Raw genomic sequence first — 53,529 nt, 5'->3', positions numbered from 1 at the left:
GGCCGACAGCCTTCCGCTAGAGGACATGTGGTTCGCCGGCGAACCGGTCGCGTACTACTACGGCGGCCATCTCATTGCGGCGATTCTCACCAGAATCACGGGAACCGCGGGACAGTTCGCGTACAATCTCGCCCTGGCGGGCTTTTACGCCACGCTGGTCACGGCGGCGTACGGGCTGGCGGGCGCTGTCGCGAGCGAACGGGGCCTCCCGCGACGACTGGCCGCCGGCCTCACGGCGTTCTGTGTCGGCATCGCGAGCAATCTGTCGACGCCCGCCAAGTTCATCATCTGGCTCCTGCCCGGCGGACTGAGCCAGACGGTCGCCGAGCGGGCCGGCTACGAACTGGACGGGCTCGCGGCGGGGCCGGACTCGTTCAGCTACTGGGACGCGAGTCGTGTCATCGAGGACAGCGCAGCCGATTTCGTCACGTACGAGCCCGGTGCTGCGCTGGTCATCGACGAGTTCCCGCTGTTCGCCTGGCTCAACGGCGACATGCACGCTCACATGATGAGCACAGGGTTCCTGCTGCTGGCCGCCGCGCTCTGTTTCAGTTACTACCAGACGCCGGCCGCCGAACGCTGGCGACGGCTCGCGCTGCTGTTCGGCGCACTCCCGGCCGTCGCCGGCATCATGGCCGTGACGAACACCTGGTCGTTCCCGTCGATGGGCGGGCTGGCCCTGCTGACAGTCACCGTCGCGCCGGCCGATCCGACGACGCTCCTGCCGAAGCGCGTCGGACAGCGGCTCCGCCTGAACGGGCCGGGACAGGAGGGTGTCCGGATCGGGCTGGGGCTGGCCGTCGCTGGTGGCGTCCTTGCGCTGGGACTGCTCTGGTCGCTCCCGTTCTGGCTCGGCCCGGCGAGCGGGCGCGAGATCGCGGTCCTGCCCGACCGGACCTCGCTGCTGGAACTGCTGGCCGTCCACGGCCTGTTTGTCGGCCCCTTCTGGCTGTACCTGTACGCCCAGACCGGGCGTGCCGTCGGGTGGAGTACGGCCCGTATCGTCGGCCTCGTGACAGTCGCAACGGCGGCACTCGCCGCGACGGTGGACATCGCGGCGGTGGGCCTACTTGTCCCCCTGCTCCTTGGCGCGTGGCTGTTCGCGCGCTCGCCGACGCTTCACCGCACCGTCGACGCGGTCCCGGCGCTGGCCGACGGCGGCGACCGCCCTGTCGGCTTCGAGGCCGTTCTGATTCTCGCCGGTGCGGGCCTCGTACTCCTCGTCGAGTTCGTCTTCGTCAGGGAGAACATCGGCCGGATGAACACCGTCTTCAAGACCTACATGCAGGTGTGGGTGCTCTGGGGCGTCGCTGCCGGCCCGGTGCTGGCGTGGCTGCTCACCCGCTGGCGGCCAAGCGACGAGCGCGCGCGGGCCTGGGTCTCCACCGGCGTCCGCGCGTTCGTCGTCCTGCTGGTCTGTTCGGCGTCGATCTACGGCGTGTTCGCGCTCTCGAACCACGTCGACGCCGCTGACGACCCGACGCTGGACGGGCTTGCCTATCTCGACGAGGACCACCCAGAGGAGGCCGAGGCGATCCGATGGCTCGACGAGACGACGACCGGACGGCCGACTATCGTCACGGCCGCGCCCGCGGGGTACCAGTGGGACGCCGACGACGGCGAGGGAGCGAGCGCGCCGTCGAGTCTGACCGGACTGCCGACTGTCGCGGGCTGGACCCACGAGGCCCAGTACCGCAACGACACGGTGTATGACAGCCGCGTCGACGATGTGGAGACGATTTACACCGGGGACGCGACCGAGCAGCGTCGCCTTCTGGAAGCGTACGACGTGCGCTACGTCTACGTCGGCCCCGCTGAGCGGGCGCGCTACGACGACGTGACTGTCGACCGGCTACAGGGCGTGACTGTGGCGAAACAGACCGACGGCGTCACGATCTATCGGGTCCGACCGGAGTATTTCTGAAAAAGAAGCGGTTACTGTGGGCAAACGGCAGTTACTCAACGAACAGCAGCGGGCCGATCAGGATTCGGCGTTCGGGGGCGCGCGCTCGCGGAGGACGGTGACGGCCTCGGCCTCGATGTCGTCCGTGTCCAGGTGCATCGGGATGTACTCCTGGGTTTTGAACGTCTCTTCCTCGTCTTCCGAGCCGATCGTACACCAGAGCTGTGGCCGGTCCGGACCGTGCCAGTCGCCCTGCCGCGAGACGGAGAACACCTCGTACTCCTCGTCCTCGTACTCGATGCGGCCGCCCTTTCGCAGCCCCGGGTCGCCGTGGATAATGAGCTTCTTCATGGCCGTTCCTTTGCCAACAGCGTACTTAGTGACTTCGAAGGCGACTGCGATACCAAGCCCCAATCGACGGAGGGAACGAGTCAACAGTTTGAGACTAGAATGTCCTTATATTCTTTCGGATAGTGTTTAGATGCTTAACATCCTGATAGCAGAGATTTATATATTGGAATCGATGACAGTCATGTATGTTGAAACAACAGCAGCGGTCGAGCGAGCGGGCCTCGGTCGTGGTCAGTCCGATGGACGATACCGGGCGAATGGAGCTGCGGGATGTCGAAACTGACGAGATCTACGAGGTCGTGGACTACATCGACGACGAACTGGCGACGAAGCTGGGGGCGCTCTCTGCAGGCGAAGCGGTGAATCTCGAACTGCTGGCTGGATCAGGCACGTCAGACGGGTTTGGCGCGGTCCGCATCGAATCAACCGGCCCGTCCGCGCGGTTCAAGTAGACCGCGCTACGGCGGGAAGGGGACGAGCCAACGTGGCGGGTGGTCACGTGATCGGGACGGTACTGTGCGCCACACAGCAGGTGCGAACCAAACGGGTTTTAAGCGGTCACGTCAAATCGCTCGGTAAGGCCGATATCTATGCAGATGCCACGACGATTCAATACGTACTGTCCGCACTGTAACGAGCACCAGGAACACGAGGTCGAGAAGGTCCGTAGCGGCCGCCAGACCGGCATGAAGTGGATCGACCGCCAGCGCGAGCGCAACTCCGGTATCGGGAACGACGGGAAGTTCTCGAAGGTCCCGGGTGGCGACAAGCCCACCAAGAAGACGGACCTCAAGTACCGCTGTGGCGAGTGTGGGAAGGCCCACCTCCGCGAAGGATGGCGCGCCGGCCGACTGGAGTTCCAGGAGTAACGATGCCAGGAAGCTTCATCACCGTCGAATGTCCCGACTGCGAGAACGAACAGACTCTCTTCGAGAAGGCCGCGAGCGAGGTCTCGTGTGCCGTCTGTGGCCACACTATCGCCCGTCCGACGGGCGGCAAGGCCGACATCGAAGGCGAAGTGACCGCCGTCGTCGAGGCCCGATAGGATGAAATACAGCGGCTGGCCCGAACCGGGCGAGCTCGTCGTCGGCAAGATCGACGAGATCGAGGACTTCGGCGTGTTCGTCGACCTCGACGAGTACGAGGGCAAGCGCGGCCTCTGTCACATCTCCGAGGTCGCCAGCGGATGGATCAAGAACGTCCGCGACCACGTCAACGAAGGGCAGACAGTCGTTGCCAAGGTGCTTGATGTCGACGAGAGCGCCCAGCAGATCGACCTCTCGATCAAGGACGTTAACGACCACCAGCGGAAAGAGAAAATCCAGGAGTGGAAAAACGAGCAGAAGGCCGACAACTGGATGGAACTGGCCTTCGGCGAGGACCTGGACGACGAGAGCTACGCTGCCATCGCCAACGAGCTGCTGGCGGAGTTCGGCTCGATGTACGACGGGTTCGAGTCGGCGGCGATCCACGGCAACGAGGCCCTCGAAGATGTCGATCTCTCCGAGGAGGAGATCGACGCCATCGTCCAGACGGCCCGGAACAACGTCTCCGTCCCGTACGTGCAGGTCACCGGCTACGTCGACCTGTCCTGTCCCGAAAGCGACGGCGTCGATGTCATCAAGGAAGCGCTCCAGGCTGCGGAGGGCAACGGCGAGGTCCCCGACGAGATCCAACTCGAAGTGACCTACGTCGGGTCGCCGGAGTACCGCATCCAAGTGCAAGCGCCCGACTACAAGACTGCAGAGGACGCCCTCGAAGAGAGCGCGGACCGCGCCGCGAAGGTCGTCGAGCAACACGGTGGCACGGGACAGTTCCACCGCGAGCGCAGCGAAGACGACGAGTAACCCGCCGCTGACGGCGATTCCAACCGATGAAATCGGATATTCGCGTCTGTGCCGCCTGGGAGTCCGAGCACGACCGGCCGGTGTACACGCTCGGTGACACCTGCCCGAAGTGTGGGACCGAAGCGGTCAACAGCGCACCCGCGCCGTTCTCTCCTGAAGACAGCTACGGCGAGTATCGACGTTCTCTTAAGCAACGCCGCCGCGAATAAGCCGTATGGACGAATTCGACATCGAGACCGTAGCGGACCCCGACCTCGACGACCCGGTACTGGTCGAGGGGCTGCCCGGCGTCGGCCACGTCGGCAAGCTCGCCGCCGAGCACCTGCTGGAGGAGCTCGAAAGCGAACTCGTTCGCCGCGTCTACTCGACGCATTTCCCGCCCCAGGTCAGCATCGACGAGGGCCAGGCACAGCTCGCCTGCGCCGAGTTCCACGCCGTCACGCCAGCGGACGGCCAGGACCTGCTCGTCCTCTCGGGCGATCACCAGGCGCAGGACAACCAGGGCCACTACGGCCTGACCGACACGTTTCTCGACATCGCCGACGACTTCGGCGTCCAGCGGGTGTTCGCCCTCGGCGGCGTCCCGACCGGCGAACTCATCGAGGAGTACGACGTGCTCGGTGCGACGACGACCGAGGAGTTCAGAGAGACGCTGGAGGACGCTGGCGTGGCCTTCCGTGAAGACGAACCCGCGGGCGGCATCGTCGGCGTCTCCGGCCTGCTGCTCGGCCTGAGCAAGCGCCGCGACGTACCGGCCTGCTGTCTCATGGGCGAAACATCGGGGTATCTGGTCGATCCCAAGAGCGCACAGGCCGTCCTCGAAATCCTCCAGGACGTTATCGGGTTCGAGGTCGACTACAGTTCGCTCGAGGACCGCGCCGACGAGATGGAGGAAGTCGTCCGGAAGATCCAGGAGATGGAACAGCAGAACTCCCCGTCGCCGGCCGACGAGGACCTCAGGTATATCGGCTGAGAGACGACCCGAGAGCGGGCATTTCTTTACCACTGGAGCCTAACGACAGGTCGTGCAGACACAACCGGGCATGGTACCAGAGTGGCTGGTCCTCGGACTCGTCCTGGGTGTCGCCGGCAGCCTCGTCGTCGCCGGGCTGTTCGTCCTCGCCAACCGCGTGTTTCCCGCCGAACGGCCCAACCGACAGGCAACCGATGGCGGCGAGATGCGACGCCGGGCGGAGCTCCGCGAGTACCTCACCGCCATCGACGAGCAGTTCGCCGAGAACCACTTTGTCGAGGGACAACACGTCGCCTTCTACCTCCCCAAGCGGGACGTAGCGATCACGTTCGACGCCCGGGCGTACTACCGCATCGAGCGCTCGCCGACGGTGCCGGTACTGGTCGAACACGAGATGCCCGGCGTCTACCTGGGCGCACGCCTCCCCTTCGAGACGCCCGAAGTCGATCTCGGCCCGGACCCCGAGGACGAACCACACCCGACAGTGCAAGCGTTCAACGAACTGGGACTCACGCAGAACGCGTCGCTGGATGACGTGAAAGCGGCCTACCGCGAGCGTGTCAAGGAAGTCCACCCCGACCACGGCGGCAACGAAGACGAGTTCAAGCGCGTCCGAGAGGCCTACACAACCGCGAAACAGCACGCTGCTGGGCCGTCGAAACAGCGCGCATCGTAAATCACACACCGGCTGTTATATTCGTTGTTACCCCGACATCGCTCACCATAACGGACGGATCTGTCAGGTATTGGGAGGTCCGGCACAAACACCTGTCATTAAGATGAACTCACGAGAAGATATGACATGGCAGAGAAAGACACCCCCAAAGCAACCTCACATGGGCTAACAGGCGTTGGTAGTTCCATTACACTCCAACTGGTTGTCAGTCTTATCATAACCGGATGGGTCTGGTTCGAATTATGGCAGGGAGCGGTTCCGTCTATTGAGAACGACGTTGGTCTCCTGATTGCGGTAGGTCTCGGCCTGGGTTTCGGTGTCAGCCTCAGTTACGGGGACACGCAGGGGCTCGGTCGCAGATACTTCGAAGACACTGTCACCTTTCTACTCATTATGACCGTGCTCATCGGCCTCGATTTCCTCTTCTTTCCTGAGGGATTGCCTCCCACTGGCGAGATCGGCCTCGTTGTTTTCGTCTGGACCAGCGTCGTTGCTCACATGTTTTTCGTCTACACCCTGTCAGGTCGTGAGAGTGATTAGGGCGTCACGACGAGCTTCCCGACGCTGTCGCGGTCCTGCATCGCCGCGAACGCCGCACCGGTTTCTTCGAGCGGGTAGGTCTCGTCGATCTCCGGAGTGAGGTCGCCGTCGGCGACGAGCCCGACGAGTCGCTCCAGGTCGCCCTGGGTTCCCATCGTGCTCCCGATGACGCGCTTGTGGCCGAGGAACAGGTCAGAGATATCAATCTCGGATGTGCCGCCGGCTGTCCGTCCACAGACCGCCATCCGGCCGCCGCGTCGGAGGACATCCAGACCGACCTGCGTGTACTCGCCGCCGAGGTGGTTGAGCACGCCGTCGACCGTCCCGATATCGGCGACCGCGTCCCGAATCTCGTCCGGGTCGGTGCTCTCGACGGCGTAGTCCAGGCCGAGCGAGTCGACGCGCTGGAGCTTCGCCTGAGAGGAGGAAGTCCCGACGCTGTGAGCGCCGAGCGCGTCGGCGAGTTGCACACCCGCGACGCCGACGCCGCCGGTCACACCAGGGATGAACACCAGGTCGCCCGGTCCGGCGTCGACCCGGCGGAGCATGTGGAAGGCGGTCATGTAGGCCGTCGGGAGCGCGGCCGCCTCGACCGTTCCCACGCCGTCAGGGAGCGTGACGAGGCGGTCAGCCTGGACGCGGGCCGCCTCGGCGAGGCCACCGTGGTACAGCGAGAAGTTCTCACAGAGGTTCTCCGGCCCCTCCCGACAGTAGCGACACGTCCCGCAGGTCTCGTTCGGACAGAGGACCACGCGGTCCCCGGGTTCGACCGCAGTGACGCCCTCGCCCACAGCGTCGACGGTCCCGGCGACATCTAGGCCGGTGACAAAGGGCAGGTCGTCCGTGTCGACCATCGCGGAATCGCCTTCGAGAATCCAGAGGTCGTGCCGATTGATGGCACACGCTTCGACGGAGACCACTGCCTCGCCGCGTTCGGGTTCAGGGGTCGGTTGGTTGGTGATCGAGACGCCGTCCGGGCCAGTGAGTTCGCTGAACGCTGCGACGCGCATCACGCCATGTTGGTCCAGAATCGTATAAACAGCATCGAAGGGTTCCATAACTGCCTGATCGACAGCAATATCGCATCCGTACCCGGGTCAGCCGGCCGGTCGCTCAGATACCCTGGCTCATGAGGTGACTGCGCAGCAGGTCCGCCTCCTTGCTGCCGGCGACGGGGTTCACGAGGACGACAACATCGTCAGCATCGAAGGCTCCCTCGTCGGCCAGCGCTCGCGCACCGGCGACGGCCGTTCCGCCGGTCGCACCGGTTTCCGGCCCCATCTCGCAGCCGTCGACCGCGCCGGCAAGGATGTCCTTGTCCGAGACAGCGACACCGCCGCCCCCGGAGTGATCGAGCGAGTCGAGCGCCGCAGCGCCGGCGGCGGGATCAGGCACCTCCAGTGGGCCGACGATGGTGTCGGGATGCTCAATGGTCGCCGGTTCACTCGCACCCTCGCGTGCGGCGTCAGCGATTGCGGCCGTCGAGTCCGGCTGTGCGGCGTAGATCCGTGGGACCGAGTCCGCGAGGCCGCTGTCTGCCGCTGCTCGGAAGCCACGTTCGAGGCCGACCAGCGTCTCGCCGTGGCCGGTGGGGTGGACCACCGCGTCGGGGGCCGTCCAACCGAGGTCGTCGGCCGTCTCGAAGGCAACGGATTTCGCGCCCTCGATACGGAAGGGATGGCCGGGTGCGACCGGGACCCAACCGTCGGCTGCCTCGGCTAGCTCGTCCTCGAACGCCGAGACGGCGTCGTCGTACCGGCCCTCGACGACGCGCATGTCGCCGCCGTGGACGTTCACCATCGCCTTGTTGAGGAACGGACAGCGCGATGGGACGAAGCCCTTCGACTCGATGCCGGCCCGGGCCGCGTAGGCGGCGCTGGCCTGTGCGCCGTTGCCCGTCGATGGCGTCACGACACGCTCGGCTCCGCGCTGCGTGGCGGCGGTGGCCGCAAGCGAGAGTTTACGGTCGCCCAGCGAGGCCGTCGGATTGCGCCCCTCGTCTTTGACGTACACCGATTCGACACCGAGTTCCGCGGCCAGGTCCGGCACCGGGACCAGCGGCGTCGCCCCCTCGCCAAGCGTCACCGTCGTATCCCGCGAAAACGGCCGCAACGGCTCGTAGCGGCCTGGTCCCGTCACGTCGGGCAGGTCCGCAGGCGTCAGCTCGGGAACGTCGTAGTCGCCGACGAGAACGCCGCCGCAGTCGGGACAGCGGTCGGCCGTGCTGTCGGTTGCCGCGCCACACGCCGTGCAGGTGAGGCCGCGAAACGCCGCAGTCGTCTCCATGGGTCTCCCTGTGGACGGGACGACCAAGTGTGGTCCGGTCCCGCTTCAGCACGCTCTTGTCACCGGCGGTCAAAGGAGCGGACATGACAGATGTCGTCGTCGCCGGCGGGGGACTCGCCGGGCTGGTCGCCGCCCGCCACCTGGCCGAGTCGGGCCGTGACGTGACCGTCTTCGAACAGGCGTCGGAGGTCGGGGGCAGGGTCCGGACGACCCACGAGGACGGCTACACGTTCGACCGCGGGTTCCAGGTCATGTTCTCCGCCTACCCAGCCGCCAAGCGCGAACTCGACATCGAGGCGCTGGCTCCGCGGCCCTTCACGCCGGGAGCGACCATCGCCAGTCCGAACCACCGCTCGGTGCTGTCGGATCCCTTACGGAATCCCTCAGCAGCGCCACAGACGCTGCTGAACACCGACGTTCGCACGGCCGACAAGCTCAGGCTGTTCCAGCTCCAGCGCGAACTGGCCGGCGTCGAGCCCGTCGAACTGCTCTCCCGGGGCGGGACGACCATCCGGGAGTACCTCGCCAACTACGGGTTCTCACAGCGGTTCGTCGAGCGGTTCGCCGCGCCGTTCTACGGCGGCATCACGCTCGACCGCTCGCTGGGGACGGACAGCAGCATCTTCGAGTACACCTACAAGATGCTGAGCGAGGGCGAGATATTCGTGCCCGCCGACGGGATGCAGGCGATGCCGCGACAGCTCGCCGACCGCGCTCGTTCGTCGGGCGCGACCATCGAAACCGACGCGGCTGTGACCGGGCTGGAAACCCACGACGGCGAGGTCACTGCGGAGGTGGGCACGGAGACGGTGACGGCCGAGAGCACCGTCGTCGCGACGGACCCGGAGACGGCGGCGGAGCTGACCGACATCGACGCAATCCCGACCGAGCCCGTCGGCTGTGTCACCCAGTACTTCGCGCTCCCGACGAACCGCGCGCCGACCACCGGAAAGCGCATCATCCTCAACGCGGCCGACGACCGGCCAAACACCGTCGCGCCGCTGTCGGCCGTCGCCAGCGAGTACGCGCCCGCCGGCATGGAGCTATACAGCGCCACGTTCCTCGGAACGCCCGACGAAGACGACGAAGAACTGGCCGCCGAGGTCCGGGACGCGCTTCGGTCGTGGTATCCGAACGCGAGCTTCGAGGCGCTGGAACTGCTCCGGACCGACCGGGTCCCGTTCTCGCAGTTCGCCCAGCCGCCGGGGTACCGGAACTCGCTGCCGGACCCGACAGCGCCGGGCGGGAACGCCGTCTTGGCCGGCGACTACACCCGCTGGTCGTCGATACAGGGCGCACTGGAGAGCGGGAAAGTCGCCGCTGATCTACTGCAATAGGGACAGAAAAAGCCGAAACCGGCCACGCAGTCCTGCGACGGTCTAAACGGTCGGACCGCCGCTATTCGTGTTTCCCTCGTGGTCGTGTCCCTCCCCTTCGAGGACTTCAGAGACGTATTTTATGGTCGCGAAGTACAGCACCACCAGCGAGAGCAGCGTAATCGCGATGAGCCCCAGCGCGATTTCAGTCTGAACCATGTTCCAGCGTCCACCGTCGTGGGTCAAATACTTACCGTTATAGCATGCGGCGGAACTCACCCAGCGGCGGGAACGACAGCGTCTCGCGGCCGCTCTCGTCCCAGACCACCGGCTCCAATCGGTCGGCGTCAGTGACGAGCGGGGACTGGAAGTCACTGGCGCGCATCTCATTGACCTCGACGCCGGCGTTCAGTTTGTTGAACGACGGGAGCATCACCACGTCGCTGTCGCGGTACTGGCCGCTGCCGACGAGATAGCAGGGCTGACGCTGGCCCTCGATGGAGATGGTCGGGTGGTCGTGGCCGACGACGTAGCGGTCGGCGTCGGCCTCGGGAGCGTCGTGGCCGTGACAGACGACCGTCTCGCCGATCCGGAACTCCGTCTCGGTCGGGCCGTCCCAGACGCTATCGAGCATCGTGTCGTGGTTGCCCGGCGTCACGATCAGGCGCGCACCGACCTCCCGGCAGGCTTTCTTGATGCCGGCGACGGTGCTTTCGACCGACCGGGGAACGGTCTGAAACGAGTGCAGCAGGTCGCCGGCGACGACGACCTCGTCGGGGTCGTGGCGGTCGACGAGGGACTGGAACCGCTGGACCATATCGGAGCCGGAGCCGACCGGGAGTTCGAGGTTCCCGCCGGTGCCCCGGCCGATGTGGAGGTCCGCGACGACGAGCGTCCTGTCACGCAGCAGCGCCCGGTCGTCGTAGCTGACTGTCATCGCCGTCCAGTCGGTACCGGTGACGCTTATATTGTCGGTCACGGCGACGGCGGCTGAGATGGGCGGTCCTGCGGCCGGATATCCAGGCCTGACGGTGTCGGTGGTATTTTTACCTGTGACTCCCGTGACTCTGGTATGGTCGACGTCCTGGAGAACAAGCGGGCCGCGACGCGGTTTCGGGTCCTCGTGGAGATCGCCGAGCGCCAGCCCGCGGTGAGTCAGGGCGAAATCGCCGAGGCCGTCGGCGTGACGAGTCAGGCCGTCAGCGAGTACATCCGGGAACTCGTCGACGACGGCCTCGTCGAGAAAGAGGGGCGGTCGCGCTACCGCGTCACCAAGGAGGGCGTCGACTGGGTGTTCCAGTCCGCCACCGACGTACGACGGTTCGCCGACCACGTCACCGACGACGTGCTCGGCAGCGTCCAGGAGGACGCCGCCATCGCCACAGCGGACCTGTCGGAAGGTGAGACAGTGACGCTTTCGCTGGCCGATGGCCTACTACACGCCCACCCCGGCGGTGGGGACGCGACGGGCGTGACGACGACTAGCGCCGCGGAAGGCGAAGTCGTCGGCGTCACGGGCTTCGAGGGCGTCATCGACCTCGACCCTGGCCACGTCAGCGTGATACAGGTCCCGCCGGTCCGGTCGGGGCCGGTCGAGAACATCGACGAGATCGCCGCGGCCTGTGCGGACGCCACCATCGTCACCGCGGCGGGCGTCGAGGCCGTTGTCGCGCTTCGGGACGCCGAGGTCGAACCGACGACGCACTTCGCGGCTGGCGAGGTGGCCGCCGCCGCCGCATCTCGGGGGCTGGACGCCGTCGTCGTCGCCACGCAGGACACCGTCGGGCGCGTGACCGACGCGCTCCGGGACGCGAGCGTCGACTACGACGTGACCCAGTAGCCCGGAGTGACGGGACTTTTCCGGTCGGCTATCGTCAGGACAGCCATGAGCGACCACGACGTTCACGACGCCGTCGAAGCGTTCCTGAGCGAAGCCGACGACGCCTACGGCGAGTACGAGCAGGGGTACACCGACGCTGACGCGACGCTCCGGCGGCTGGAGACGGCCATCGAGGAACTGCGGACGGCGACCGAGGAGTAGGTTGCTGTCCGTTGCTGGGCGAACAGTATTGTAGGGTTAGATTCATGTAGTCCGTATGACTGATGTGGTTCTGGTCGACGGCGCACGCACCGCACACGGCGAACTGCTCGGAGGGCTCTCGGAGCGGTCCGCGGTGGACCTGGGCGGTGCAGCCGTCGAGGGACTGCTCGACCGGACCGGCGTCGACGAGGCCAGCGTCGACTGGGTCGGCCTCGGAAACGCGGTGCAGGCGGGCGTCGGCCAGGTGCCGGCCAGACAGGTCGTCGTCGAGTCGCCGCTACCCAATGATGTCGCTGCGACGACGCTAAACGAGGCGTCGGGGTCGGGACTGCGGGCGATTACGACCGCCGCCGACCGTATCGAAGCGGGTCGGGCGTCAGTGTGTCTCGCCGGCGGTATGGAGTCGATGTCGAACGCGCCGTATCTCGCACCCGAGATGCGCAGCGGTCGCCGGCACGGGAACAGCGAACTCGTCGACGCGATGATCTGGGACTCGCTGTGGGACAAACACTACGACGCCCACATGGGGACACTGACGGAGGAAATCGCCGCCGAGTACGACATCGGCCGCGAGGCACAGGACGAGTACGCCCGGCGGAGCAACCACCGGGCCGGCGAAGCCATCCAATCGGAGAAATTCACAGAGGAACTGGTCCCCGTCGAAACGGCCGACGGGCTGGTGACCGAGGACGAGGGACCACGGCCGGAGACGACGGTGGACCAGTTGGCAACGCTCCCGCCGGCCTTCGCGGAGAGCGGCACAATCACCGCCGGCAACGCCTCGAAGCTCTCGGACGGCGCGGGCGCGGTGGTGCTCGCCGACGCCGAGACAGTCGAACGCGAGGATCTGGGACCGATGGCTCACGTCGAGGACTACGCCGTGTCCTACCGCGACCCCGCCGAGTTCTCGCTGGCCGTCGCTGACGTGGTCACAACGCTGCTGGAGCGCAACGACCTCGCCGTCGCCGACGTGGACCACTTCGAACTCAACGAGGCCTTCGCCGCCCAGATGGTGTACGTCTCCGACGAACTCAACATCCCCGCCGAGAAGCACAACCCGCTGGGCGGCGCGGTGGCGCTCGGCCACCCCATCGGGGCCAGCGGCGGCATCCTCACGACGACGCTGCTGTACGCGATGGAGCGGGACGATCATCATCGCGGAGTGGTTGGGATGAGCATCGGCGGTGGCGGCGCGATTGCGATGTCTGTGGTCCGGTAGGCCCCGCCAGCGACGAGGCGAGTGAGCATCGGCGGTGGCGGCGCGATTGCGATGTCCGTGGTCCGGTAGTCCGTCACCAAAGGCAACACGAACCGCTGCTGGCGCGCGCTCTCGCTCGCTCCATCGAGCGGAAACGCCGTGCGAGGGATGAGTAGCGCAGGCGAACGGCGTGAGCCGAGCAACGCAATCGGTTGGGGAGGGCGTGGCTGTGGCGTGTCGGGTGGGACTGAAAGGGGCCGCCGGCTCGCTGCGCGAGAGGACGCAAGGACCGCAGAAACGACCGACGGGAGTGGCGAGGACCGCAGCGAGTCACAGCCAGCGAGCCGGCGGGGGCTTTCGAGGCCGTCGTCCGAACGGCACACAGCGCAATCGAGAGGAAGCTTGCGGGACTGCAAACAAAACGACAGTGATGTAAACAGTTCCCTCCAGAGCGGCGAGAATCGGGAAGAATTATCGGGCCGGCCCACCCCAGAGAGAGTATGACTGAATTCTCTCGACGGGTAGAGCAGGTATCGATCTCGGGCATCCGCGAAGTGTTCGAGGCCGCGGGCGAGGACGCCATCAACCTCGGCCTCGGCCAGCCGGACTTCCCGACGCCGGACCACGCCCGCCAAGCGGCCGTCGAGGCGATTCAGGCCGGCAAAGTCGACGCCTACACGTCGAACAAAGGGACCGAGGAGCTCCGGGAGGCCATCGCCGCCAAGCACGCCCGGGACAACGACCTCGATGTCGACCCCGGGGACATCATCGCTACGTCGGGGGGAAGCGAGGCGCTACACATCGCGCTGGAAGCCCACGTTGATGAGGGACAAGAGGTCATCTTCCCGGACCCGGGGTTCGTCTCCTACGACGCGTTGACGCATCTGGCTGGCGGGACGCCGCAGCCGGTTCCGCTGCGGGACGACCTCACGATGGCCCCCGAGACGGTCGAAGAGGCCATCACCGAGGACACGGCGGCGTTCGTCGTGAACTCACCCGCGAACCCGACCGGGGCGGTGCAGTCCCCCGAGGACATGCGCGAGTTCGCCCGCATCGCCGACGAACACGACGTGCTGTGTATCTCCGACGAGGTGTACGAACACCAAGTGTTCGAGGGCGAGCACCGCTCGCCGGCGGAGTTCAGCGACACGGGCAACGTCGTCGTCGTCAACGCCTGCTCGAAGGCCTACTCGATGACCGGCTGGCGGCTCGGCTGGGTCACTGGCGCAACGGACCGCATCGAGCGGATGCTACGGGTTCACCAGTACGCCCAGGCCTGTGCGTCGGCCCCGGCCCAGTACGCCGCCGAGGCGGCACTGAGCGGCCCACAGGACCAGGTGGCCGAGATGCGCGAGGCCTTCCAGGAGCGTCGGGACGTGCTGCTGGACGGGCTAGAGGAGATGGGGCTTGACTGTCCGACGCCCAAGGGCGCGTTCTACGCGATGCCGAAGGTCCCCGAGGGCTGGGTGGACGAGGTCATCGACCGCGGAGTCGTGGTCGTCCCCGGCGACGCTTTCGGCGAACACGGCGCGGGCTACGCCCGCATCTCCTACGCGACGGACATGGAGACGCTGAAGCAGGCCATCGACATCATGGCCGACGCGACGGCAGCGGTCCGCTGACGCTCTCGGGTAAGGCGACGCCGTGGCGATTCGCCCCGAAATTGGAACAGTCTCGGAAGAGAGTGCGAAGAAAGGCTTTATTGCGTGGTTGTCTCGACTCCGGTAACTGACCGTGCCAAATGCATTCGAGACCAGCGCGCCCCTCCGCGGAGAGAGACAGGACTATAGGACCGGCAGACGCAGGTCCCGGGAGGACAGTGGGATGGAGAAAGCGCTCTGGTATCTGTTGACGGCGACGCGCGGCGGCGCCAACCGAGCGCGTATCATCGACGCTCTCTCGGACCGACCGATGAACGCCAACGAACTCGCCGACGAACTCGACGTGGGCTACAAGACGATCAGACATCACATGGAACAGCTAGAGGACCACGACGTGGTCGAGTCCGGCGACGAGGAGTACGCCAAACTGTACTTTCTGACCGACCGGTTCGACAACTACCGCGATACCTTCGAGGAAATCGTGGAGAAGATGGACGAATGACGGGGACAGACGCGGTGGCCGCCACCGGACCGAGCGTGACCGGCCAGCGAGTGAGGTGGCGCTGATGGCGATGGGACCGCTCATCACCGCCGCGGCGGCGCTCGCGGGGCTCAACGTCTTGCTGTTGCTTCCGCTGTTGGGCGTCTGGGTTCGCAACTACGCGACGTTCCGGACGGGGCTGGTCGCTGGTCTCATCGCCTTCGCCGTCGCGATGCTCGCGGAGAACGCCGTCGCCGTCTACTTCTTCTTCTCGATGCAGAGCTTCTACGCCGGCGACCCGCACGTCCAGCAGGCCGTGCTGGTCCTGCGCTCGCTGCAGTTCGTGGCGATTGCGGGCCTAAGCTTCACGACGCTTCGGTGATAGGCATCGTGCGGCGGTCTCTGCAGTACCACAATTCAGCTGCTCAGTACGAGGGCCTGCTGCCCGTGGCTGGCCCCGCAGTTTATGCTCCTGCCGGGCGCCGAGGGCTGCATGTACGACCGGATACTCGTCCCGACTGATGGGAGCGACCACAGCGACCTGGCTATCGACCACGCGATGGACCTCGCCGAGCAGTTCGACGCAATTGTCCACGTGCTGTTCGTCGTTGACCAGGCAGGGCCGAGCGGTCACTGGGACGTTGCCGTCGAAAAACAGGAAGCGACCGGTGAGGAGGTGCTCGACGCGGTTGTTGCACTGGGCAACGAACGCAGCGTCGACGTTGAACGCCACTTGCGCCGTGGGATGCCCAGTGAGGAAATCGTCGACGCCGCCACCGACTACGAGGCTGACCTCATCGTCATGGGGACCCAGGGCCGGACCGGGTTCTCACGCATCGCCACTGCTGGTAGTACGACAGAGCGTGTCGTTAGGCTGACCGAGATCCCGACGCTCGTCGTTGGCGGCGCGGGTGCCGGTGACACCTGAGGTGGGCATTCGATTCGAGCGAGCCTGTAGCAATCGGCCCGTGAAGCAGTGGTTCGTTTAGCAGGAATGAATACGGAGAGCCAGAAAGCCCTCGCGACCCGCGCCTCGCTGTCGGTCGAGCGAACACAGCACCCCAGTGAACGGCCTAGTTTTATACTCCCACAGCGGCGGCAGTGTGGTATGCCCTCCCACTCACGGCGCGCGCTCCTGCTGACGCTCGCCGGCACGGCCAGTACGCTCGCCGGGTGCCAGAGCGACATCTGGTCAGCAACCAACCAAACTACTCCGTCCACGGCATCGGGTTCTACAGGAACGACTGCAACGCCAACCACCAGGACACCGGAGGAGCCACCCCAAGAGGGTATCGGTGGTGACCTGAAGGACCGGCCAGAGACGGTGTGGCCGACTCCCGACCGGGGGCCGTCGAACGCTGCGTACCTGCCGGCGGGTCCCGATTTCGAGGCCCCACCGAGTACAGCGTGGGAACTCGCACCCGTGAACCCGGACGAGGACCACTACAGTCCGCGATACCTCCAGCCGGTCGTCGACGGAGAGACGCTGTACGTGGTAAACGCTGTGATATACGGGACAAACGTCGCCCTGCCTGAGACGCAATACCTTCGTGCGGTCAACACGAGTGGTGAGGAGCGCTGGACAGCGCCGCTCTCAGCCGGTGACTCAGCACCGGTGCCCTCCCTGCCCGCTGTCCACGAGGAGTTCGTCTTAGTCGGTCTCGACCAGGTTCTCGGTGCCTATGACCGGGCAACTGGCGACACCGTCTGGACAGTGGCTATCGACGGAGGCGTCCACTCGATTACCCCAACCACACAGCGGGTCATCATCCGTGCCAGTCGCGCCATCGTTGCCGTCGCCGACGGTGAGAAACAGTGGACGGTCCCGTTCGAGACGTATCCGAGCGCGATGGCAGTCGGTCCGGAGACGGTGTTCGTCGGGTCGAGCAAGCGCATCTCTGCGCTCGACCCCGCCACTGGGAAGCGGCGATGGCGAGAGGACCTGCCCGCGGTCGATGGTGGCTGGGGAGTGAGTTCGGTTCTCGCGGTCCCCGGCGGCGTGGTGGTGCGCCAGAACAGTGGCCACGTCTACGCCTTTAGTAGTGCGGGGGAGGCCGTCTGGCGAACCCAGAGACGCAACGGCGGGTTCGCCACTGATGGTCGGTCCCTCTATGCCAGCGATGCCGATAGCATCCGCTCGCTACGTGTCGCGGACGGGAGCGTCATCTGGGAGCGGACGTGCGATGAGATTCCGGGCTGTGACGGGACGATTGCGGTTCGAGACATCGCCGCCACCGCGGACACCGTGATAGCGTCCCTTGCGGATGGACTGGTCGTCGGGCTTGCCGCACGCACCGGCAGCGTGCAATGGACAACACAGGCACCAATTACTATCGACGGCATTGCTCTCACCGGCACCGCCATCTATGGTGTCGGCGATATCGACGACCCGCTCCTCCAGTTGACGACGTAGTGCTGCTGTCAATTATCCCCGCAGCGCTACCGGGTGGCGTTGCCGGGAGACGAGAACGATTCGGCTCACTGGAGACCGCTTGGACCCGTGTATTCGCGCCCCGACACACCACTCGGAGCACCGTAGCGGCGAGAAGTCGAACACGTTCGGGACAATAGCCTGACTGGCAGGGACCGTCATCGAGCGTATGAGCACGGATCAGCAGGAGTCTGTCCAGGAACTCGACGTTCGGGAGGTCGAGGGCGAACCGTTCGGGCACATTATGGATGCGCTCGATGCTGTCGGTGAGGACGAGGCGCTCCGACTGGTGAACAGTTTCGAACCGGTGCCGCTGTACGAGGTCCTCTCGAAAAAGGGATACCAGTACGAGACAGAGCAGGTCGCCGACGAGGAGTGGCACGTCACGATCCGGCCGGAGTGAGATGCGGCCCGAGCGCGCCTCGCGGTGGTTCGTCACCGCCAGTGCGCTGTTTTTCGTCGGGTTCCACGCCGCAGCGGTCGGTGCGCCCCGCCGCGTCGTCGTCACGCTCGGCCTCTACGGGTTCGTCCTGCACGTCCTGTTCGGGAAGGCCTACGCGCTCGTGCCGTCGTACTTCGACCGGGACCTCGAGTGGAAGTCGGGGCCAGCCGTCCAGTTCCCGCTGTCTGTGATTGGAACAGTAGGCCTGGCGCTCGCACCGCTCGGACCGCCGTGGCTCCAGCCCGTCGGGACCGTGCTCTGGGCCGGCGGCGTCGCCGTGTTTCTCGGCACGCTGGGCTGGACGATGCGTGACAATCTCACCGGCGCGGCGACGGGAACCGGCGGCGCGAACGAACACCGCGAGCCGATCGACCGAACGGCAAACGTCGCGGTCCCGATAGCACTCGGCTATCTCACGCTTGCTGCGGGAAGTGCGCTCGCTATAGCTGCCGGCTTCGGGTCAATTCTCCCACAGCAGCTGTCGCACTTGCTGGCTGCGGGGACAGCGGCGCTGTTTGTCTTCGGCGTCGGCTTCCGGCTGTTCCCACGGTTTCTGGTCGCCGAACCGCCGCGACCGGTCGTCGGGGTCGTCGTCGCTGCTGGAGCCGTCGGTCCCGCGCTGCTCGGATTCGGGCTGCTTGACCGGAGACTCCTCCTCGTCGGCGGCATCGTCGAAGCGATCGCAGTCGTGGGGTTCGCGCTGTCGTACGTCGTGCTCTTCCGGCGGTCGGAGCGCCGCCGCGTCGGCTTCTACGCGGTACTGGTGGCGGTCGCCGCCGGCGTCGTCGGTATCGGACTCGGACTGACCATCGCCGTGATCGGACGGAGTCCGGCGCTAATCACCGCACACTATCGAGCGATGCTGGCGGGCTTTCTCGGACTGACCGTCGTCGGGGCTGCATTTCAGTTCTACCCGCCGGCAGTCGGCGTCTGGCCGCGGGCGAACGACCGGACGGCACTGGTGTCGATTGGGCTGCTCGGCGGCGGACTCGGCATACAAATAATCGGCCTCCTCGGCCAGTTCAGAGGGGTGACAGTCGTCGGCACAGCGGCAGGGGTTCTCGGCGCACTCCTCTATACGTATCTCCTGGGAGCGGCGTTCGCTCGCCGATGGAAGTAGTAGCGACGCGGTGCAGGCTTACTCGGCGATGATGCTGTCGAGCAGTTTCGTCTGAGCGGCGGCGAGGTGTTCCGCGAACGTCGAAACGGAGATGTCCAGTTCCGACGCCACGTCGCCAGCATTGGCCCCCTTCGGATACTCGAAGTACCCCATCTCGACGGCTGTTTCGAGCACTTCCTGTTGCCGGTCGGTGAGTTGGCTTCTGTCGACCAGAATGGAATCCACCGGGTCAACGTCGCCGTTGCGCCGCATCGACCGGAGCGAAACACCGTCGTACAACTCCTTCAGCCGTGTCACGATGGCGCGGACCCGGTCGACATCAGGGGCGTGAAAGGTCAGGTGGAGCTGTCCGTTCTCGGCGCGCATCTCTGCGACGGGACAGTCGAAGGTTTCGACCGTCTCACAGACACAATCGGTCCGCGTCCGGGTGAACTGATACCGGGCTCCGTCGCCCGCAGCGAACACCTTGTCCATATCTTCCCGTTCCTCGATTACAGCCTCATCCGTACCTGTCGCGGTGAACTCTTCGATGATCTGACCGTTCTCGTTCGGGCTGCTTCGGGCAATGTCGGTCACAGCCGCACCCGCCTCGTCCGAAACGCTTGCCACCGGACAGGCCCCGGGGGTGTCGACCGACAGTTCCACTCTGATGCCGGAGTCACTCATATGTGTACCTGTGCCACCCCATTACAAAACGAGTGAGGCGCGTTCCCACGGAGTGAAAAACCCCCTCAATCTGCTGGGTGCTGGTCGGGTACCGACCCTTCGAACCCGTCGGGCTGGTAGTCACACAGCGGGTCCGCCGCCAGCGGGTCCCCCGTCGTCGCGTACGCCCGCGACCGGCTACCGCCACAAACTGTTCGGTACCGACAGGCCCCACATTTGCCCGTCAGCGCGTCGTCGTCTCTGAGTCGCTGGAACAGCGGCGACTCCCGGTAGATGTCGACGACGCTCTCCTCCCGAACGCTGCCCGCCGATTTCGGCAGGAACCCTGAGGGGAACACTTCGCCGGTGTGGCTCACGAAGACAAAGCCCTTGCCGGCGCGGATACCCATCCGTCGCTTGAGTCCGCTGGCTCCCTCGTCCTGATTCTGTATCGCGACACGCCGATAGTGGGGCGCTTCGGTCGTCTTGAGGCCGAACGACGCCTCGTCGCTCACCTCGTGAAGCCACTCCAGCACGCGCTCGGCCCGCTCGGGGTCAATCGGCGTCAGCACCCGCCCGCGACCGACCGGGACGAGGAAGAACACCGACCACAGCACCGTATCGAGGTCAGCGACGAGGTCCCGGATTGCGGGCAGTTGCTCGACAGTCTCCGCGCAGACGGTGGTGTTGATCTGCAGCGGGATGTCGAAGTCCCGCGCCGCCTCGGCGGCTTCCATCGTCGCGTCGAAACTGCCGGACTCGCCCCGGAAGGCGTCGTGGGCCTCGCTGTCGCCGCCGTCGATGGACAGGGCCAGCCGCCGGAGTCCGGCCCCGTCGAGTTCGGCCAGTCGATCCCGCGTGAGCGAGTTCGTCCCGCTGGGCGTCAGCGTCATCCGGAGGCCCTGCTCGGTCCCGTAGTCGATGAGTTCCGGGAGGTCCGCGCGGGCGAGCGGGTCCCCGCCCGAGAGGACGACCAGTTGCCCGTCGCCGAACTCGCGAGCCTGGTCAAGCAGCGACTTCCCCTCCGCCGTCGATAGCTCGTCGGGATGGCGGCGGGGCTGGGCGTCGGCCCGGCAGTGCTTGCACGCCAGTTCGCAGGCCTGGGTCACCTCCCAGATCAGCACCAGTGGCTGCTCGTCGAGGTCGAGGTTCCCGCGCATCTATGCCTCCCGGTGGACGCGAGTGACGTGGCCTCCACAGCCACACTGCTGGACGTACTCCAGCGAGATGGTATCGCCGAACGCCTCTTCCAGCGCGTCGAACAGGTAGGTCTCTGGGTGGCCGTGGTCGGCGTGGCTCACCAGATTGACGTGGTTCCCCACCGTCGTCTTTTCGACGGCGTCGATAGCCTGTTCGACGACAACGTCGGGGTCCTCGGCGTGTGCGGGCGTCTCCAGGTTCGCCGACCAGGAGTTGTCGTGAACCTCGGTCGTTACCGGTGGCACGTCCTCGTGGGGATGGCTCATATATGTCACTTGACGGCGCGTGCCCCTCGGTCCTCCGCCGCACATGTTCGGGTCTTTTATCCCGAGTGGGGTGGGTCAAGACACGGACGGTCGGACAGCTATCGTCTCGCAGGGAGCTATGTCACCTGCTCGACGAGCCAGTCGAACTGATTGTTCAGTTCCTTCGTACGCTGTCGCGAGATAACGGTCGAATCGATCATCTCGCCGAGCACGGGGAGGTCGAGCGCGCTGTACTCCGTCGTCGCCGTCACGTCGGTCCCGCCGTCGACGGCCTCGACGGTGTATTCGGTCATCATCGACTCGAAGATGCCCTGGCGCTGTTCGTACCGCAACACCGCGTCTGTGTCGACGATTTCGAGATCCAGTTCGATTTCGAACAGCCCGACGCGGTTCGTGATGCCGAGGTCGTCCCCGTCGAGCGTCACCTCGTCGAACCCCGCGGCGAGCATGAACGGCTTCACGTCGGTTATCAGGTCGGTGACTGTCTCCGGGTCGGCCGGGACCGTCCGAGTCAGGGAGACGCGCTCCATACCGGACGGCGAGTGCCCGACGGAATAAGCGTTCGCCATACCCGGAGATGTTCGGGCGATCGGTTTTGCACCGTTAGTGTCTGCCGCCGACAGATCGCCGGACTCCTCCCCAAGATTCTTGTCTCCGGACAGACAAGCGAACATGTTCGGGAATACGGCCGCAGGGGTCGGGCGAATATATTCGGATATACCGATGCCACACGCTGAACTCACACTTACGATTCCGGAGGAAATATGGATCGGCGACATCTCGCGAGCGTACGACGACGCGACGTTTCGTATCCTGTCCGCGCTCCCGGGTGAGGACTCCGGCGTGGGACTGGCCGAGATTACGTCGGAGGACCTCCCGGCGATTCTCCGCGACATCGAGAACCGGGAGTCGGTCACGACGCTGGAAATCCTTTCTCACCGAGACGACAGCGCGCTGGTCCAGTTCGAAACGTCGATGCCGCTGTTGCTCTTTCCGGTACAGGGGTCTGGCGTCCCGCTTGAAATGCCGTTCACCCTGTCGGACGGCCAGGCGGTCTGGGAGATTTCGGCACCACAGGAGCGACTCTCCGAACTCGGCGACCAGCTGGAGGAGTTCGGGATCTCGTTTAATGTCGACCGCATCCAGCAACACCTCGAAACCGAGCAGGTGCTCACCGAGAGCCAACTGGAACTGGTCCAGGAGGCCATCGACGCGGGCTACTACGACACGCCCCGGGAGTGCTCGCTGACGGAACTGGCAGACCGCGTCGGCATCGCGAAGTCGACCTGCAGCGAAACGCTCCACCGCGCGGAAGAGCAGATCCTGAAACAGTTCATGTCGGACCTCCCTGCGCGATGAGGGGAAGTCGAAGCGCGTAATACGCGCCTCTGTGAGAGGTACGACATATGAGTTCCGACGCGGTCGACGAGACGCACGAAAACGCCCGACAGGAGGTCATCGCGGTTGATCCCGATGACAACGAGGAGGGACTAGTCAACCGGCTCGATGCTCACACCGGCGACGGGGTTCGTCATCGCGCGTTCACCGCCCTGCTGTTCGACGAGGACGACCGGATCCTGCTCGCCCAGCGCGCGGCGAACAAGCGCCTCTGGGACACCCACTGGGACGGCACCGTCGCCTCCCACCCCGTCCAGGGCCAGACACAGGTCGAGGCCACCGAGGAACGGCTCGAAGAGGAACTTGGTATCGACCCCTCGCAGTACCGGGACCTCCGCGTGACCGACCGGTTCGAGTACAAGCGCTACTACGAGAACGCCGGCTTGGAGTGGGAAGTGTGTGCGGTCCTGCAGACCACGCTCCACGACACCTCGCTGGACCCCAACCCCGAGGAGGTCGACGGCCTGATGTGGGTCCCCTACGAGCGACTCCGCGAACACCCCGAGTACTACCGGCAGCTCCGCCTCTGTCCCTGGTTCGAGATCGCGATGCGCCGGGACGAAGAGCGGTAACGTCGGCCCTACTGTGTGGGTTGCAGTCTCGCGGTGACGCCGCTCCGACCCACCTCCTTTTCGGCCCCGCCGCCTAATCCCGCGTATGGACGTTCCGCTGTATGACTCCCTCGACGGGCAGGTCGTACTCGTCACCGGGGCCACGCGCGGTATCGGGACGGCAATCGCCGACGGACTGGTCGACCTCGATGCGACGGTGTACGCCGGCGCTCGTGACACGGACGACATCGACGCCGCGGATCGCCACGCTATCGAACTCGACGTGACCGACGACGCGGAGATGGTCGCCGCGGTCGACCGCATCGAGCGCGAACAGGGCCGACTCGACGTACTTGTCAACAACGCCGGCGTAATGGACTCGCGGGAGCCGCTCGACGAGATGCCGACAGACGTTATCGACCACACCCTCGATACGAACCTCCGGGGGCCGGTCCTCATGACGAAGTACGCCCTCCCACTGCTGCTGGCCGACGCGGGCGGCCGCGTCGTCACCATGTCATCCGGGCTGGGAGCGATCACCGAGAGCCAGTCTGGCGGCACGCCGGCCTACCGGGTCTCGAAGACGGGCGTCAACGGGCTGACGAAGTACCTCGACGGCGAGTACGCGAGTGACGGGCTCATCGCCAACTCGGTGTGCCCGGGCTACGTCCAGACAGACATGACCGAAGAGAGCGCCCCGCGGACGCCCGAGGAAGGAGCCGAAACGCCGGTCTGGCTCGCTCGCTTCAAAGCCGACGCACCGAGCGGTCGGTTCTGGCGCGACAAGGCCGAGATCGAGTGGTAGCCGCCGATTCAATCGGCGTTCTCGCTACGGTTTGTCGCCGTGGGGTCGTCCGCTGGTGCTGATTCATCCGCTGGCGCTGGCTCGTCCGTTGCTGGGTCGGCGGCCGGCAGTTGCAGTTCTACAGTCGTTCCCGGCCCGTCCGTATCAGGAAACGACATCCGGCCGCCGAGGTTCCGGACGATCCAGTTGACGAGCCAGAGCCCGACGCCGGAGCCGTGTTTGAGCGGCGTTTCGGTCTCCGAACGGATGACCTCGCGCTCGTGGTCGGCGATACCTGGGCCGTTGTCGTGAACGGCCACGCGGATGCCCGGCGTTCCGTCGGTCCGCGTCGCGGTGATCTCGACCTCGACGGGATCCTCCGGGGCCGCCCGATGCTCGACAGCGTTCTCGACCAGTTCTTCTAGCGCGATGAGGACCGATGGCCCGCCCTGTATCCAGAGATCCGCTTCGGACGTGAGCGTGATCGTCGCGTCGGGGTTGCGCTCCCGGGCCTCGCTGATGACCGTGTCAAGCAGCTTCCGAAGCGGCGTCGGGCTGTGCTGTTCGGTCTCCAGGGCTTCGGTGACCCGGCCGATCTTGTTGCTTCGGTCGACGATGTCGTCGACTGTCCTGATGATCCGGTCGAGGCGCTCGCGTTCATCAGCGTCGGCCGAATCCCGGAGCAGGTCCGCGTTCCCCTTGACGACGTTCATCTCGTTTCGGATGTCGTGCCGGAGCAAGCGGTTGAGTACGTCCAGCCGCTGCTCGCGCTGGCGGCGGTCCGTAATGTCACGGAGGCTGATCAGGTGACCCGAGACGACGCCGTAGGCGCGGTACAGCGGCGTCACGCGCACGTCGTAGTACCGGACCCCGCCGTCGTGTTCGAGCGTCGTCTCGGTCTGTGTTCGCTCACCGGGACTGGGAACCGTCTCGGCGAGCTGTGACAGCTCACCCTGGAGTGGCCGGCCCAGCAGCGAGTCCTGATCGCCATCCAGCAGCGCCGCGGCGGCCGCGTTGATATCGACGATGCGGCACTCGTCGTCGACGATGATGACCTGGTCGTCCAGTTCGGTGAAGATCGCCTCCCGGCCCAGTTCCCGCGTGACCGGTGCGACATCGAGTAATTGGCCTCGAAGGATGGCGACCGAGAGGACGACCCCTGACATGACGTAGCCGAGACTCGTCGGATCGAAAGCCATCGGAAGCACGCCGAACAGGAACAGTTTGTGGATGACCGTCGGGACGGCGATAGCGAGCAACAGCGCGATCCCCTGGCCCTGAAACACCGTATTCGACCGGAACAGCATCCGCAACAGGAGTACACTACCGGTCAGGATCAACAGCAGTATGTAGGCCAGATGGCCCCAGTACGCGACCTGGTACGCGGGTACGAGGGTCACTGACGACGCCGAGATGTACTGTGTCCCGCTCCCGGACCAGATGAGGCGATGTGCCTGATTCGACCACACGAGCGTGACAAACACCGCTGGCTCGACGAGCAACAGCACCGTTCGGAACCGCGTGAGCCAGTGTGGATGCCCCGTGTATTCGATGACAGTCACGAGCCACGCAATGGGGATGATCACCGATAGCGTCAGCTGAATCTGGACGAGTCGCTCCATGGTGGGGACTCCAGAAGCGGCTAGCTCGATGCCGTACGCGACGGCCCAGAGACTCGCCGCAACGACGAACACTGCAAGCGGTCCTGCGCCGGGTCGGTCCCGGTGGAGCCACACCAGAAAGGCGACGCCCATTCCGACGACACCCGACAATAAAACGACAGCAAGCGGCGACAGGACCATTCAGTAGCGTAGTAATGGAGTCCCTGATATAACTATTCCCGTCATTGCGACTGCGAGCGAATCGCGGACCACACCGCGAGGACGCCGAGCACGAACGCCGGGATGAGCGGGAGCGTGAGGTATGCGTCCCGGAGTGTGAGTCCAAAGCTACTGATGACGCCCTGTGCGGACGGCAGCAGTAGAATCGCACCAGGAACGAGCAGGAACGCCACACCGATCATTCCAACGAGAATCCAGCCGCTCGTCCCGAACTCGGGGCCACCGTCGGCCGGTGTGGTCGCCTCGCTGTCCGTAGCACTGGGTTCTCTGGACGGTGACTCGGTAGCACTGTCGGGGCGGTGGACGTACCCAGACTCGTCGTCAGCCATCGGCACGCACCCCGTCAGGGCCACTCAAACGGTGTGTCACAGTGGAGCGTCCGGTAGTACCGACGGACCAGCGTGGCGGCATGCCTCGAAGTCAGGCAAGCGAGCGCAAAACGCTGACGATCCCGCTACTGTGTCGGTCCGGGGACGTTCCGGTCAGAGATGTCTCGCAGGCTCATCCGGTGCCCACTGGAAACAGCGTGTGCGTCCCGCTGGCTCTCTGCGACGGACTGGTCCTCGTATAAACCCTCAAACGCACACTCGTGACAGACGACATGGAATCTCCTCGACATAGGCATTATTTAATCAGAATATTTCTTAAATCTACCGATGTGCGGGAGAATATGGACTCCGAGCGGGCGCCCCGTCGTACAGGTATTTATCCGGGGCGGCCGTAACCCCAGTATGGTGGATTTCCAGTCCCGCGACACACGGCGGGGCTCGACTGACGAGGACGACGAGACAGACGAGGCGGAGTCGTCCGACGACGAGCCCACGGCCACCGACGCAGGTCCGGAGGAAGCGGACACGGCAGCGAGTGACGGGACGGAGTCGAGTCCGGAGCCGACAAGCGGCGATGCCGACACGGCGTCGGCTGCGGGCGATGCCACGGAGAACGATCACAGCGAGCAAACCACCGAGACGGACAGCACGTCCACAGCGGACACCGGGACCGAAGACCCATTGGCGGACAGTTCCGTCGCAGGGAGAACCGACGACGCGGCGTCGGCTGACACGGAAAGCGAGTCACCATCGACACCCGGGCCTGAAGCGGCGGAACAGGCCGACGGACCGACACAGGATCACCAGTCTGAGAGCGCTCGCCCGCCGTCACAGTCGGACCAGATGGCGTCCGGAACTGGCGGAACGGCCGAGGAGACGGCGCCGACAGCCGATACCTCCCAGGAACAGGAAGTAACCGTCGCTGTCGTCACAGTCGGGACGACAACCGAGGATGGAGATCCGACTGGGGAGGCGGTCGAGACGGCCCTGGAAGCGACCGGACAGACGGTCACGGCCCGCGAACGCCTGCGCGGGGACTACGACACCATCCAGGGGACCGTCGACAGACTGGTCGAGCGCGACGACGTGGCGGCCGTCGTCACGGCCGGCGGTCTCGGCGTCGCACCGACGGAACAGACTCTCGAAGCGGTCCACCCGCTGTTCGAGAAGGCGCTGCCGGGGTTCGAGGAAGTGTACCGGAGCCTGCTGTTCGAGCAGCGGGGCACCGGGGTCATCGCCGTCCGCGCAACTGCCGGCATCGCCAACGGGACGCCGGTGTTCTGTCTGCCCGCGGAACCCGCGGCCGCCCGACTCGCCATCGACGAGATCATCGCGGCGGAAGCCCCCGCTCTGGTCGCTGCGCTGTCCTGACCTCCGCCAGCGAAGTCACGGTATCAGTCTTGTGTCCGTTTACCCGTCTTAATGTGATGTTTGCCGGTTCTGACCGGGACGCCAGGTTTTCCGATCTCAGCGAACTGAAACCCGATATATCCACCGTTTAAACGTTTGAAGCGCCGTGAAAGGTCGTTAACTGCGCCCCCCATTGAAGTGCAGACAGTCCTCAGAGTCGGGTGTCATGTCCGATCGCAACGCGACACGACGTGGCGTACTCAAGGGTATCGGCGCGACAGCTGCAGCCGCAGTGGGCGGGGCGGCCCTCTCCGGCACGGTTGCAGCGGCCGGTCCCTGGGAGTCCGTCGAGTCCCCGACCGGGAACACCCTCCACGATGTCGAATACACGGCCACCGGCGCGTACGCGGTGGCGGGTGGCGGTATCGTCCTCGAACGAACCAGCACGGGCTGGCAGAAGGTCCTCGGCGGCGGTCCGACCGGCAACGGCAACAGCCTCTTCGGGGCCGACGTGACTGACGACGGCAAGGCCCTCTGGTTCGTCGGTGCGTCGGGTGCTATCGGCGAGTACGACGTTGAGTCAGGCGTCCTCACCGACCACAGCGCCCCGATGGACGTTACCAACAACTTCAACGACGTGTCCGTGACCGGCGACGCCGGCGAGGCGAACGTCTACGTCGCCGGCGACTCCGGCAAGATGTACTACAGCTTCGAGAACGGCGCGAGCCAGACGTGGGACTACACCACGCCCGGCTCCGGGTCGGCCATCAACGCCGTCGACTTCCACGGCGTGCGTTCGGGCCACATCGTCGACGGGAACAAGAGCGTCTTCGTCACCGACGACGGCTCGACGTGGGACAAGATCGGCCTCGCCGACGCCAACGTCAACTTCTACGGCGTCGACTCCGACGGCCCGAACGACGTGTGGATCTCCGGCGGCGGCGGGATGATCTTCCACTGGAACGGGTCCGAGTGGACGCCGACCGACACGGGCGACGCCGGCCTGCGCGACATCGAGGTCACCGACGACGACAGCACCGGCTACACGGTCGGTGGCGGCGGCAAGGTGTACGCCCTCGGTGGCGGTGACTGGACCCAGGAGGAGACGCCCGCCGGCGAGAACCTGAAGGCCGTCGTCCGCGGTGGCACCGACATCGCGGTCGGCTCAGGCGGGACGATCCTCGAAAAGTAGCTGGCGAGGCCTGCTACTCTCCGTCGTTCTGGCACTCGGCTGTTCCGTCTACGGGGATGTGTGCGTTCTTATAAGCACCCTGGTGGAACGACTCGGCGAGCCAGATTTTGTGTCCGTACTCGTTCCCGAGGCGTGCCGTCCCGGTGGAGACGAACTGCCGGGTCGAGGACGGTGAATGGAGATTGACGTGGCACTCCTGTAGCTCCCAGTAGTCGTCGCCCGAGGTCGTCCTGTCCCCCTGTTTTCGGAGATAGACGTGCGTTACGTTCGGCAGGCAAATCGTCATCCGGTCGAGTTGATCGGCCGCGGTCCGTGGATCCTTCGCGCCGTAGAAACCCGCCCGGGGGCCGAAGCCGTAGGTCACGACGCTGCCCTCCTCCCAGTCGTCGAAATTTTCGACGTTGAGGGCAAACTCACGACCGCCAACCGTGCCACAGATACCGAGATATACGTGGTCGTCGGTGCCAGCGTACTGTCCGGCGCCGGTCGTCAGCGAGACGAACACACCGTCCAATTGGCTCATGGGCGTCCCCTCCGGCCCCGGGAGTGGTCGTGTAGTGATACTCCTATCCGTTGCGGGTACTGGTGGCACATGGACGCGTTCTCCTGTCTCCCGCGAGACGTGACAATTCGGATAGGGATCGTATTAATACTTGAAAATTGTTCATGGTAAATGATTTGTTTTACGGGCGGTAGCCACGACATACCTCTGAAGTTTCAGCCACACGGGCCCCTGGCGCGGTCACCGACGTTTTACAGGCGTGACACCAACGAAGCCCATGGACGACATTCAGGTCCAGGGAACGTCGGTCCCCGCACTCGGCCTCGGAACGTGGCAGTTGACCGGCCATACCTGCCGGGAAACGGTCGAAGCGGCCCTGGAGATGGGCTATCGCCACATCGACACGGCCCAGGCCTACGGCAACGAGCGACAGGTCGGTCTGGGGATGGAGGCCGCCGCGGTGGACCGCGAGGACGTGTTCCTGACGACGAAGCTCGATGGGTCTAACCGCGACGAGCGAAGCGTCCGCCGGTCGACGCGGGAGAGCCTGAACAAACTGGGGACGGACTACCTGGACCTCCTGCTCATCCACTGGCCGAACACGCCGTGGATGGCCCCGCTGTCGGAGACGCTCGGCGCGATGAACGACCTCGTCGACGAGGGGCTGGTACGGCACATCGGCGTCAGCAACTTCTCGCCGTCGCTGTTGAACAGGGCTCGAGACATCTCAACGGCCCCCATCCTCACCGATCAGGTACAGTATCACCCCTACTGGGACCAGCGGAAACTGCTTGATTACTGCCGCATCCACGACGTACTCCTGACCGCCTACAGCCCGCTCGCTCGCGGCGGGGTTCTCGACGACCCCGCGCTCGTCCAGATCGGCAATCGATACGGCAAGTCCTCGGCCCAGGTCGCCTTGCGGTGGCTCCTCCAGCAGGACGGCGTGGCCGCGATCCCGAAGGCCTCCAGCCGCGAGCATCTGGCAGCGAACATGGCCGTCTTCGATTTCGAACTCACAGACGCGGAGATAGAGCGGATTCGGGACCCCTCGAAGGTCAAGACTGGCGTGCAGTTCGTCCGGTCGCAGTTGCCGTTCTGAGCGCCGTCCCGGCTCGGCGACCGGAAATTACTCGGAATCGGCAGATTGTAGCGTGAATTCGGCAGACTATGGCATTTGTGTCCGGTTTTACGATGGCTATCCGGATAGTCGTGGCCATGGATGGGGCAAATATTACAAATCACACAACAATGATAAGCCGTCTGGCCACAGTTATCGTGTGGTGTGTTACCACTAGATTTCGGCACGAGGACACACCGCTGAATCCACAGCGAGGCCACTGTGTCAGTACACGAATCCGAACCGATACGACGGAGCATTGAAGTGGAGTACTGGGTCATCGACGACGCGGGCCAGCTGGTCGAACCGGGCGCGCTCGTTGACGCAACCCCGGGCGCGGAGCGGGAGTTCGTCGAACCACTGCTGGAAGTCAAAACGACACCATGCGAGACAGCGACAGAACTGCACGAGGAACTCCTTGATCGGCTCGGTGCCGTGTTGCGGCAGGCCGACGACCTCGGCAAACGTCTCGTTCCGCTTTCGACGCCGGTCAAGGCCGACGAGATTCAGGAGATTCCGAGCGACCGGACCCGGATTCAAAACTGTGTCATCGGCGACGATTTCGAGTACGTTCGCCACTGCGCCGGGACACACATCCACGTCGAACAGCAGCCGGGGCGGGCGATAGACCAGTTGAACACGCTGATCGCCATCGACCCCGCGCTGGCGCTCGTCTCGTCGTCGCCGTACTTCCGCGGCCGGCAGCTGGCCGATGGGGCTCGCTCGAAACTGTACCGCTGGATGGCGTACAACTCAGTGCCACACCAGGGCTGGCTGTGGTCGTATCTCGATGACACCGACGAGTGGGACCGGCGGCTCGAACGGCGCTACGACGAGTTCGTGGCCGCGGCCGTCGACGCCGGTATCGACCGGCGGACCGTCGCAGCGAACTTCGAGCCCGAAAGCTCGATCTGGACGCCGGTCCAGCTCCGGGCCGAGTTCGGCACCGTCGAGTGGCGGTCGCCCGACGCTGCACTCCCGAGCCAGGTCCTGCAACTCGCCGACGACGTGGCGTCTCTCATGGACCACCTGCGGGGAACCGAGGTGCGCATCGAGGGAGAGACAGGCCGCGTTACCGACGACGAGATCGTGCTCCCCGAATTCGATGCTGTGCTGGCGTACGCGAACGATGCTATCCGGGAGGGCGTTGCCGCCGACAGCGTGCAGTCGTATCTCGACCGGATGGGGTTCGACGTGGACGCCTACGAGCCGGTCGCGCCGACGTTTGACAGGCCGGAGCCGGTCACGGCTCGTGACTCCCGCGAGATCCGACTGGAACACGCCGACCGCCTCCAGGACGACGTGCGACAGGCCGCGCCGGTCGCACTCGACTGACGCCGGGACAGTGACAGTTTAGGAACCGCCGCACCAACCCCGCGGTATGGTAACGGCGCTCGCCGACGACAGCTGGTGGTACGACCTCTCGGGCGTCAACGCAGCGCTCGTCGACGATGGCGGAACGCTGACGCTCGTGGACACAGGGCTACCCTGGCATGGCAACGAACTCATCGCCGGCCTGAGCGAGGCCGGCTACGAACTCCGGGATCTGGACCGAATCCTCCTCACGCACTTCGATTTTGACCACGTCGGTGGGCTGTCGGCCTTCGACGGCGTCGACGTGACCATCTACGTGGGGGAACGGGACGCGCCGCTGGTCACCGGCGACCAGCGCCCGCCACTGGGCAATCACAAGGGCGCGTTCCAGCGTCTCGTTTCGTCATTTCTGGACGTGCCGGCCAACGATGTCGTCCCGCTCGCCGACGGCGACACCGTCGGCAGTTTCACCGCCTACCACACCCCCGGCCACACGCCGGGTCACGTCTGTTACGTCAGCGAGGTGCTGTCACTGGGCCTGCTGGGCGATCTCGTGCGGGAGGATGGCGGCCGCTTCCAGCCCTCGCCGTGGCTGGTGAGCTATGATACTGATAGCGTCGCCAGGAGTATCCGTGATTTCGCCGAGCGCGCACCCGATTTCGAGGTCGCTGTCCCGGGTCACGGCATCCCCTTCCAGAAAAACGGCTCCGAGAAGCTCGCCGACTTGGCAGCGACGCTGTGAGCGGCCGGAATATGAAAACCGGCGGACGACGCTACAGTTCCTCGGCGACCGCCTCGACGCCAAGCAGGTCTGGGTCGACGACGAGGTCGGTCTGTCGGCTGGCGAAGTCGGGCAGCGACCCCTCGGCGTAGACGACGACCCGCAGGTCGGGGGTGAGGTCCTTGGCGACGGCGATAGAGGTCGCCTGGGACATCTCGGTCAGCAGGTACACGTCCGCCTCGTGGATGCCGGCCTCCTCCAATCCGGGTCGGTTACCCACGTCGGCAACCGTTACAGTGTGGCCTTCGGCTTCGAGGGCGTCCGTGAGTCCGTTCGGGTCCGAGCCGACGAGGACGACCTTCATTCGTACTCGATTGTCGCTGGCGGTTTGTGGGTCACGTCGTAGACGACGCGGGCGACGTTCTCGTGTGCCCCCGTGATACGCGATTGGATGCGCTGGAGCGTGTCCCAGTCGAGTTCCTGCGCGCGGGCGGTCATCCCGTCTCGGCTCTCGACGGAGCGAACGGCGACGACCCAGCCGTGGACGCGGTTGTCGCCCTTGACGCCCGTGGCCTTGCCGATGACGGCGGCCAGGGCTTGCCACGGCTCGTACTCTTCCAGTTCCTCCTCGACGACGTGGTTGGCCTCGCGGGCCACTTCCAGTTTCTCCTCGGTGACCTCGCCGATGATGCGAACGGCGAGCCCGGGGCCGGGGAACGGCATCCGCTCGGAGATGATCTCTTCGAGATCGAGCGCGCGGGCGACCTCGCGGACCTCGTCCTTGTAGAGGTCACGCATCGGTTCGACGATGCCCTCGAAGTCCACGACTTCGGGGAGGCCGCCGACGTTGTGGTGGGACTTGATGGTCCCCTCGCTCTCGATTCGGTCGGGGTAGATGGTCCCCTGGACGAGGTAGTCGGCGTCGACCTCGCGCGCGACCGTCTCGAACTCCCGGATGAACTGCTCGCCGATGATGTGGCGCTTCTCCTCGGGGTCGGTCTCGCCGCCCAGCGCGTCGAGGAAGCGGTCCTGGGCGTCGATGATGCGCAGCGAGTCCATGTAGTCGAACGTCTCGCGGATCTCGTCGGTTTCGCCTTTCCGCATCAGCCCGGTGTCGACGTAGACGGCTGTGAGCTGGTCGCCGATGGCCTCGTAGGCCAGGGCGGCGGCCGTCGAGGAGTCGACGCCGCCGGAGAGGCCGATGACGGCGTGCTTGTCGCCGATCTCCTCGGCGATCTCGGCTTTCGCCTCCTCGATGAACTCGTCGACGTTCACCATCAGTGGCTCACCTCCTCAGTCGTCACAGTGTGGGGGTCGTCGCCGAGTACGGCCTCAAGCAGGCCGACAAAGGGCGGACTGGCACGGGTCGGTCGGGAGCGGAACTCCGGATGGAACTGCGTCCCGATGAAGTACGGGTGGTCCTCGGGCGCGAGTTCGAGTATCTCCATACGGTTTCCGGCGCGGCCGGAGAACTTCAGCCCGGCGGCTTCGAGGTCGTCGATATACTCGGGGTTGACCTCGTAGCGGTGGCGGTGCCGTTCGGTACAGGACTCGCCGCCGTACAGTGTCGCGGCGAGCGTGCCGGCGTCGATGTCGGTCTCGTGAGCGCCCAGCCGCATCGTGCCGCCCATATCCTCGATTTCGTACTGCTCGGGCAGGATGTCGATGACGGGGTAGGCCGTGTCCTCGTCCAGTTCGGCGGAGTGGGCGTCATCGAGGTCCAGCACGTTCCGGGCGTACTCGACGACGGCCATCTGGAAGCCGAGACACAGCCCGAGGAACGGGATGTCGTTCTCGCGGGCGTACCGGATCGCTTCGATTTTCCCCTCGGTCCCGCGCGCGCCGAACCCGCCGGGGACGACGATGGCGTCGGCCTCGCGCATCCGGTCGGCGTGGTGGTCGCTCATCTTCTCGGAGTTGACCCACCGGACGTTCACGTCGACGTTCTTCTCCAGCCCGGCGTGTTTCAGCGCCTCGTGGACGGACATGTAGGCGTCTTCCAGGTCGTACTTGCCGACGAGGGCGACCTCGACCTCCCCCTCGGTCTGCTGGGTGACGAGGTCGCGCCAGCGGTTCTCCCGCTCGTCTTCGGGCAGCGCCTCCGACGCGATGTCGAGTTCTTCCATCACGTACTCGTCGAGGCCTTCCTCCTCGACCATCAGCGGGACGTGGTAGATATCGTCAACGTCGGGGTTCGAGAAGACGGCTTCCGTCGGCACGTCACAGAACAGCGCGATCTTCTCCTTCGTGTCGATATCGAGCTTGTCCGAACAGCGGCCGACCAGAATGTCCGGCTGGAGACCGATAGAGCGCAGTTCCTTCACGGAGTGCTGTGTGGGCTTGGTCTTCTGCTCGCCGTTTTTCGAGTAGGGGACGAGCGTGACGTGGGTAAAGAGAATATCGTCCTCGTCTTCCTCGTGGGCGAACTGCCGGAGCGCTTCGAGATACGGCATTCCCTCGATGTCACCGACCGTCCCGCCGACTTCGATGATACAAACATCGTTGCCTTCGGCGGCCTCGCGGATGCGGCGCTTGATGTCGTCGGTGATGTGCGGGATGATCTGGACCGTGCGACCGAGGTAGTCGCCGGCCCGCTCCTTCTCGATGACGTGCTGGTAGGTCTTCCCCGTGGTGACGTTGTGGTCGAAGGTCATGTCGATGTCGAGGAACCGCTCGTAGTTCCCCAAGTCGAGGTCGACCTCCCCACCGTCTTTGAGCACGTACACCTCGCCGTGCTGGAAGGGGTTCATCGTACCGGCGTCGACGTTCAGATACGGGTCAATTTTGACCGCTGTAACGTCGAACCCGGCGTTTTTGAGCAATCTACCTGTACTGGCGGCGGTGATGCCTTTCCCCAGGCCAGACATCACGCCACCGGTGACGAAGATGAACTTCCGACCCAGTTCCGGGTCGTAGTCCGTTTCGGGTTCGGTCGGCATACCGACGGTGAACCCCGCGTAGTCTAAACGGTTTCGGAGCGCGCACTGTTCGCCACCCTATCGCAGTGTCAACGGGCCGACAGTGACGGCTGCATGAAGAGTCGCCACGCCGTCACGAGCACGGCAAGCGACAGCGCCGAAAACAGCGCGTCACTGGGGCCGGAGCCGATAGCGATAAACAGCAGGTAACCGGCGACGAACCCTCCCAGAAGCGAGACCACACCCTGGCGTGTCGACCGCGACACCGCCTTCCTGGTGTGCGTTGACATACTACAATATTTATCAGTATATATTATAAATGTACCTTCCATTCGGGTTACGATTTGAGGACGCCGGATCTGATAGCGACGTAGGTCCCCACCCCGCCCATCGTGGCGAGGACGACCGCTCTGGCTGGGCCACCCGCGACGAGTGCTGTCTGCATCAGCACTAACAGCGCTACCAGGGTCGTAGTGAACGAAACAGCGGCGAACGCGAGCGGACGGTTCATATCCAGAGGTCGGGCCGCCGGTGTCTCTGTCTTTCGGTACTTTCCTATGGTGTCATAGAACTGTTGTCAGGCCCGAGTTGAAACGGTCAGTACGGGCCCAGAACCGTTCAATACAGAGCTATGATTCGGGACTGCGATACCGTTTGGCTGGAGTGGTACAGCGTATGTCAAAATCGATGCACGTGAACTGCGATGCATGGCGTGCTAACCGTCCCGTCCTCCCGCCGTTAGCTGTGACGAGACAGCACTCCCGCCTGCGATTAGTCCGGAGATCGGGGTCCGAACCGCTTGACCAACGCGTAGCCGCCGACCGCACTCACCGCCGTAACGATGGCGACACACGCCGAGAAAATAACCGCGATGGGGAGGGCGAATATGATACCCAGGATCGCGATGGCCGGAGACTGAACCGCGATGGCACCCCAAGCGATAGCCGCCCCGAGCAAGACTGTTACGAATGGCCCGACGATGACCGTGGTGACGACAGCCACGTCCGTCGATCGACCGGCGTGTCCACCTCGGCGGACGAGTGACAGTGTTAGTACCGTTATTACGAGCGGCACGAGTACCAGGACCCCAACGTGATAGTAAACCGACTGCTCAAAAAAGGACTCCAAAATATAGTAGGTAATCTCAAGGGAGTCACGACCGCCGGTGTTGACGTACTCGCTGGTCACCAGCGGGACAAGAAAGTACGCGACCGCTCCGATCAGTCCCGTCATGACCCCACTAAGGACGGCCAGAACCCCCGGTTCCATCTCGCTGGTCGGTCCCGACGTCGTACGCTGTGGGGCTTCAGTCATGTTCTGGTGGCCGCCTACCCGTAAGTGGTCTTTGACCGGCACGGATCCAGCTTGTGACCGATACGGGTCCGCTTGTCCTCGGAGGGGAGTGGATCCTGTCACTCTGGACAGTCGGGGAACGTGCCGATCTCGCGGGGCGACGTTTCACAATCAGTGCACGTACATGGCTGAAATAAATGTTTTCTATCTGAGAATATGGCCAAACCAGGCTCAGAGTTGCAAAGACAGTAATGAACCCACTGATAGACCTCTCAGTAGCCAACACACAGTCCTACCGTGCAGTCTATTCGGGCGACACTGTCTGAAATCAATACCTTGTGAAAAATTGTATGACGCTCTGTACTGCCCAGCAGTTGCGTTACAACCGGTCACGGAGGAACCGGCCGACAGTCTCGCCGATACGCCCGCTCTGGCCGACGAAGTGGTGGTCGGCCGGCAGGCGCTCGACAGCGTGTCCCAAGTCGGCAGCGCGGTCGGCGACCGGCTCCCAGTCGACGGTGTCGTCGCGTGCACCGACCACGACCTGGACCGGGCAGTCGATGGCGTCCAGGGCGGCGACGGCGTCGAGATGCTCGGTCAGTCCGGCCGGTGGCGCAAGGACGGAGAGGACCGCCGGCTCGGACTCACTATCGAGTTCGGCGGCCGCACGGAGCGCCACGGCCGCGCCGAAACTGTAGCCAAACAGGCCGACCGCGTCGGCCCGCTCGTTCCCCCACGCCAGCGCGTTCTCGGCGTCGACTCGTTCGCCGCGGCCCTCGTCCCACGGACCGTAATCGAAGCGAAGACAGCCGATATCCGGCGCGAGTGCATCACTGACCGCGCGCAGCCGAGTGTCCGACCGCGACCCGCCGTGCTGTGGATGTGGCGGGCACGCGACGATGACGGCCTCCGACTCGGGGCGGTCGAGCGTCGCGGTGACGGATCGACCACCGGGAATCCGAACGGTGTCACCCATGCGTGTTCACTCGTCACACCTCTGTAAGAAATTTAAGGTTGGAGAGACCAATGCGCATACATGGGAATCCTCTCGCGCGCGTCGTACGTCATCCGCTCCAAGGTCAACGCCGTCCTGAACCGAGCGGAGGACCCGACAGAGACCCTCGACTACAGCTACGAGCAGTTGCGTGACGAACTGCAGGATGTCAAGCAGGGCATCGCGGACCTGACGACACAGAAGAAGCGACTGGAGATTCAGAAGCGCCGCCTCGAAGAAAACGTCGAGAAGCACAACGAACAGGCCCGGCAAGCGGTCGAGCAGGACCGCGAGGACCTCGCCCGCCAGGCCCTGGAGAAGAAAAAACAGAAGATGAGCCAGATCGAGGAACTGGAGGGCCAGATACAGGACCTGCAGGCCCAGCAGGACCAGCTGGTCGAGCAGAAAGACGAACTCCAAAAGCAGATCGAGCAGTTCCGGACGAAGAAGGAGACGATGAAGGCCCGTCACGAGGCCGCCAAGGCGTCGGCGCGCGTCAACGAGGCGATGACCGGTGCGGGCGACGAGATGCAGGACATCAATCAGGCCATCGAGCGTGCGGAAGAACGCACCGAGGACATGGAGGCCCGCTCGCAGGCGATGGACGAACTCCGCGAGGACGGCGTCCTCGAAAACCAGCTCTCCGACAAGAGCTCGCTGGAACAGGAACTGGAAGAGGTCCAGCAAAAGGGGTCGGTCGACGCCGAACTCGACACGCTGAAAGCCGAGATGGGGAAAGCCGAGGACGGCGACAGCGGGTCGAGCAACGCCGATGTCTCCGAAGCCGACCTGGAACAGGAGCTTGCCGACGACGCCACGCAGGTCGATGTCGACGAGAGCGAGGTCGAGTCGGAACTCGACGAACTGAAAGACGACGAGCAGTAGCGCCGTCAGATCATGGTTTTACAGCGGCCAGACGACAGACACCGCGAGCGTCGTGACCACGCACAGAAGGAGCTGTAGCGGGCCGCCGACGCGCACGAAGTCGGTAAAGCGGTACCCGCCGGGGCCGTACACCATCAAGTTCGTCTGGTAACCGATGGGCGTCAGGAACGCCGTCGCGACCGCGAACGTCACGACGACGAGGAACGGGAACCCGGCGACGCCGACCTCGGCGGCGGTGGCGACGGCGATCGGGATCATCAGCACGACGGTCGCGGCCGGGGTGATGACGCTGGCGAGGACGGCCGTCAGGAGGTACACCAGCGCCAGCAGCGCGAGCGGCGGGAGGACGCCGGCGGCGTCGACGAGAAGGCCGCCGACGAACGCGGCCCCGCCGGTGGCTTGCATCGCTTGCCCCAGCGGGAGCAGTCCGGCAAGCAGGAACACGATGTTCCAGCTCACCGCGTCGTAGGCCTTCGACGCGCTCAGCGTGCCGGTCGCGACCGTGGCGACGACGCCGCCCAGTGCGGCGATGTAGATGGGAACCAGGTTCAGCGCCGCGAGGGCGATGACCGCGAGCAGGGTCGCGAGCGGGACCGCCGCCGAGGCGTCGAGTGACGGCGGCCCGCCGTCGAGCGCGTCGAACAGCTCCGGCGGCCCCTCGGTCAGGACCAGGTACCCCTCATCCTGGAGGTGGCCCACCTCGTCGAGGGGCGTCTGAAGCAAGAGCAGGTCGCCGGCCGACAGTTCGACCGCTTCGAGGTCCTCGTGGATGATCTCGTCACCGCGGCGGATGGCGAGGACCGTCACGTCGAACCGACTGCGTAACTGCACGTCGGCGAGCGTCCGCCCGCGGAGCCGCGACTCGTTGTCGACGACCGCTTCGGCGAGGACACCCGCGTGGCCGCTTTCGGCTAGGAGCGCCTCCGTGACTGATTCCCGTGCCAGATCCCGGAGATCGAGCGTCTGTGCGAACTGGTTGACCGCCTGTCGGTTCCCGCGGACGGTCAGCACGTCGTCGGGTTCGAGCGGTCGGTCGGTGGCCGTCGCGAAGAACGACTCGCCGTTGCGGTCGATCTGGAGCACATCGATGTCAAGCGGGTCGCTTGCGGCGATGACCTGTTCGACGGTGGCCTCGGTCGGCAGCGACTCTCCCGCATCGACCACGTCCGCGACTGATTCGACCACGTCGTCGGGGACGCCGCCTTCTAGCGCCTCCTGCACCGTCAGTCCGACCAGCGGCGACGACTCGCGCACCTGTAACTGCGACAGGTGGCGGTCCATGTCGAACTCCTCCGTGAAGTCGGCCGCGGGGTGGATCCGTTCGGGGACGAGTGCCCGACCGACCGTCAGCAGGTAGGCCACGCCGACGGCGAGGATCACGATACCGACGGGCGTCAGCGTGAACATCGAGAACGGCCGGCCGAGCAACTGCGCCGAGAGGTCGCTGGCGAGGAGGTTCGTCGAGGTGCCGACCAGGGTGAGCGTCCCACCGAGCATCGCGGCGAAAGAGAGCGGCAACAGCAGGTTCGATGGCGAAATGCCGTATCGCTCTGAAAGCCCGGTGACCAGCGGGATGAAGACCGCAACCACCGGCGTGTTGTTGACGAACCCCGCACTGACGCCCGTCGTGCCGACGATGGCGGCCAACAGGCGCTGCTCGTCGCCGCCGGTCAGCGCCGCCAGCCGCCCGGCCAGCCAGTCGACGACACCGGCCGACTCGACGCCGGCGCTGAGGATGTACATTGCGACGATGGTAATCACTGCCGGGCTGGCGAACCCCTCGATGGCTGTCCGCGCCGGCACGCCGGTATACGGCTCCAGCACGACCAGTGCGACGAGGACGGCGACGGCCGTCATGTCCGGGGGCAACCACTCGGTGACGAACAGCGTCAGGGCGGCGGCGACGAGTGCGAAGACCACGAGCGCACCCGTCGAAAGCGGGGGCATACCAGTCCCCTCGGCGGATGGGGGCAAAAGCGTCGGGGGCGATTCCAACCGATCACCGCGCCGACGAACGGCCGTGACAGGCGACCGGTCTCACTCCGGGGTCGGCTCGTAGCCCGCTCCGACACGAAGCGTGAGGGCGCGCTCGCGCACCGACAGCGACAGCGTTTCGTGCGTGCTGAGTTCGCCGTCGCGGCTGAACGTTATCGCTTCCCCGTGGCCGTCGACGGTGATCTCGTCGGCCCGGACGTGGGTCACGCCGTCGGTGTCAAGCGCCAGCAACCGCTGCCCGATAGCCTCCGCGACGAGGTTGCCAGCGGGCATCTGTTCGACGATAGCCACGTCGAGCAGGCCGTCCTCCATGTTGCCCTGGCCGCCCTCGCCGACGAACTTCCGGGCGTTTCCGACCAGCAGACAGGCAGCCTCGCCGGACCACGTGAACGGGCCGTCCTCGCCGATTGCCTCGATAGTAAGGTCGAGGCCATCGAAGCGAAACGCCTCCTGTGTCCCCGTGATGAGAAACGCCATTGTCCCGAACCGCTCCTTTAGATCGCTGGGAGTCGAGACGCTGGCGTCGGCGGGGAGCCCGGCGATACAGGAGACCAGAAACGGCTCGTCGTCAGCGATGCCCACGTCGACCGTCCGCGTCTCGCCGGTGTCGGCGATTTCGACGCCGTGTTCGATGTCCCTGATGCCGATGTTACCGGCCAGAAGATTCGCCGTTCCGGCCGGAATGACGCTCAGTGTCACCGAGTCGAGATGGTCGGCGTCGTCGAGTCCGCGGACAACCTCGTTTACCGTTCCATCGCCGCCACAGACGGCGACCTCAGAGGCCTCTGCCCTGCCGGCCTCGCGGCCGAGTTCGACCGCGTCGCCCTCGCCTTCCGTCTCGAACACCTCGAACCCACGTGCCTCCATCAGCCGTGGGACGTAGTCGGCATGCTCGCCGTCGCCGCTGACGGGATTGAGGATACACCGACGCGAGCCAATCTGCATGGTACTAGGGAGTCCGGACCCGCACTTATACCGTGGTGGTGTGGCGGCGTCACTCCCAGTCCACGTCGGCGCTCCGGTCAGTCTCGCGGAGGATGAAGGGGCCAATAGCGAGCGTTCGCTTGGTTATCGTGACGATGCGGAGGATGTACGACAACAGGACGGTGAACGGAAGCACCGACACTGTCGTCGTCGCCGCGAGGAGCCACAGCACGTCAGGGACGCCAGCTGTGACGCCGAGGATGTCCCGCGCATCGAAAAACAACAGCGACGTGACCGCGACCGTCAGCGCCGGCACCGCGACGTACAGCAGCGTCCGGGAGAGGTCCGAGATCTCCCACTGGAAGTACAGCGTTTTGAAGTGTTCCCGGGCCGGACCGAACAGTTCGAGCGTCCCGACGAGTTCCGCGAGCGAGTCGTCGATATCGTCGGTGAGTTCGTCGGCATAGGACTCCCGGATGCGCCGACCGACGTACAGCTTCCAGGAGTAGTTGTAGTTCAACGCGGCCTTGACAACATCGAACTCCCCGAAGGTACTGCCTTCGAGCTGGTCAGTGACGCTGTCGGCGTTGGTCCTCACGTCTTCGAGATACGTCGTGAGGAGTTCCGTCAGATCCTGATCGAGATTGGTCTCATCGAGGGTGTTCTGAACGTTCTCGGCTCGTTCGGCGGTCCCGCGGACCAGCGACCGGAGGAACGCCGAGGGTTCCGCGGGACTGACGGGCGTGTCGACGGCGTCGGCCACGTCGGCCCGGAACTGCATCGACCCGTCCATCCGCTCGCGCTGGTCGCCCACCGCGCCCAGTTCCTGCGACAGGACGAGCTGACTCAGTGTCAGGACCAGCGTAACGGCGGTTATAGTCCCCGTAATCAGCGCCTGAAACAGTGTTTCGACCGGGTCGCCGCGGGTCAGCAGCGTCAGAGTCGGTGTGGGATGCAAAAGCCCGACTGCAAGGATCCCACAGAACAGAACGCCCGAAAGGATGGCGGTAACGAGCCAGCGGTCCGCATCGAGGAGCAGCCAGAGGAGTCGCGTGTCACCTGCGGCGCGCTCCCGCATGGTGTCGCTCGACTCCCCGCTGTCAGAGGTCATACAGATCGGCTCGCCCGCCGTGCATAAAAGCGCGAGCCCGGCACTCGCCGGGACGTCGGTGTATCGGCAGTGAGAAGTAGCTGGGCCAGCCGAGACAGCAGCGCTACCGGCCGGCGAGGAACGTCACGGCGGTCCGCTGTTGTTCGATCTCGGTTTCGAGGTGGTCGCGGAACTCGGCGATGTCGATGTCCTTCTCTTCGCGTTCCTTGCGGTCCCGCACCGAGATGGTGCCGGCTTCCGCCTCGTTGTCGCCGATGACACACATGTAGGGGACGCGGTCGTCGTGGGCCTGCTGGATCTTCTTGCCGACGGTCCAGGAGCGGTCTTCGATGGTGACACGGAAGTCGTCGAGTTCGTCCTGAATCTGCTCACAGTAGGCGATGTTGTCGTCGCTGACTGGCAGGAGCCGGATCTGCTCGGGGGCGAGCCACGGCGGGAACTTCCCGTTGTAGTGTTCGGTCAGCACCATGAAGAACCGCTCGTAGGAGCCATACAGCGCGCGGTGGATCATCACCGGGCGATGCTCCTCGTTGTCCTCGCCGGTGTAGGAGAGGTCGAACCGCTCGGGCATGTTGAAATCCAGCTGGACGGTCGGGCCGTCCCAGTGGCGTCCCAGTGCGTCCTCGAAGGCGAAATCGATCTTCGGGCCGTAGAACGCACCGTCGCCTTCCTCGACGACGTAGTCGATGTCCTGCTCGTCGAGGACGGCTTCGAGCTGGGATTCGGCTTTCTCCCAGATCTCGTCGCCGCCGACGGATTTCTCCGGCCGGGTGGCGAACTGGACGGTGTAGTCGAGGTTGAACGTGTCCAGCGTGTTGAGGATGATGTCGACCGTCGCCAGCACCTCCTCTTCGATCTGGTCCGGGCGAACGAACAGATGGCCGTCGTCGATGGTAAAGGCCCACGTCCGGGAGAGCCCGGAGAGTTCGCCGCGCTGCTCCTTACGGTACACCTTGCCGTCCTCGAAGTACCGCACCGGCAGGTCCCGGTAGCTCCAGGAGTTCTGCTCGAAGATGGTGGCGTGCCCCGGGCAGTTCATCGGTTTCAGGCCGTACTCCTCGTCGTTTACGTCGAGCAGGAACATGTCGTCGACGTAGTTCTCGTAGTGGCCCGACTTCTTCCACAGTTCGGTGCGGAAGACGTGGGGCGTCTCGACCTCGTCGTAGCCGGCGTCGCGGTTGAGGCTGGCGACGTACTCCGAGAGCTCGTTGAGGATCTTCTTGCCGTTTGGTTCATACAGCGGCAGGCCCGGCCCGGTCGTCTCGTCGATGGAGAACAGGTCCATCTCCTGGCCGATTTTGCGGTGGTCCCGCTCCTCGGCCTTGCGGCGCTGTTCGAGGAACTCGTCGAGCGCGTCCTCCGTCGGGAAAGCGGTTCCGTAGACGCGGGTCAGCGTCTCGTTTTCCTCTTCACCGCGCCAGAAGGCCGCCGAGATTTCGAGCAGGGCGAAGCCGCCGATCTCGCCGGTCGATTCGACGTGTGGCCCCTGACAGAGGTCTTCGAACTCGCCCTGGGTGTAAAAGGAGACTTCTTCGTCATCCGCGGCCTCGGTTTGGAGGATGTCCTGTTTGAACTGGTTGTCCTCGTAGCGCTCGAAGGCCTCGTCGCGGTCGACGAGTTCGCGCTCGATGTCGAGGTCCTCCTCGATTATCTCCTCGGCTTCGGCCTCGATGGCTTCGAGGTCGTCCTCGTCGATGTCGACGCCGGTGATGTCGTAGTAGAACCCGTTGTCGGTCCACGGTCCGATTGTGAGCTTCGCGTCGGGGTGGAGACGCTGCAGCGCCTGGGCGAACACGTGGGCGGCGGAGTGGCGCAGTACGTCGAGGTACTCGTCACTGCTCTCGGTGACGATCTCCAACTCGACATCGGCTGTCAGCGGCGAATGCTTGTCGACAAGCTCGCCGTCGACAACGCCGGCGACCGTGTCGTCACCCAGCCCTGGCCCGATTTCGTAGGCGACATCCTCGACCGTGCTGCCACGCTCGACCTCTAGGGGGGTCCCGTCGGGCAGCGTGACCGTGACCGTACTCATACCCGAGGGTACGACGGCGGCCGGGGATAAGTGTATTGAGACGCGGGCGGACCTGACGCTACTCGGGCCGCAGCGGGTCCGAATCTTCGTCGACGGTGTCAACAACCGGCGAGTCGGACTGCGTCGGTGCTCGGGTCGCACTCGCACGCTCCAGCGGTGAGAGCGTCAGTTCTTCCTCCTCTTCGATCATCGTTAGTCGCTCGCTAACAGTGACTGTGTCTCCCTCGGCTGTATGCGGCGTCACACACGTGAGTTCAGACCCCTTGTACTCCGCTAATAGTTGGACTGGAAACACGAGTGCGCGGTACTGTTCCCCCGATATCTCGGAGTCCACCGTCCGGACTCGGAACGCGGGTTCGAGTGTACAATCGTTGCGTTTCGCCCACTCCTGAAAGACGCTGACCCGGTTGAGTGCGAACAAACCCAGTTCGGTCCGAGCCTCCGCAGGCGTGGACGGAATCTGCCGACCGATAACCTGAACAGTAATATCTGACAGAACATCGGCGTCCGACAACCCCTCAAGACGGTCGATTACCGCAGCCTGTTGCTGCGTGTGCCCGTCGGGCAGTAATGAACGAACGTACAATTCTGCCCGTGTATCGTCTGGCTGCGTGCTCCCCTGCATCGTATAGATGTTAATGGGTAGCAACCGGGAAAAACATTCCTGTTGACAATTAATGGTTAGAATGATTATACACTGAACGGCGGAAAGTGAATCAAACGTTTCTCACGCCCGGTGCGATAACTGCGGAGCAGTTCATCGTGATAGGGAGTACTATGTGGGCACAGTTCGCATGGGAAGCCACAGATGTACGACTCGGTGCTCGTAGCGACCGACGGCAGTTCGGGAACGACGGAGACGCTCGCACATGCGACCTCCATTGCGCGTGACAACGACGCGACCCTGCATGGCCTGTACGTCGTGGACAAGCGGCTGTACCTCGCGGCGGATAAGGACAATCAGGACGAAGTGCGCCAGTCGCTGGAGGAAGAAGGTGAGGTCGCACTCGATGACATCGCCGTCGGCGGCGAGGAGGCCGGCGTTGAGGTCGTCACGAAGATGGAAGAAGGCATTCCCCACAAGACGATCACTGACTACGCCGAACGGGAGGATATCGACCTCATCGTGATGGGGACCCACGGCCGGACCGGTCGAGACCGGGTCGCCAACCTGGGGAGCGTCACCGAGCGCGTCGTCCAGAGCGCGCCCGTCCCCGTTCTCGTGGTCCATATCGAGTAGCGAAAGTCCGGGAGAGCGAACAGAGCGTGAGACGGGTGGCCGCGAGAGCGGGTCCCCCTGATCTGACCGGTATCTTTTCGGCCTGCCGACACGCTGTTGACAGTATGGACAGCCGAGAGTACGAGTTCGAAGGAGCCACACCGGACATCCACGGATACGCCCATGTCAGCCGCGAGGCGACGCTGGTGGGCGATGTCACCGTCGGCCCGAACGCGAACGTCTGGCCCGGCGTCGTGCTGCGTGGCGACGTGGCACCCGTCGAAGTGGGCCGCGAATCGGCCATCGGCGACGGGGCCATCGTCCACGCCTCGACCGTCGGCAAGAAGGTGATGGTCGGTCACGGGGCCGTCCTCAACGATGCAGTAGTCAACGACGGCGCGCTCGTGGGGTTCAACTCGACGGTCAGCGACGCCACCATCGGCGAGGGCTCTATCGTCGCGATGGGGACCGTCGTCCCGCCGGGCTATGAGGTGCCCGCGGAGTCGTTCGTCCGAGGGAATCCCTCCACAGTGACGCCGCTGTCGGAGACGACCATCGACCCCACCGAGGTGTTCGAGGCGTTCAGCTCCGGCGATTACGCCAACCTCGCGGCCCGCCACGAGGACCTGTTCGAATAACGCCCAGTATCAGTGGTGGAAACACACGACGGGTCACTTATAGTGGAAGAGCCCACACAGTACCGAGCATGGACGATATCGTCGACCTGGTGACCCGGTCGCTCGCCGACGAGACTGCCGCGACGTTCACCGAACGGGTCGACGAACAGGCGATGCAGCTCCGCAAAGCCATTGAGGCCGGGGAGTTCGACAACGAGGCGTTCTCCGTCGGCCTGGAGATCGAACTGTACGCGATCAACGCTGAGCCGAACCCGCCCGAGCCCGACGAGGACGAAAACAGCGAGGAGGTCGCCGAAGAGGACCTCGACGACGACCTGAGCGGGTCGGACGACGCGGCCTGGAGCGGGTCGCTCGAAGCGCCGGCCGAGTCAGAGGGCGGTGGTGGGGCGTCGCTCGAACCCAGCGACGGGGGCGGAGCGTCGCTGGAACCGAACGACTCGCTGGAACCGAACGACTCGCTGGAACCGGCAGGGGACGAATCGGGTGATTCGAGCGGAGCCGACAGCAATGGCGACGGCGACGACTCTTTCGGTCCCGGCGAAGGGCCGTCGCTCGACATCGATCCGGACAGTCCGCTGGCAGAGGACGAACCGGAGACACCCGAAGAGGAGGCCGAGCCGGCCGTCGAGTCGTCGGTCGAGGACGAAGCCGACGACGAGCCCTACATGGACCCCGAGGACTGGGCGGGGCGGCTGACCCGCCTGCCTGACGTGGTGTTCGAGGGCGAGGCCAACAAGGAACTGGGCCTGCACAACGCTGAAGTCAACACCGAACCGAACAGCTTCGACCAGACCGGGATGGAGGTCCAGACGACGGCGGTAGAGATGCAGACGAAGCAGGCCCGTCAGCAGGCGAGCAAGCACAACTGCGAACTCGTCCTCGACGCGATGTGGACAATCCCGCCCGAAGAAGGCAGCGAAGACTACCTCTCGGCCCACGAGACCCGCGACGGGGTCGTCCTCGCGGACAACATGCGGCAGGCCCCCAGATACGTGGCGCTGGACAACGAGGCACTGGACCACGCCGGCGGCAGCATCGACTTCGACGTGCCGGGGTACAGCGGGTCGTTCCCGACGATTCTGTTCGAGTCGCTGGCTACGTCGATCCAGCCCCACCTTCAGGTTCCGGACACCGGGGCGTTCCCCGAGTACTACAACGCCGCGATACGGACGCTCGGGCCGCTGCTCGCGCTCTCGGTGAACTCGCCGTTCCTCCCCGCCGACATGTACGGCGACACCGACGGCGAGTGGCTCTGTGACAGTACCCACCACGAACTCCGCATCGCCGCTTTCGAGCAGTCGGTCAACACCAGCGAGAACCCGAAGGTGCGGGTCCCGCGGGACCTCGACAGCACGACGGACGTGGTCGGCCGCGTCGTCGATGACGACCTGTTCGCGCCGTTCCTCCGGGAGTTCCTGCACGACGACGAGCGGACGGCGTTCGAAGACGAGTTCTGGGAGTTCGACCACAAGCGCGGGACCTACTGGCGCTGGCTCCGGTGTGTCGTCGGCGGTGCGCCCGTCGACGGGGCAAGCACTGAGAAGTCGCTCCGGATCGAGTACCGCCCGCTGCCGACCCAGCCCCACGTCAAGGACATGATCGGGCTGCAGGCGCTGACGGTCGGTCTCATCCGCGGCCTCGTCGTCGCGGACCACCCCGCCGCAGAACTGCCCTGGCAGGAGGCCAAGCGGAGCTTCTACAGCGCCGCACAGGACGGCTCCGATGCGGACCTCTCGTGGGTAACAGCCGACGGCGAGCGGACGGCCGACCATGACGAGATCTACGGCGAGATCTTCCAGTACGCCCGTCTGGGCCTCGCAGAGCAAGGCGTTCCGGAGGCCCGCATCGACGAGTACCTGGAACCAATCGAAGCCAGATACGACGCCGGCATGACCCCGAGCGACTGGAAGATCACGCGGGTCCGCGACTATCTCGACGACGGCGACGACCTCTCGACGGCCATCCGGTCGATGCAACTGGACTACGTCGAGGCCAGCCGCGACCACCACTCCTTCGACGAGTGGGTGTAATCGGTGAGCGGACGACGAGCCGCGAACCGGACACGGTACCCCTGCTATCGCTGCCGGATGGTGGGCCTTTATTCGGATGACGCCGCTAGCATCGGCTGATGGTATCCACTGGAGACACAGCGCCGGACATCTCGGCGACAATCGCAAACGGTGAGGTAGAGGATTTCGAACTGAGCGACCACCTTGGCGACGGGCCGGTCGTGCTCGCCTTCTTCCCGGGCGCGTTCACACCACCCTGTTCCAACGAGATGGTGGCGCTGCAGGAGCACCTCGGGGACTTCCACGACGCCGGCGCGACGCTCTTCGGCGTCAGTGCTGACTCGGCGTTCTCCCAGAACGCGTTCCGCGAGGAACACGGTCTGGAGTTCGACCTGATCAGCGACATGGGCCGCGACGCCATCGACGCTTACGGCGTCCGAATCGGTATCGAAGACCTCGGGCTACTGGGCGTCGCTAACCGGTCAGTGTTCGTCGTCGACGACGACGGCGAAGTCGCCCACAGCTGGGTTGCCGACGACCCGACCAACGAGCCGGACTACGGAGAGCTGCTGGACGCCGTCGAGTCCGCGTAAGCGAGCAGAAACGCTCGTTCAGTTGCGACAATTCTTTGGACACGCGAATAGTTGGACAGCGGTCGCTATATCGACACGTCGACCGTCCGCTCGCCGTCGTCGTCGGAGATGGTGAGCGTCGCTTCGGTGCGGCCGGTCGTCTCGACATCGACGTGCGATTTGAACGACGTTTTCAGGCCGGTTACCGTGCTGTTCATGTTTGTGCCGATATCGGCGCTCGTGTCGATTGCACAGACACCGATCCCGTCGCTCCGCCTGATTTCGGTCAGGAAGGTAGAGTTGAGAAAGCGGTACAGCGACCGGGTGTCGTCGAGTTCGCCGGCGATCGTCGAACAGAGGAAGATACCGGTCCGAAGCCGGTCCGTCTCCTGCTGTGAGTCGGCGGCGAGAGACGAGAACTCCATCCCCATGCCCGTGAGGTCGGAGAGATCGTCGACCGTTTTGATGTCGTCGCCGCTCGGGCTTCCCGCGGCGGTGAGTACAGACGACCGGTCCCCGGCACCCCGTTTCGCGCTGTTCAGAGACCGTTTGACCGCGCGGCCGCGGCTCTCGGTGGCGATGACGACGCTCCGCTCGCCGTCGGCGGGGGCCACGACGCGGGCGAACACCGATTCCAGCGCGTCCGCGTCGTCGCCCGTCAACAGGACGCTCGTGCCGCTCTCCAGCGGCCCGATACCGTCGGGTACGTCGAACCCGTCCGAGGGGACGGACTTCATTGTGCGACCTCCTGAGCGGTCGCGTCACGAACGGTCTGTCTGAGTTCCAGGATCTCCATCGCCGTGTCGGCGAAGTCTTCGAGTTCGGCCTGCTCCACGGCGTCGTAGCTCCGCGGGACGTGGTCGAGCAGACACACCTGCCCGATGACCTGCCCGTTGCTCGCGGTCATGTTCGCGCCGGCGTAGGAGCGGATGCCGAGGTTCTGGAGTTGCTCGTTCTCGGCGAAGCGAGCGTCCTGCAGGATGTCCTCGACAACCATCACGTCCTCCTGAAGCATGCTGTGGGTGCAGATGGTGTTCTCGCGGGTCAGCGTGTCCAGATCGCCGCCGTGACAGGCCAGGAAGTTCTCCTCGTCTTCCTCGATGAGCCCGATGAACGACACCGCGGCGTCGAAGTGACTGGCGATGAGATCCGTCAGGCGCTCGAAGCTCTCCTCGATGGGAAGGTCGTCAACGTCGTACTGTGCGAGCGTCTCCAGTCGCTCGTCCTCGTCGTCCGGGCGGATGAAACTGGCCTGGGCGCTGTAGTCGATCACGTCGTTGGCGACGAAGCCGAGCCGGTCGTGTGCGTCGGGGAGGTCGCGGTTGAGGTACTCGACGATGCTCTCCTCGAACGACGCCGTGTCGATGTCCGCGGGCGGAACGTCGGTGAAAAGGACACAGGGCGTCTGGGGCGCGGTGTCGCGGATCGCCCCGACGACTTCGAGGCCGGTCCCGTCCGGGAGGTCGTACGCCGTAACCACGCAGACGACCGGTTCGTCTTCGAGACACTCTGTCGCTGCCTGGACGGATGTTGCCGTCCGTGCGGTCAGCGAATCGTCGCCGTCAATCGCGGTCGAGACCTCGTCGATCCGGTCTTCGGTATCAACACAAAGAACTGTGCGAGTCATATGAGATGAATAGTGGCCGTTTACATAGTTATTAGTCCCCAATTATCAAATCCGATGTTTAATGCATAGGAATCCGGTTTTATGACTCGGAAAATCACAGAACCGATCTGGACTACCAATCTGGGACTCGCCGAGCGCCGGTGCCGGCCGACACCCCGGTGAGGTCGAACACGTCGCCGTCGAGCGGTACGCCGGTGTAGGGGTCTGACTCAAGCAAGAGCGCCCCGTCGAGGTCGACGTAGTCGACGAGCGGCGCGAGGTGGACCGCCGCAGCGATGCTGGCGTTGGACTCGACCATACACCCGAGCATCGAATCGAGGCCGTGGGCGTCGGCGGCGTGCAGGAGCCCCATTGCGGGGCGGATGCCGCCGCATTTGACCAGTTTGGCGTTGACGATGTCGCAGGCGTCGGCGACCCGCGGCACGTCCGAGGCGGTGACGCAGGACTCGTCGGCCGCGACGGGTATTTCGGTTGCGTCAGTCACGCGGCGGAGGCCGCCGATGTCATCGGCTGCCACCGGCTGTTCGAGCATCGTGATGCCGGCGTCGGCGAGCCAGGCGGTCTTGTCGATAGCTTCCTCGGCGGTCCAGGCGGCGTTGGCGTCGACACGCAACTCGGCGTCGGGGGCCGCGTCCCGGACCGCATCCAGTCGCACCCGGTCGTCGTCGGTCCCGAGTTTGACCTTCAGGTGGTCAAAGCCGTTGTCGGCCGCCGTCCCGGCTTTCTCGGCCATCCGCTCGGGCGAGTCGATACCGACCGTGTACGTCGTCGGTGGGACGGCGTCGGGGTCCAGCCCCCACTGGCGGTACAGCGGCAGGTCGAGGCTCCGAGCAGCGAGGTCGTGGACGGCAATAGAGAGTGCCATCCGGGCGGCGGGCTGGTCGGGCGCTCGCTCGCCGAGTTCCCGCTCGATACGCTGCTGGGCGTGCGGATCGCCGATGCGGTCGACGACCTCACAGAGCGACGGCAGCGTTTCGGCCACCGATGCTGCGCTCTCGCCGTAGTACGCCGACGGCGTGACGGCCCCGATTCCAGTGGTTCCCTCGCGGGAGAGTTCGACCACAACAGCCTCGCTGGTCTCGCTGGTCTCCCGTGAGATGCCGAACGGGTTCGACAGCGGCAGCTCGTAGCGGTCGACGGTCCAGTTCATACGATGGCGTCCAGTACCTCGTCGGGGACGCCGTGGCGGACGGGGTCAGTCGCCGGCGCGCCGAGGGCGTCGCTGTACTCCGTGACGGCCTCGGCGGCCGTGTCGTCGTCGAGATGGCGCGTGTTCAGCATGCCCGCGACAACGGACGCATCCGCGACGGGTGCGGCGAGGCGTTCGTAGATGTCGACGTACTCGGAGAGCGGGGGAATGTCGAAGGACTCGTAGCCGTGGATCGCCTCCCGGCCGGCCTCGTGGCACATGACGAGCGCGTCGGGGGCTGACCCGTGGAGGATGCTCGTCGTCACGCCGGAGTAGGCCGGATGGGCGAGCGCGCCCTGGCCTTCGACGACGAGGAGGTCCGCTGCCTGTGCTTCTTCGACCAGGCGCTCCACCGCGCCGGCGGCGTAGTCGGCGATGACGCGGTCGATGACAATGCCCCAGCCGGTGATGGCGATTCCCGTCTGGCCGGTCGGGATGACGGCGGCGTCGAGGCCGCGCTCCCGCGCCGCGTCGCGGATCTCGAACGACGCGGTCATCTTCCCCGTCGAGCAGTCGGTGCCGACGGTGGTGATGACCGTCGCGTCCACGTCACCGGCAGTCCCCGCTGCCACAGTGAGGTCGTCGGGTGGCTTGCGCAGGTCGTGCAGTTCGGCGTCGTGTTTCTCGGCGAGGTGGACGAATTCCTCGTCGTCGGCCAGGAAATCGTGCAGTCCCGAGTACACGTCACAGCCGCGTTCGAGCGCCGTGCGAACGTCCTCGCGCCAGGACTCATCCAGCTCCCCGCCGATGGGCGAGATGCCGATGACGAGCGCGTCGACATCGGGTGCGTCGGCCATCGACGCGACGATGGGGGCATCCTGCACGTCCGGGAGCGTGTCGTGGACGCGCTGGCCGGCCCGTTCGCGGTCAATGAGTGCCCGGACCTCGCGGTCGCCGTACCGCAACAGCCCGACGGCCGTCTTGGCTCGGTCGGGGAAGGCGTCGTGGGTGAGAATCGCAATAGCCATACCAGAACTGAGTCGCCGCCCCGCGAAAAACCTACCCAACCAGCACTGACGGTACTGCGAGGAACAGGGCCCGGATTACGGAACGCGCAGCCGAACGGTCCACAGCGACCGGACAGCGTCGTCGAGCGCCTCGTCCGGCTCACCGGTCGCGTCGACCGGCTTCGTCGCCGTCGCGAGGTCCTCGAACTCGTGGATGACCGACCCCTCGCCGACGACGTACAGTCGATCGGGGGACACTTCCTCGATAGCGGCCCGGCAGCGGTCGAGGTGGGAGTCGATCTGCTGGTCCCGGAGCCGCTCGAACCGGCCCTGCGAGAAGCCGCCCTTCGAGTGCTGGCTCTTGAGTTCCGAGTCGAATCCGTGGAAGGCAGTCCGCTCGCGGCCGTCGTACTCGCCCAGCGCGAACAGGTCCGAGCGGACCAGCGCGACGACGTGCTCGCCGGTCGGTTCGAACCACGACCGCTCCAGCCGAACGCTGTCGTCCCACTCGGTGAACGGCGACGGCGGCGCGGGGACGGACAGACACGCCGACAGGACGCCGGCGTCGTCGGTGACTGCGAGACACGGCGCGGCGCTGGCGACCAGCGACGCGCGGTCACCGAAGGCGTCCCGGACCGGGCCGGGCAGGGAGCGCTCCGCGTCGACGTAGGCCGTGAACACGCCCTCCGGCTCCGTTTCGAAGGACTCCAAACGGTCGAGAACCTCGCTCAGCCGGGCGCGGCTGAGCGTCTCCTCG

At 65.1% G+C, this 53,529-nt stretch carries 63 protein-coding genes (2 of these 63 only partly in view); 33 read left to right on the top strand and 30 right to left on the bottom strand.

Annotation, left to right across the window (positions count from 1 at the left end; all coding sequences use genetic code 11):
- Window positions 1–1,924 carry the 3' portion of a DUF2298 domain-containing protein gene (locus tag NDI54_RS12485; RefSeq protein WP_310896770.1) on the top strand. The gene continues 395 nt to the left of window position 1, outside the view, so only the last 1,924 of its 2,319 coding nucleotides appear in the window; its start codon lies off the left edge, out of view; it ends in the stop codon at window positions 1,922–1,924.
- A gap of 57 nt (window positions 1,925–1,981) precedes the next feature.
- On the opposite strand, the gene NDI54_RS12480 is transcribed toward NDI54_RS12485, so the two are convergent.
- The gene (locus NDI54_RS12480; RefSeq protein WP_004963583.1) at window positions 1,982–2,254 is read right to left on the bottom strand and encodes an HAH_0734 family protein; all 273 of its coding nucleotides are present in this window, start codon (window positions 2,252–2,254) and stop codon (window positions 1,982–1,984) included.
- Window positions 2,255–2,439: 185 nt separating this feature from the next.
- On the opposite strand from NDI54_RS12480, the gene NDI54_RS12475 reads away from it, so the two are divergent.
- The 8 genes from NDI54_RS12475 (at window position 2,440) to NDI54_RS12440 (ending at window position 6,290) form a co-directional block, all read left to right on the top strand.
- Window positions 2,440–2,706, top strand: coding sequence for a hypothetical protein (locus NDI54_RS12475; RefSeq protein ID WP_310896769.1), 267 nt, complete (start codon window positions 2,440–2,442; stop codon window positions 2,704–2,706).
- Between the two features lie 138 nt (window positions 2,707–2,844).
- Window positions 2,845–3,123, top strand: coding sequence for a 50S ribosomal protein L44e (locus tag NDI54_RS12470; protein WP_004593654.1), 279 nt, complete (start codon window positions 2,845–2,847; stop codon window positions 3,121–3,123).
- A gap of 2 nt (window positions 3,124–3,125) precedes the next feature.
- Window positions 3,126–3,299, top strand: coding sequence for a 30S ribosomal protein S27e (locus NDI54_RS12465; protein WP_310896768.1), 174 nt, complete (start codon window positions 3,126–3,128; stop codon window positions 3,297–3,299).
- A 1-nt stretch (window position 3,300) separates the two neighbouring features.
- Entirely contained in the window at window positions 3,301–4,101 is an 801-nt protein-coding gene (locus NDI54_RS12460) for a translation initiation factor IF-2 subunit alpha (RefSeq protein WP_310896767.1), read from the top strand.
- A 26-nt stretch (window positions 4,102–4,127) separates the two neighbouring features.
- Entirely contained in the window at window positions 4,128–4,310 is a 183-nt protein-coding gene (locus NDI54_RS12455) for an RNA-protein complex protein Nop10 (protein ID WP_310896766.1), read from the top strand.
- Window positions 4,311–4,315: 5 nt separating this feature from the next.
- The gene (locus NDI54_RS12450) at window positions 4,316–5,074 is read left to right on the top strand and encodes a proteasome assembly chaperone family protein (RefSeq protein ID WP_310896765.1); all 759 of its coding nucleotides are present in this window, start codon (window positions 4,316–4,318) and stop codon (window positions 5,072–5,074) included.
- A 52-nt stretch (window positions 5,075–5,126) separates the two neighbouring features.
- Window positions 5,127–5,750 (top strand): J domain-containing protein, encoded by a 624-nt coding sequence (locus tag NDI54_RS12445; RefSeq protein ID WP_310896764.1) that lies wholly within the window; start codon window positions 5,127–5,129, stop codon window positions 5,748–5,750.
- Window positions 5,751–5,876: 126 nt separating this feature from the next.
- A complete protein-coding gene (locus NDI54_RS12440; RefSeq protein WP_310896763.1) occupies window positions 5,877–6,290 on the top strand; it encodes a hypothetical protein in 414 nt (137 codons plus the stop codon).
- Here NDI54_RS12440 and NDI54_RS12435 read toward each other — a convergent pair.
- Together NDI54_RS12435 and NDI54_RS12430 are read right to left on the bottom strand one after the other, a co-directional pair.
- Window positions 6,287–7,300 (bottom strand): alcohol dehydrogenase catalytic domain-containing protein, encoded by a 1,014-nt coding sequence (locus tag NDI54_RS12435; RefSeq protein ID WP_310896762.1) that lies wholly within the window; start codon window positions 7,298–7,300, stop codon window positions 6,287–6,289. The genes NDI54_RS12440 and NDI54_RS12435 overlap by 4 nt on opposite strands.
- Window positions 7,301–7,403: 103 nt before the next feature.
- Window positions 7,404–8,576, bottom strand: a complete 1,173-nt coding sequence (locus tag NDI54_RS12430; RefSeq protein WP_310896761.1) for a threonine synthase — start codon at window positions 8,574–8,576, stop codon at window positions 7,404–7,406.
- A gap of 83 nt (window positions 8,577–8,659) precedes the next feature.
- Between NDI54_RS12430 and NDI54_RS12425 the strand changes: the two genes are divergently transcribed.
- The gene (locus NDI54_RS12425) at window positions 8,660–9,913 is read left to right on the top strand and encodes an NAD(P)/FAD-dependent oxidoreductase (protein WP_310896760.1); all 1,254 of its coding nucleotides are present in this window, start codon (window positions 8,660–8,662) and stop codon (window positions 9,911–9,913) included.
- A 42-nt stretch (window positions 9,914–9,955) separates the two neighbouring features.
- On the opposite strand, the gene NDI54_RS12420 is transcribed toward NDI54_RS12425, so the two are convergent.
- A complete protein-coding gene (locus NDI54_RS12420; protein ID WP_310896759.1) occupies window positions 9,956–10,111 on the bottom strand; it encodes a hypothetical protein in 156 nt (51 codons plus the stop codon).
- 37 nt (window positions 10,112–10,148) lie between these two features.
- Window positions 10,149–10,829 carry a metallophosphoesterase gene (locus NDI54_RS12415; RefSeq protein ID WP_310896758.1) on the bottom strand — a complete coding sequence of 227 codons (681 nt, stop codon included), beginning with the start codon at window positions 10,827–10,829 and terminating at the stop codon, window positions 10,149–10,151.
- A gap of 135 nt (window positions 10,830–10,964) precedes the next feature.
- Between NDI54_RS12415 and NDI54_RS12410 the strand changes: the two genes are divergently transcribed.
- The 10 genes from NDI54_RS12410 (at window position 10,965) to NDI54_RS12365 (ending at window position 19,206) form a co-directional block, all read left to right on the top strand.
- Window positions 10,965–11,732 (top strand): DUF7839 domain-containing protein, encoded by a 768-nt coding sequence (locus tag NDI54_RS12410; RefSeq protein ID WP_310896757.1) that lies wholly within the window; start codon window positions 10,965–10,967, stop codon window positions 11,730–11,732.
- Between the two features lie 45 nt (window positions 11,733–11,777).
- Entirely contained in the window at window positions 11,778–11,933 is a 156-nt protein-coding gene (locus NDI54_RS12405; protein WP_310896756.1) for a hypothetical protein, read from the top strand.
- 55 nt (window positions 11,934–11,988) lie between these two features.
- Window positions 11,989–13,152, top strand: coding sequence for a thiolase family protein (locus NDI54_RS12400; protein WP_310896755.1), 1,164 nt, complete (start codon window positions 11,989–11,991; stop codon window positions 13,150–13,152).
- A gap of 479 nt (window positions 13,153–13,631) precedes the next feature.
- Window positions 13,632–14,753, top strand: a complete 1,122-nt coding sequence (locus tag NDI54_RS12395; protein WP_310896754.1) for a pyridoxal phosphate-dependent aminotransferase — start codon at window positions 13,632–13,634, stop codon at window positions 14,751–14,753.
- Window positions 14,754–14,955: 202 nt separating this feature from the next.
- On the top strand, window positions 14,956–15,234 hold the full coding sequence (locus NDI54_RS12390; RefSeq protein WP_004593670.1) for an ArsR/SmtB family transcription factor: 279 nt from the start codon (window positions 14,956–14,958) through the stop codon (window positions 15,232–15,234).
- A 64-nt stretch (window positions 15,235–15,298) separates the two neighbouring features.
- Complete coding sequence (locus NDI54_RS12385; protein WP_310896753.1) at window positions 15,299–15,595, top strand: hypothetical protein; 297 nt, start codon at window positions 15,299–15,301, stop codon at window positions 15,593–15,595.
- Window positions 15,596–15,706: 111 nt separating this feature from the next.
- The gene (locus tag NDI54_RS12380) at window positions 15,707–16,141 is read left to right on the top strand and encodes a universal stress protein (protein ID WP_310896752.1); all 435 of its coding nucleotides are present in this window, start codon (window positions 15,707–15,709) and stop codon (window positions 16,139–16,141) included.
- A 180-nt stretch (window positions 16,142–16,321) separates the two neighbouring features.
- The gene (locus NDI54_RS12375; protein ID WP_310896751.1) at window positions 16,322–17,626 is read left to right on the top strand and encodes a PQQ-binding-like beta-propeller repeat protein; all 1,305 of its coding nucleotides are present in this window, start codon (window positions 16,322–16,324) and stop codon (window positions 17,624–17,626) included.
- A 187-nt stretch (window positions 17,627–17,813) separates the two neighbouring features.
- Window positions 17,814–18,047: a DUF2249 domain-containing protein gene (locus NDI54_RS12370; protein ID WP_310896750.1), complete on the top strand. Its 234-nt coding sequence runs from the start codon at window positions 17,814–17,816 to the stop codon at window positions 18,045–18,047.
- Window position 18,048: 1 nt separating this feature from the next.
- A complete protein-coding gene (locus NDI54_RS12365) occupies window positions 18,049–19,206 on the top strand; it encodes a hypothetical protein (RefSeq protein WP_310896749.1) in 1,158 nt (385 codons plus the stop codon).
- 18 nt (window positions 19,207–19,224) lie between these two features.
- Here NDI54_RS12365 and NDI54_RS12360 read toward each other — a convergent pair whose 3' ends face one another.
- From NDI54_RS12360 to NDI54_RS12345, 4 genes are all read right to left on the bottom strand, one after another.
- Window positions 19,225–19,872, bottom strand: coding sequence for a helix-turn-helix domain-containing protein (locus NDI54_RS12360; RefSeq protein WP_310896748.1), 648 nt, complete (start codon window positions 19,870–19,872; stop codon window positions 19,225–19,227).
- A gap of 65 nt (window positions 19,873–19,937) precedes the next feature.
- On the bottom strand, window positions 19,938–21,011 hold the full coding sequence (locus tag NDI54_RS12355; RefSeq protein WP_310896747.1) for a radical SAM/SPASM domain-containing protein: 1,074 nt from the start codon (window positions 21,009–21,011) through the stop codon (window positions 19,938–19,940).
- The gene (locus NDI54_RS12350) at window positions 21,012–21,317 is read right to left on the bottom strand and encodes a CGCGG family putative rSAM-modified RiPP protein (protein WP_310896746.1); all 306 of its coding nucleotides are present in this window, start codon (window positions 21,315–21,317) and stop codon (window positions 21,012–21,014) included.
- A gap of 116 nt (window positions 21,318–21,433) precedes the next feature.
- Entirely contained in the window at window positions 21,434–21,847 is a 414-nt protein-coding gene (locus NDI54_RS12345) for an SRPBCC family protein (RefSeq protein WP_310896745.1), read from the bottom strand.
- Window positions 21,848–22,040: 193 nt separating this feature from the next.
- On the opposite strand from NDI54_RS12345, the gene NDI54_RS12340 reads away from it, so the two are divergent.
- The 3 genes from NDI54_RS12340 to NDI54_RS12330 all read left to right on the top strand — a co-directional run bounded on the left by NDI54_RS12340 (window position 22,041) and on the right by NDI54_RS12330 (window position 24,071).
- Window positions 22,041–22,676 carry a helix-turn-helix domain-containing protein gene (locus NDI54_RS12340; protein WP_310896744.1) on the top strand — a complete coding sequence of 212 codons (636 nt, stop codon included), beginning with the start codon at window positions 22,041–22,043 and terminating at the stop codon, window positions 22,674–22,676.
- Between the two features lie 47 nt (window positions 22,677–22,723).
- The gene (locus NDI54_RS12335; protein WP_310896743.1) at window positions 22,724–23,287 is read left to right on the top strand and encodes an NUDIX hydrolase; all 564 of its coding nucleotides are present in this window, start codon (window positions 22,724–22,726) and stop codon (window positions 23,285–23,287) included.
- Window positions 23,288–23,372: 85 nt separating this feature from the next.
- Window positions 23,373–24,071, top strand: a complete 699-nt coding sequence (locus NDI54_RS12330; RefSeq protein WP_310896742.1) for an SDR family NAD(P)-dependent oxidoreductase — start codon at window positions 23,373–23,375, stop codon at window positions 24,069–24,071.
- Window positions 24,072–24,079: 8 nt separating this feature from the next.
- Here the strand turns inward: NDI54_RS12330 and NDI54_RS12325 are convergent, their stop codons facing one another.
- From NDI54_RS12325 to NDI54_RS12315, 3 genes are all read right to left on the bottom strand, one after another.
- Window positions 24,080–25,852 carry a histidine kinase N-terminal 7TM domain-containing protein gene (locus tag NDI54_RS12325; RefSeq protein ID WP_310896741.1) on the bottom strand — a complete coding sequence of 591 codons (1,773 nt, stop codon included), beginning with the start codon at window positions 25,850–25,852 and terminating at the stop codon, window positions 24,080–24,082.
- Between the two features lie 41 nt (window positions 25,853–25,893).
- A complete protein-coding gene (locus tag NDI54_RS12320; protein ID WP_310896740.1) occupies window positions 25,894–26,220 on the bottom strand; it encodes a hypothetical protein in 327 nt (108 codons plus the stop codon).
- 125 nt (window positions 26,221–26,345) lie between these two features.
- Window positions 26,346–26,510, bottom strand: a complete 165-nt coding sequence (locus NDI54_RS12315; protein ID WP_310896739.1) for a hypothetical protein — start codon at window positions 26,508–26,510, stop codon at window positions 26,346–26,348.
- 112 nt (window positions 26,511–26,622) lie between these two features.
- Here NDI54_RS12315 and NDI54_RS12310 point away from each other — a divergent pair, with 112 nt between their 5' ends.
- Window positions 26,623–27,591, top strand: a complete 969-nt coding sequence (locus NDI54_RS12310) for a molybdopterin-binding protein (protein ID WP_310896738.1) — start codon at window positions 26,623–26,625, stop codon at window positions 27,589–27,591.
- A gap of 205 nt (window positions 27,592–27,796) precedes the next feature.
- Window positions 27,797–28,762 (top strand): WD40/YVTN/BNR-like repeat-containing protein, encoded by a 966-nt coding sequence (locus NDI54_RS12305; RefSeq protein ID WP_310896737.1) that lies wholly within the window; start codon window positions 27,797–27,799, stop codon window positions 28,760–28,762.
- 13 nt (window positions 28,763–28,775) lie between these two features.
- On the opposite strand, the gene NDI54_RS12300 is transcribed toward NDI54_RS12305, so the two are convergent.
- A complete protein-coding gene (locus tag NDI54_RS12300; protein WP_310896736.1) occupies window positions 28,776–29,285 on the bottom strand; it encodes a hypothetical protein in 510 nt (169 codons plus the stop codon).
- A 256-nt stretch (window positions 29,286–29,541) separates the two neighbouring features.
- On the opposite strand from NDI54_RS12300, the gene NDI54_RS12295 reads away from it, so the two are divergent.
- The 3 genes from NDI54_RS12295 to NDI54_RS12285 all read left to right on the top strand — a co-directional run bounded on the left by NDI54_RS12295 (window position 29,542) and on the right by NDI54_RS12285 (window position 32,440).
- Entirely contained in the window at window positions 29,542–30,366 is an 825-nt protein-coding gene (locus NDI54_RS12295; RefSeq protein ID WP_310896735.1) for an aldo/keto reductase, read from the top strand.
- Window positions 30,367–30,606: 240 nt separating this feature from the next.
- Window positions 30,607–31,719, top strand: a complete 1,113-nt coding sequence (locus NDI54_RS12290) for a glutamate-cysteine ligase family protein (RefSeq protein WP_310896734.1) — start codon at window positions 30,607–30,609, stop codon at window positions 31,717–31,719.
- Between the two features lie 46 nt (window positions 31,720–31,765).
- Entirely contained in the window at window positions 31,766–32,440 is a 675-nt protein-coding gene (locus tag NDI54_RS12285) for an MBL fold metallo-hydrolase (protein ID WP_310896733.1), read from the top strand.
- A gap of 31 nt (window positions 32,441–32,471) precedes the next feature.
- On the opposite strand, the gene NDI54_RS12280 is transcribed toward NDI54_RS12285, so the two are convergent.
- The 7 genes from NDI54_RS12280 to NDI54_RS12250 all read right to left on the bottom strand — a co-directional run bounded on the left by NDI54_RS12280 (window position 32,472) and on the right by NDI54_RS12250 (window position 37,606).
- Window positions 32,472–32,783, bottom strand: coding sequence for a DUF7126 family protein (locus NDI54_RS12280; RefSeq protein ID WP_310896732.1), 312 nt, complete (start codon window positions 32,781–32,783; stop codon window positions 32,472–32,474).
- A complete protein-coding gene (guaA, locus tag NDI54_RS12275) occupies window positions 32,780–33,697 on the bottom strand; it encodes a glutamine-hydrolyzing GMP synthase (RefSeq protein WP_310896731.1) in 918 nt (305 codons plus the stop codon). Before guaA ends, NDI54_RS12280 begins: the two co-directional genes overlap by 4 nt.
- On the bottom strand, window positions 33,697–35,358 hold the full coding sequence (locus tag NDI54_RS12270) for a CTP synthase (RefSeq protein WP_310896730.1): 1,662 nt from the start codon (window positions 35,356–35,358) through the stop codon (window positions 33,697–33,699). Before NDI54_RS12270 ends, guaA begins: the two co-directional genes overlap by 1 nt.
- 68 nt (window positions 35,359–35,426) lie before the next feature.
- Window positions 35,427–35,627, bottom strand: a complete 201-nt coding sequence (locus NDI54_RS12265) for a hypothetical protein (protein WP_310896729.1) — start codon at window positions 35,625–35,627, stop codon at window positions 35,427–35,429.
- Between the two features lie 47 nt (window positions 35,628–35,674).
- Window positions 35,675–35,848 (bottom strand): hypothetical protein, encoded by a 174-nt coding sequence (locus NDI54_RS12260; RefSeq protein WP_310896728.1) that lies wholly within the window; start codon window positions 35,846–35,848, stop codon window positions 35,675–35,677.
- 260 nt (window positions 35,849–36,108) lie between these two features.
- The gene (locus NDI54_RS12255) at window positions 36,109–36,606 is read right to left on the bottom strand and encodes a hypothetical protein (RefSeq protein ID WP_310896727.1); all 498 of its coding nucleotides are present in this window, start codon (window positions 36,604–36,606) and stop codon (window positions 36,109–36,111) included.
- A gap of 403 nt (window positions 36,607–37,009) precedes the next feature.
- Window positions 37,010–37,606 (bottom strand): alpha/beta hydrolase, encoded by a 597-nt coding sequence (locus NDI54_RS12250; RefSeq protein ID WP_310896726.1) that lies wholly within the window; start codon window positions 37,604–37,606, stop codon window positions 37,010–37,012.
- A gap of 60 nt (window positions 37,607–37,666) precedes the next feature.
- On the opposite strand from NDI54_RS12250, the gene NDI54_RS12245 reads away from it, so the two are divergent.
- Entirely contained in the window at window positions 37,667–38,509 is an 843-nt protein-coding gene (locus tag NDI54_RS12245; RefSeq protein ID WP_310896725.1) for a PspA/IM30 family protein, read from the top strand.
- An 18-nt stretch (window positions 38,510–38,527) separates the two neighbouring features.
- On the opposite strand, the gene NDI54_RS12240 is transcribed toward NDI54_RS12245, so the two are convergent.
- The 5 genes from NDI54_RS12240 to NDI54_RS12220 form a co-directional block, all read right to left on the bottom strand.
- Window positions 38,528–40,456, bottom strand: coding sequence for an SLC13 family permease (locus NDI54_RS12240; RefSeq protein ID WP_310896724.1), 1,929 nt, complete (start codon window positions 40,454–40,456; stop codon window positions 38,528–38,530).
- 90 nt (window positions 40,457–40,546) lie between these two features.
- A complete protein-coding gene (locus NDI54_RS12235; RefSeq protein ID WP_310896723.1) occupies window positions 40,547–41,449 on the bottom strand; it encodes a diacylglycerol/lipid kinase family protein in 903 nt (300 codons plus the stop codon).
- A 49-nt stretch (window positions 41,450–41,498) separates the two neighbouring features.
- The gene (locus tag NDI54_RS12230; RefSeq protein WP_310896722.1) at window positions 41,499–42,539 is read right to left on the bottom strand and encodes a hypothetical protein; all 1,041 of its coding nucleotides are present in this window, start codon (window positions 42,537–42,539) and stop codon (window positions 41,499–41,501) included.
- A 103-nt stretch (window positions 42,540–42,642) separates the two neighbouring features.
- Window positions 42,643–44,571 carry a threonine--tRNA ligase gene (gene thrS, locus NDI54_RS12225; protein ID WP_310896721.1) on the bottom strand — a complete coding sequence of 643 codons (1,929 nt, stop codon included), beginning with the start codon at window positions 44,569–44,571 and terminating at the stop codon, window positions 42,643–42,645.
- Between the two features lie 58 nt (window positions 44,572–44,629).
- On the bottom strand, window positions 44,630–45,196 hold the full coding sequence (locus NDI54_RS12220; RefSeq protein ID WP_310896720.1) for an HTH domain-containing protein: 567 nt from the start codon (window positions 45,194–45,196) through the stop codon (window positions 44,630–44,632).
- A 183-nt stretch (window positions 45,197–45,379) separates the two neighbouring features.
- On the opposite strand from NDI54_RS12220, the gene NDI54_RS12215 reads away from it, so the two are divergent.
- The 4 genes from NDI54_RS12215 to NDI54_RS12200 all read left to right on the top strand — a co-directional run bounded on the left by NDI54_RS12215 (window position 45,380) and on the right by NDI54_RS12200 (window position 49,030).
- Entirely contained in the window at window positions 45,380–45,811 is a 432-nt protein-coding gene (locus NDI54_RS12215) for a universal stress protein (RefSeq protein WP_310896719.1), read from the top strand.
- A gap of 104 nt (window positions 45,812–45,915) precedes the next feature.
- Complete coding sequence (locus tag NDI54_RS12210; protein ID WP_310896718.1) at window positions 45,916–46,428, top strand: gamma carbonic anhydrase family protein; 513 nt, start codon at window positions 45,916–45,918, stop codon at window positions 46,426–46,428.
- A gap of 68 nt (window positions 46,429–46,496) precedes the next feature.
- Window positions 46,497–48,458, top strand: a complete 1,962-nt coding sequence (locus NDI54_RS12205; protein ID WP_310896717.1) for an ICP22 family protein — start codon at window positions 46,497–46,499, stop codon at window positions 48,456–48,458.
- Window positions 48,459–48,556: 98 nt separating this feature from the next.
- The gene (locus NDI54_RS12200) at window positions 48,557–49,030 is read left to right on the top strand and encodes a redoxin domain-containing protein (protein ID WP_310896716.1); all 474 of its coding nucleotides are present in this window, start codon (window positions 48,557–48,559) and stop codon (window positions 49,028–49,030) included.
- A 65-nt stretch (window positions 49,031–49,095) separates the two neighbouring features.
- Here the strand turns inward: NDI54_RS12200 and NDI54_RS12195 are convergent, their stop codons facing one another.
- The 5 genes from NDI54_RS12195 to NDI54_RS12175 all read right to left on the bottom strand — a co-directional run.
- Window positions 49,096–49,746, bottom strand: coding sequence for a DUF7504 family protein (locus tag NDI54_RS12195; protein ID WP_310896715.1), 651 nt, complete (start codon window positions 49,744–49,746; stop codon window positions 49,096–49,098).
- A complete protein-coding gene (locus tag NDI54_RS12190; protein ID WP_310896714.1) occupies window positions 49,743–50,636 on the bottom strand; it encodes a GAF domain-containing protein in 894 nt (297 codons plus the stop codon). The genes NDI54_RS12195 and NDI54_RS12190 overlap by 4 nt, the downstream gene beginning before the upstream one ends.
- A 112-nt stretch (window positions 50,637–50,748) precedes the next feature.
- Window positions 50,749–51,786, bottom strand: coding sequence for a dipeptide epimerase (locus NDI54_RS12185; RefSeq protein ID WP_310896713.1), 1,038 nt, complete (start codon window positions 51,784–51,786; stop codon window positions 50,749–50,751).
- Complete coding sequence (locus NDI54_RS12180; protein ID WP_310896712.1) at window positions 51,783–52,793, bottom strand: DUF1611 domain-containing protein; 1,011 nt, start codon at window positions 52,791–52,793, stop codon at window positions 51,783–51,785. Before NDI54_RS12180 ends, NDI54_RS12185 begins: the two co-directional genes overlap by 4 nt.
- Before the next feature lie 75 nt (window positions 52,794–52,868).
- Window positions 52,869–53,529, bottom strand: partial view of a Vms1/Ankzf1 family peptidyl-tRNA hydrolase gene (locus tag NDI54_RS12175; RefSeq protein WP_310896711.1) — the 3' portion only. The gene runs 233 nt beyond the window's last position; only the last 661 of its 894 coding nucleotides appear in the window; its start codon lies off the right edge, out of view — the gene reads right to left on this strand; its stop codon occupies window positions 52,869–52,871.

Source organism: Haloarcula terrestris (genome assembly GCF_031624315.1).
Classification (GTDB): Archaea; Halobacteriota; Halobacteria; order Halobacteriales; family Haloarculaceae; genus Haloarcula; species Haloarcula terrestris.
Note: the sequence above shows the minus strand (reverse complement) of the source record. Positions and strands in the feature narration are given on the sequence as shown.

Excerpts from the sequence above, each read along its gene's own strand:
- NDI54_RS12480 (WP_004963583.1), bottom strand. The coding sequence starts at position 2,254 with ATGAAGAAGCTCATTATCCACGGCGACCCGGGGCTGCGAAAGGGCGGC.
- NDI54_RS12475 (WP_310896769.1), top strand. The coding sequence starts at position 2,440 with ATGTTGAAACAACAGCAGCGGTCGAGCGAGCGGGCCTCGGTCGTGGTC.
- NDI54_RS12470 (WP_004593654.1), top strand. The coding sequence starts at position 2,845 with ATGCAGATGCCACGACGATTCAATACGTACTGTCCGCACTGTAACGAG.
- NDI54_RS12465 (WP_310896768.1), top strand. The coding sequence starts at position 3,126 with ATGCCAGGAAGCTTCATCACCGTCGAATGTCCCGACTGCGAGAACGAA.
- NDI54_RS12460 (WP_310896767.1), top strand. The coding sequence starts at position 3,301 with ATGAAATACAGCGGCTGGCCCGAACCGGGCGAGCTCGTCGTCGGCAAG.
- NDI54_RS12455 (WP_310896766.1), top strand. The coding sequence starts at position 4,128 with ATGAAATCGGATATTCGCGTCTGTGCCGCCTGGGAGTCCGAGCACGAC.
- NDI54_RS12450 (WP_310896765.1), top strand. The coding sequence starts at position 4,316 with ATGGACGAATTCGACATCGAGACCGTAGCGGACCCCGACCTCGACGAC.
- NDI54_RS12440 (WP_310896763.1), top strand. The coding sequence starts at position 5,877 with ATGGCAGAGAAAGACACCCCCAAAGCAACCTCACATGGGCTAACAGGC.
- NDI54_RS12435 (WP_310896762.1), bottom strand. The coding sequence starts at position 7,300 with ATGCGCGTCGCAGCGTTCAGCGAACTCACTGGCCCGGACGGCGTCTCG.
- NDI54_RS12430 (WP_310896761.1), bottom strand. The coding sequence starts at position 8,576 with ATGGAGACGACTGCGGCGTTTCGCGGCCTCACCTGCACGGCGTGTGGC.
- NDI54_RS12425 (WP_310896760.1), top strand. The coding sequence starts at position 8,660 with ATGACAGATGTCGTCGTCGCCGGCGGGGGACTCGCCGGGCTGGTCGCC.
- NDI54_RS12420 (WP_310896759.1), bottom strand. The coding sequence starts at position 10,111 with ATGGTTCAGACTGAAATCGCGCTGGGGCTCATCGCGATTACGCTGCTC.
- NDI54_RS12415 (WP_310896758.1), bottom strand. The coding sequence starts at position 10,829 with ATGACAGTCAGCTACGACGACCGGGCGCTGCTGCGTGACAGGACGCTC.
- NDI54_RS12410 (WP_310896757.1), top strand. The coding sequence starts at position 10,965 with ATGGTCGACGTCCTGGAGAACAAGCGGGCCGCGACGCGGTTTCGGGTC.
- NDI54_RS12405 (WP_310896756.1), top strand. The coding sequence starts at position 11,778 with ATGAGCGACCACGACGTTCACGACGCCGTCGAAGCGTTCCTGAGCGAA.
- NDI54_RS12400 (WP_310896755.1), top strand. The coding sequence starts at position 11,989 with ATGACTGATGTGGTTCTGGTCGACGGCGCACGCACCGCACACGGCGAA.
- NDI54_RS12395 (WP_310896754.1), top strand. The coding sequence starts at position 13,632 with ATGACTGAATTCTCTCGACGGGTAGAGCAGGTATCGATCTCGGGCATC.
- NDI54_RS12390 (WP_004593670.1), top strand. The coding sequence starts at position 14,956 with ATGGAGAAAGCGCTCTGGTATCTGTTGACGGCGACGCGCGGCGGCGCC.
- NDI54_RS12385 (WP_310896753.1), top strand. The coding sequence starts at position 15,299 with ATGGCGATGGGACCGCTCATCACCGCCGCGGCGGCGCTCGCGGGGCTC.
- NDI54_RS12380 (WP_310896752.1), top strand. The coding sequence starts at position 15,707 with ATGTACGACCGGATACTCGTCCCGACTGATGGGAGCGACCACAGCGAC.
- NDI54_RS12375 (WP_310896751.1), top strand. The coding sequence starts at position 16,322 with ATGCCCTCCCACTCACGGCGCGCGCTCCTGCTGACGCTCGCCGGCACG.
- NDI54_RS12370 (WP_310896750.1), top strand. The coding sequence starts at position 17,814 with ATGAGCACGGATCAGCAGGAGTCTGTCCAGGAACTCGACGTTCGGGAG.
- NDI54_RS12365 (WP_310896749.1), top strand. The coding sequence starts at position 18,049 with ATGCGGCCCGAGCGCGCCTCGCGGTGGTTCGTCACCGCCAGTGCGCTG.
- NDI54_RS12360 (WP_310896748.1), bottom strand. The coding sequence starts at position 19,872 with ATGAGTGACTCCGGCATCAGAGTGGAACTGTCGGTCGACACCCCCGGG.
- NDI54_RS12355 (WP_310896747.1), bottom strand. The coding sequence starts at position 21,011 with ATGCGCGGGAACCTCGACCTCGACGAGCAGCCACTGGTGCTGATCTGG.
- NDI54_RS12350 (WP_310896746.1), bottom strand. The coding sequence starts at position 21,317 with ATGAGCCATCCCCACGAGGACGTGCCACCGGTAACGACCGAGGTTCAC.
- NDI54_RS12345 (WP_310896745.1), bottom strand. The coding sequence starts at position 21,847 with ATGGAGCGCGTCTCCCTGACTCGGACGGTCCCGGCCGACCCGGAGACA.
- NDI54_RS12340 (WP_310896744.1), top strand. The coding sequence starts at position 22,041 with ATGCCACACGCTGAACTCACACTTACGATTCCGGAGGAAATATGGATC.
- NDI54_RS12335 (WP_310896743.1), top strand. The coding sequence starts at position 22,724 with ATGAGTTCCGACGCGGTCGACGAGACGCACGAAAACGCCCGACAGGAG.
- NDI54_RS12330 (WP_310896742.1), top strand. The coding sequence starts at position 23,373 with ATGGACGTTCCGCTGTATGACTCCCTCGACGGGCAGGTCGTACTCGTC.
- NDI54_RS12325 (WP_310896741.1), bottom strand. The coding sequence starts at position 25,852 with ATGGTCCTGTCGCCGCTTGCTGTCGTTTTATTGTCGGGTGTCGTCGGA.
- NDI54_RS12320 (WP_310896740.1), bottom strand. The coding sequence starts at position 26,220 with ATGGCTGACGACGAGTCTGGGTACGTCCACCGCCCCGACAGTGCTACC.
- NDI54_RS12315 (WP_310896739.1), bottom strand. The coding sequence starts at position 26,510 with ATGTCGAGGAGATTCCATGTCGTCTGTCACGAGTGTGCGTTTGAGGGT.
- NDI54_RS12310 (WP_310896738.1), top strand. The coding sequence starts at position 26,623 with ATGGTGGATTTCCAGTCCCGCGACACACGGCGGGGCTCGACTGACGAG.
- NDI54_RS12305 (WP_310896737.1), top strand. The coding sequence starts at position 27,797 with ATGTCCGATCGCAACGCGACACGACGTGGCGTACTCAAGGGTATCGGC.
- NDI54_RS12300 (WP_310896736.1), bottom strand. The coding sequence starts at position 29,285 with ATGAGCCAATTGGACGGTGTGTTCGTCTCGCTGACGACCGGCGCCGGA.
- NDI54_RS12295 (WP_310896735.1), top strand. The coding sequence starts at position 29,542 with ATGGACGACATTCAGGTCCAGGGAACGTCGGTCCCCGCACTCGGCCTC.
- NDI54_RS12285 (WP_310896733.1), top strand. The coding sequence starts at position 31,766 with ATGGTAACGGCGCTCGCCGACGACAGCTGGTGGTACGACCTCTCGGGC.
- NDI54_RS12280 (WP_310896732.1), bottom strand. The coding sequence starts at position 32,783 with ATGAAGGTCGTCCTCGTCGGCTCGGACCCGAACGGACTCACGGACGCC.
- guaA (WP_310896731.1), bottom strand. The coding sequence starts at position 33,697 with ATGGTGAACGTCGACGAGTTCATCGAGGAGGCGAAAGCCGAGATCGCC.
- NDI54_RS12270 (WP_310896730.1), bottom strand. The coding sequence starts at position 35,358 with ATGCCGACCGAACCCGAAACGGACTACGACCCGGAACTGGGTCGGAAG.
- NDI54_RS12265 (WP_310896729.1), bottom strand. The coding sequence starts at position 35,627 with ATGTCAACGCACACCAGGAAGGCGGTGTCGCGGTCGACACGCCAGGGT.
- NDI54_RS12260 (WP_310896728.1), bottom strand. The coding sequence starts at position 35,848 with ATGAACCGTCCGCTCGCGTTCGCCGCTGTTTCGTTCACTACGACCCTG.
- NDI54_RS12255 (WP_310896727.1), bottom strand. The coding sequence starts at position 36,606 with ATGGAACCGGGGGTTCTGGCCGTCCTTAGTGGGGTCATGACGGGACTG.
- NDI54_RS12250 (WP_310896726.1), bottom strand. The coding sequence starts at position 37,606 with ATGGGTGACACCGTTCGGATTCCCGGTGGTCGATCCGTCACCGCGACG.
- NDI54_RS12245 (WP_310896725.1), top strand. The coding sequence starts at position 37,667 with ATGGGAATCCTCTCGCGCGCGTCGTACGTCATCCGCTCCAAGGTCAAC.
- NDI54_RS12240 (WP_310896724.1), bottom strand. The coding sequence starts at position 40,456 with ATGCCCCCGCTTTCGACGGGTGCGCTCGTGGTCTTCGCACTCGTCGCC.
- NDI54_RS12235 (WP_310896723.1), bottom strand. The coding sequence starts at position 41,449 with ATGCAGATTGGCTCGCGTCGGTGTATCCTCAATCCCGTCAGCGGCGAC.
- NDI54_RS12230 (WP_310896722.1), bottom strand. The coding sequence starts at position 42,539 with ATGACCTCTGACAGCGGGGAGTCGAGCGACACCATGCGGGAGCGCGCC.
- thrS (WP_310896721.1), bottom strand. The coding sequence starts at position 44,571 with ATGAGTACGGTCACGGTCACGCTGCCCGACGGGACCCCCCTAGAGGTC.
- NDI54_RS12220 (WP_310896720.1), bottom strand. The coding sequence starts at position 45,196 with ATGCAGGGGAGCACGCAGCCAGACGATACACGGGCAGAATTGTACGTT.
- NDI54_RS12215 (WP_310896719.1), top strand. The coding sequence starts at position 45,380 with ATGTACGACTCGGTGCTCGTAGCGACCGACGGCAGTTCGGGAACGACG.
- NDI54_RS12210 (WP_310896718.1), top strand. The coding sequence starts at position 45,916 with ATGGACAGCCGAGAGTACGAGTTCGAAGGAGCCACACCGGACATCCAC.
- NDI54_RS12205 (WP_310896717.1), top strand. The coding sequence starts at position 46,497 with ATGGACGATATCGTCGACCTGGTGACCCGGTCGCTCGCCGACGAGACT.
- NDI54_RS12200 (WP_310896716.1), top strand. The coding sequence starts at position 48,557 with ATGGTATCCACTGGAGACACAGCGCCGGACATCTCGGCGACAATCGCA.
- NDI54_RS12195 (WP_310896715.1), bottom strand. The coding sequence starts at position 49,746 with ATGAAGTCCGTCCCCTCGGACGGGTTCGACGTACCCGACGGTATCGGG.
- NDI54_RS12190 (WP_310896714.1), bottom strand. The coding sequence starts at position 50,636 with ATGACTCGCACAGTTCTTTGTGTTGATACCGAAGACCGGATCGACGAG.
- NDI54_RS12185 (WP_310896713.1), bottom strand. The coding sequence starts at position 51,786 with ATGAACTGGACCGTCGACCGCTACGAGCTGCCGCTGTCGAACCCGTTC.
- NDI54_RS12180 (WP_310896712.1), bottom strand. The coding sequence starts at position 52,793 with ATGGCTATTGCGATTCTCACCCACGACGCCTTCCCCGACCGAGCCAAG.